Below are 56695 nucleotides of genomic sequence, written 5' to 3'. Positions count from 1 at the left end.
GGTTCGACGTTGATGACCATCCCGGTGCTGGTGTTCTTCATTCTGGTGCAACGACGACTCGTGTCCGTCATGGGCGGCGCGGTGAAGGGCTGACATGCCTGGCTTCGAAACTCTGCTCCCCCGTCCCGTCTCGGTGGAACCCCTGCCGGGACAATGCCCAGTACCGTCCGAAGTGGACGTGCGCAGCGACGCGCTGTTGCCGGCCGAGGGCTATCGGCTGGAGATCGATCCATCCGGCGTGACACTGCACGCGGCCGACGCCGCAGGCGAGTTCTACGGCCGCCAGACGCTCCGCCAGCTGATCGGCCCGGACGCCTTCCGGACCGCATCGATCCACAGTGGACAGAGGACGATCCCGTGCGGCGTCGTCACGGACCACCCGCGGTTCGGCTGGCGCGGCTGTTTACTGGACGTGGCGAGGAACTTCCGGACCAAGGCCGAGGTGCTGCGGTTCATCGACCTGATCGCCGCGCACAAGCTCAACGTGCTCAACCTGCACCTCACCGACGACCAGGGCTGGCGGATCGAGATCCCCGAGTTCCCCAGGCTGACCGAGGTCGGCGGCTGGCGGAAGTCGTCCATGGTCGGGCGGCACGACGGCCCGGAACGGGACGGGCGGCCGCACGGCGGGTTCTACTCGGCCGACGATCTCCGCGAGATCGTCGCGTACGCCGCCGCGCGTTCGGTGACGGTGGTCCCGGAGGTCGACATCCCCGGGCACGCGCGGGCCGCGATCGCCGCGTACCCCGAACTCGGACCGGAGACCGCCGAACCGTGGGAGGTCTGGACGAGCTGGGGCATCAGCACGTCACTGCTGAACACCGAGAAGTCCACAGTGGACTTCTTTAAGCGCGTCTTCGACCACGTGCTGGACATCTTCCCGTCCGAGGTCATCGCGCTCGGCGGTGACGAGGTGCCCGGCGCGACCGAGGAGCACGGCCGGTTCGTCCGCGAGATCGCGCAACACCTGGTCGATCGCGGGCGTCGTCCGCTCGGCTGGGACGAAGTACTCGAAGCGGGCGACCTGCCGCCGATGGTCATCGGCTCGTGGCAGAGCGAAGCCGCCGGCGCCCGCGCGGCGACCGCCGGGCACGACGTCGTCATGTGCCCCGAGGAGCACGTGTACCTGGATCACCGGCAGTCCGACCACCCCGACGAACCGATCCCCGTCGGCTACCTGAGCACGCTGGAGAGCTTCTACGGCTACGAGCCGGTGCCCGCCGATTTCCCCGAGGGGAAGTCGATTCTCGGCGCGCAGGCGCAGGTGTGGTCGGAGCATCTCGACACCGTGCGGCGGGTGGACTACGTCGCTTTCCCGCGCCTGTGCGCCTTCGCGGAGGTGGCGTGGAGCGATCCGGTCGGGCGGGACTACGCGGAGTTCCTGCCGCGTTTGCGTGACCACCACCTGCCCCGGCTGGACGCGCTGGGTGTCGAGTACCGGCCGCTCGACGGGCCGCATCCCTGGCAGACGCGGCCAGGAGTTCCGGGGCGGCCGCGGCAACGGTAAGCACGTGTCGTGAGTGGTGATTGCCGCTCACGACCGGTGTTCTTGCCCGCCGGAGTACGTGAAGGCCCCCTTCACCGCGCTAGGCGCAATGAAGGAGGCCTTCACGTACCGTCCTTGCACCACGCGCGGGGAATCAGGCCATCATGGGGTGATGAGTGATCAGTCCGCACGGTGGGTCGACGCCACCCAGCTTCCTGAAGAACTCGTAGCGCTCATCGACACCCTCCGCCCTGGTGAGAACGTGCTCATCACCAGGAACGGCGAGACCATCGGGACGATTTCCGCCGCTGTCCGCGAAGAACCGGTCCCTTCGCCGGACTCCGACGACATCACGGTGGTGGCCACCGCCATGAAGCTGTCGGCGTCGGCGCGGGACTCGTTGTCCGAGCGGCTCGGCCCCGGCTACCTCGTCCTGGACCTGCGCTCGGCTCCCCCGACCGTCGACGTTCTGCTGGTCCCGCCGGGCAGCCCGCAGTTGATCGGCAACTTCCGCGCGTTGTACCCGAAGGCGCGGATCGTGATCACGGAGATCGAAGACGCCGAGCTCGGCGTCAAGTACGACGGCCCGGTGCGCCGTCTTCTCGACGCCGGGGCAGAGGCCTATCTCCCGTCGAGCACGATCCCGCGGCTGGCGGAGCAACTGGACCGGACCATGACCCGGCTGAACCAGCTCACCGGTGACTCGTCGGTCCCCTTGACCATCGAAGCGCCGGGAGGCCGCGCGCTCGAGTGATCAGCGAGAGTCGAAGTCGCCGATGTTCAACCAGCTCACGCGATCGTCCCAGCTGTCCCAGAAGACCTGCTTCCCGGCGGTCCGGTAGCGATGCCGGTATCCCATCAGCTCGCCGCAATCGACGCTCTCCTCGACGAGATCGGGCGTTCCGAACAGGTCGAGGAACTCGTCACGAGACCGCAGATACCCGAAGTGCGCGAGAAGACCACGCTCGCCACCGTAGAAGGCGAACCCGGAGACCGTTCCGCCGACGATCCGGTAGCTGAACCTGCCGGAAAAGTGCACGATTCCCTCGGTTTCGACGGCGTTCTCGACCACCTCTTCACGAGAGAGGGGCTCACCGTCCGCGCCGTAGTACTCCGTGGTCCGGCCGCTTCCGCCGATCGAGCGGTGGACGATCGACGAGAGCGTGACCTCGATGACGCTGTCGCGCGCGACGGTGTCGGCGGCTTTCGACCCGTAGCGGGCGCCGGCGAGGCTCAATTCGCGCGGATCGACATCCGGCCGGGTGAGGACGTCGAGGTCGTCGAGTATCTCGATCACTCGATGAAGCGTAGGGCAGGCGGCCAGGCGACCTCGACGAACCGCGGCCGATAGATCCGCGCGTCCGCGATGTTGTCGGCGTGATCCAGGCTGTTCACGTTGTACGACACCGTGAGCTTGCCGGGACGGCTCAGCTGAGGATGGGCGGTCGCGTCGTAGACGATGCGCCGGTCACTGGCTTCGGGTGCCCGGTGGAGAACGACAGGATCCCGGAACGGGCCTGTCGGCGAAGCGGCGGTGTAGGCGAGCATCACCGGGCTGAAACCGGGGCTCGTGTCCAGGGTGATCAGCACGTATTCGCCGCCGACTCGGGTCACGGAGAACGCAGTCCCGACCCCGGCGAGCATCCGGGCGGAGTCCTCTTCGTGGGACGACCACCCGGCGCCGGTCCAGAACTGCCAAGGCCCGCGAAGGCCCCCGACAGGCACCCTGGCGAGCCGGAGATGTCCTTGTTCGGCACCGTAGATGTAAATGTGGCCACCGTCTTCGAGCAGCTCCGATCCCCACGCGACCTTGTCGCCCACCGGGATCACCAGCAGCTCCGACGGCGTCAGCCCGGGCAACCGGAAGGTGGCCAGCGAGGTCCCGGTGTTCCGGAAGTCGAGGCCGCCGGGTCCCGTCGTCCGGTACCGGTTGTAGAGCACCCACAGGACGTCGCCATGGACGACTCCGTCGCCGACCCAGTAGTGCTCGCCGGAACCCGCGAGCCCGATCAGCGCCTCCGGCTCGTCCGCGGTGCCGCCGTGCAGCGTCTCCCCCAGCGTGCCGTCCGGCCGTTGGACGACCAGGGTGTTGCGGGCGATCGGGCTGTCCGAGGGGCGGCTGTGATCCGGGTTCACCGTGCCGAGGAACGTGTCCGAGAACAGCCACGCGGTCCGGCCGTCCGGCAGCGGGACCGACACCGTGCGATCCCCGCCGGTCCAACGGCCGCCTTGATCGCCGTAGGCGTTCCAGAGCTCGTTCAGCCCGGCGACGGGAGCGACCGGCGGCGGCGCGGAGGCGATCCCGCTGCTCGCCACCACGGCGCTGAACAGCAGCGCGGCGGCCACGAGAATCCTCGACGCCCGGCGCATCGGATCATGCTAAAGCCACCGAGGTCTTTGTACGACCCTTGTGCGCCAGGTGATTACCGTCCGCCGAATGTCCTGGAAACTGCTTTCCGTGACCGTGCTCGCAGCCCTCGCGTGCACCGGATTCACGACGGCCGAAGCCGCCTCGAAGACTTACTACGTCGACCAGGTCGCCGGTAGCGACACCGCGAGCGGCACTTCGCAGCAGACCCCGTGGAAATCCCTGGCGAAGGTCTCCGCCACCACGTTCGCCGCGGGCGACACCGTCCTGTTGCGTCGCGGCGGTGCCTGGTCCGGTGGCCTCACCGTCAAAGGCTCGGGCGTGACGATCGGCGCCTACGGCACCGGAGCGCGGCCGATCGTCAAGGGCAACACCGAGGCGTGTGTCGATCTCCCGGGGAACGACAGCGTGGTGAAGGACCTGCAGATCGGCGTCGCGGCCGACGCGGGACGCTGTTCGTGGGCCGGGGTGAAGGTGTCCGGCGATCGCAACAAGGTGCTGTCGAACCTGATCACCGGCGCCGGCGCGGGCGTCTACATCGCGCCGTCGGCCGACGGCACCGAGGTCACGCAGAACGACCTGGTCGACAACAACCACATGACCGTCGTGACACCGGGTGGCAACGACGACTCCGGCGCCTTCGCCGTACTGGTCCAGGGCAACGACTCCGACATCGGCTGGAACCGGATCAGCGGCTCGATCGCGAAGGCCGACGACTTCGGCGGTCTCGACGGTGCCGCGGTCGAGATCTTCTACGGCTCCCGCAACGTCATCCACCACAACATCTCCGAGGACAACGAGACCTTCACCGAACTCGGCACGGACGCGAAGGACCCCGACGGCGTCTCGACCGGCAACATCTTCGAATACAACGCGATCTACGGCGCCAAGACGCGCGGCGGGATCATCACGCGCGGCGCGGAGGACGGCAACGGGCCCGTACTCGGCACCGTGTTCCGCAACAACTCGCTCCGGCTCCCGAACGCCGAGGCGGAGGGCTTCGTCTGCTACGGCGGCTGCACGAACCAAATGCTGACGATGACGCAGAACGTCGTCCAGGCGGCGTACAAGGTCGGCTACGCGGACGCGACCTTCACCGCGACCGACCACAACGTGTACTTCGGCGGGCTCCGGCAGTTCACTCCCGGCGCGACGGACAAGGTCGCGGACCCGAAGTTCACCTCGGCCACGAACCTGATCCTTCAGGCGGGAAGCCCGGCGATCGACCTCGGTACCACGAAGTACGACGACCGTGACGTCGACGGCAATCCCGTGTACACGGGCCTGGCGGTCGACGCGGGCGCCTACGAATTCTCGTGAGTGGTCAGGACGGTTCCAACCAAGAGCGTCTCAGGTACCTACTGGCTTCCGGAGGTGGTGTCGCGAAAGCCACTTTCGGGACACCAGACGTCTCGAAAGTGGCTTTCGCGACATGCTCACCAGGGCCGCGGCCGGGCCGGGCCGGGCACCCACTGGCATCGAATGGGTCAAGTCTCGTGAGTGGTAAGGACGGTCAGAACCGTCCTTACCACTCACGAGGAGACCCGAAGCGTCAGTTGTAGATGCGCTGCATGACGCCTGCCGCGACGAGCCCGTTGGCCCACAGCGAGTTCACCCGCGAGACCTCCTGAGCGTTCGGCTTCGCGTTGGTGCAGGACGGGCCGGGGCCGCCGCCGGACATCAGTTCGGAGCACGGACCCTGGTAGTTGTCCGGCAGGCCGAGCGCGTGACCGGTCTCGTGCGCGGCGATCCGCGTCTGGTCGTACTCCCGCGCCTGCGTGTAGTCGATGAAGATGGTGCCGCGGCCATGGCCGTCGGTCTCGGCGTACGAACCCGAGGGGTCGTTGCCCTCGGTGTAGCGCAGGGTGGCGCCCGACGAGCTCTCCTGCAGCTTCACGTTGGACACCGAGTTGTTCCAGTTGGCCACGCCAGCCTGGATGGCGGCGCGGAAGCTGGGTGCTCCCGAGGCGTCGTAGTAGACCGTGGTCGCCGCCACGGTCTGCTGAGCAGGCTGGACCGCCGCCGTGGCCTGGCCCGCGGTGACCGGGACGGCCAGCAGCGCCAAACTCACGGACGCGGAGACGAAGAACTTCCTTGCCATGGACCCACTCCTTGTGAGGACAACGGAATGGTTCGTGAATTTAGGAGCCCCGGCCGAGACTCGGCACCAACTTTCGTCGCTTCTGGCAGCTGGTGATTTACCAACACTTTCGCCCTATTGACATGCACGTGTTCGCATACGACTATGTCGGGCTCAAGGCCGGAGCACCAGCTTTCCCGACGTCGCCCGCGCCTCGAGTTCTGCGAGCGCCTTCGGCCCGTCCGCAAGGTCGTACACCGTCGGCGTCCCCGGCACGCAGACGCTGGCCGCGATCAGGGCACGCAGTTCGTCCATCAGCTCCGCGAAGATCGCGGGCGCGTGCTCGATCAGCACGCCGAGATGCAGTCCGATCACGTGGATCTGATGCCGGAAGTTCAAGTCCCGGTTGGTGATCGCGACCTCTCCCCCGGCGACGCCGTAGACCACGACGCGTCCGGTGACCCGCTTGGCCGCGGCCAGACCGGCGGAGAAAGCGGCCCCGCCCACCGATTCGAGCACGAGGTCCACCTCCCCCGTCTCTTCGCCGTATCCGATCACGCGGTCGGCGCCCAGCGCCCGGACCGAGTCGTGCTTGTCCGGCGAAGCGGCGCCGATGACGGTCGCCCCGTAGTGCTTGGCCAGCCGGACCGCGGCCTGGCCGACCCCGCCCGCCGCCGCCTGCACCAGCACGGTCTCACCGGCGGCGAGTCCGCCCAGCGGTTTGAGCGCGGCGAGCGCCGTGACCCAGTTCAGGATCAGCCCGATCGCCTGGTCGTCCGACCAGCCCTCGGGCACCGGTACGGCGCCGGCCGCGGACATGACCATGTACTCGGCGAAGGCGCCGCCGCCGGTCCCGACGACGTGGTCGCCGACCGCGGGCGTGGTCACCCCTTCCCCCAGCGCCACGACCTCGCCTGCCGCCTCGAACCCGGCGACGTACGGGGCTTCCGGCCCGCCCTCGTACGTGCCCCGCGTCTGCATGACGTCGGCGAAGTTGACCCCGGCGGCGGTGACCTTCAGCAGGATTTCACCTGGTCCCGGCACCGGAACGGGTCTGTCGGTGATCAAGTGGAGATCCTCGGGACCGTCCGAGGAGTTCTGTCGCAGCGCGCGCATCGAAGTCATGTCCGCACGCTAAAACCCTCACATTTGCGTGAGGGTCAAGTCGCGCAAGTACGCGTCGAGGGCATCGCGATTGCGGGTCATGAGCGCGATCCGCCGATCGAGCACTTCCCGCTGCCGTGCGACCTCACCGATCATGTACTCGCAGGGCTCCTTCGGACGGACTTCCCCCGGCCCGTCGAGGTACGGGAGGACTTCGCGGATCAGCCTGACCGGCAGGCCCGCGTCGAGCATCCCGCGGATCTGCAGGACCGCCTCGACCGAGCCTTCGCAGAAATCGCGGTAGCCGTTGCCTTCCCGGCCTGGGGTGAGCAAGCCCTCTTCCTCGTAATAGCGCAGCGAACGGACGCTGACCCCGGTCTTCCGCGCGAGTTCGCCGATCTTCACGATGCCCAAGGTAGCCGCCGAGCGGGCGTATAGGTCGTTATACGATTTTCGGTTTGTACCAGACCTCGGGGCGGCCGACCTGGCCGTAGCGGGGCTCGCGCTGGGCGAGGCCGTTGTCGGCGAGGTATTCGAGGTAGCGGCGCGCGGTGACGCGGGAGGCGCCGATCGCGGTCGCGGCCGCCCCGGCGGAGAGGCCGTCCGCGGCGGAGGCGAGGACTTCGGTGATCGCCTCCAGGGTCTGCGAGCTCATCCCCTTCGGCAGGACTTGCCGCTCGGTGGTGCGCAGGGTGCCGAGCGCGCGGTCGATCTCGGCCTGTCCGGTGACCTCGCCCGAAGCGCCGTGGAACTCGGCGTAGCGCTCGAGTTTCTCCCGCAGCGAGGCGAAAGTGAACGGTTTCAGCAGGTACTGCACCACGCCGACCGACACGGCGGCCTTCACCAGCGCCAGATCCCGCGCCGAGGTCACCGCGATGACGTCGATCGGGAGACCGGCCGCGCGCAGCGACCGGCAGACCGCGAGACCGTGCGTGTCCGGAAGATAGAAGTCCAAGAGCACCAGGTCGACCGGTTCGCGTTCGCAGAACCGCAGGGCGTCGCCGCCGGAGTGGACGACACCGGACACGGTGAAGCCGGGCATCCGCTCGACGTACACCCGATGCGCGTCGGCGGCCACCGGTTCGTCCTCGACGACCAGCACCTTGATCATCGCGCGGACTCCTTCGGCGGCAGGCGGACGGTGAACACCGCGCCCTCGGCACGGCCGACGTCGATCGTCCCACTGTGCCGCCGCACCGCCTGACCCACCAGTGCCAAGCCGAGCCCGTGCCCGTCCTCGGGTTTGGTGGACCAGCCGCGCCGGAACACGTCCTCGACGTCGTCCACGCCGGGGCCGGTGTCGGCGACCCGCAGCAGCAGGCCCCCGGCGCCGGACCGCACGGTGACCTCGACGCCGGGCCGCCCGCCGTCGCCGGCGTTCCCGGCCGCCGCGTCGATGCCGTTGTCGATCAGGTTGCCGAGGATGGTCACCAGGTCGCGTGGCGGGACGCCGGTGTCCGCGTCCTCCATGACGGTGTCCGGCGTGATCGTGAACTCGACACCGCGCTCGCTCGCCTCCGCCGCCTTGCCCAGCAGCAACGCCGCGAGCACCGGTTCGGCGACCGCGCCGACCACGCGGTCGGTGAGCTCCTGCGCCAGCGCGAGTTCTTCGGTCGCGAACTCGACGGCCTGTTCGGGGCGGCCGATTTCGACGAGTGAAACCACGGTGTGGAGCCGGTTCGCCGCCTCGTGCGCCTGCGACCTCAGCGCCTCGGCCAGGCCGCGCACGGTCGTCAGTTCCCCGGTCAGCGCCTGAAGTTCCGTGTGGTCGCGCAGGATCACCACGGTGCCCATCGCCTTTCCGCGCGAGCGCACCGGCGACGTGCTGACGACGAGCACCCTGGCTTCGGTGAGATGGAGTTCGTCGGTGCGCTCCTCCCCCGAGGTGAACGCTGCGACGAGGTCTTCCGGAATGTCCAATGCGGACAGTTCGCGGCCCACCGGATCGTCGGCGACCTCCAGCAGCGCGCGGGCTCCGTCGTTGCACAGCACCACCCGCCCGTCGCCGCCGACGAGCAGCAGCCCCTCGCGCACGGAATGAAGGACGGCTTCGTGGTACTCGAACAGGTTGCTCAGTTCTTCGGGCGCGATCCCCCTGGTCTGCCGCCGGAGCCGGGCGCTGACCAGATAACTGCCGATCCCGCCGACCACCAGCACCGCCACCGCGACCCCGATCAACGGCCACAGGCGTTCCCGCAGTTCGGCGTCGATCGCTTCCACGGTGATGCCGACCGACACCAGCGCGACGACCTGTCCGGCGGCACCGTGCACCGGGACCACGACGCGTTCGGACGGCCCGAGCGAGCCGGCGTAGGTCTCGAGCACCCTGCCGCCGCGCTGCGCCTCGCCGATGTTGCCGATGAACGGCTGCCCGATCAGCTCCGGATTCGGATGCGTGTAGCGGATCCCGTTCTTGTCCATGATGGTCACGAAATCCACTTCCGTGTCCGCGCGGACACGCTGCGCGAACGGCTGCAGCGTGGCAGTGGGCTCCGATGTGGACAGTGCGGCCAGCACCCCCGGCGCGTCCGCCACCGCTTCCGCGACCGCGATCACCTTGTCCTCGGCCCGGTCCTCGGTGGCCCGGACGGAATCGAGATAGGCGAAGGCCACCCCGGCCGCGACGAGGGCGAAAAGCACCACGAGCTGGAGAATCAGCAGCTGGCGGGCGAGGCTGCCGCGCCTGGTCCGGATCCACGTCGTCGAGGGCACCCGCCCATACCAGCACACCGGCGCCGGGGGCGCTCCACACGCCTGAACGGAATTCCCTAAATGACACTCGCGCGAACTCAATGAACACAACCGTGACCCAGCTCACCTGGCCGGGTGATAGTGACCGGCAATCCCACGGACACCCCCTGAGCTGGAGGCAAAGGTGCCTACAACGCCGGAAGCGGCGCCACGACGTCGCGACAAGATGCACTACCTGTACCTGGCCGTGATCGCGGCGGTGGTCCTCGGCGTCATCGTCGGGTTCGCCGCGCCGGGGCTGGCCAAGGAACTCAAGCCGCTCGGCACGGGTTTCGTCAACCTGATCAAGATGATGATCTCCCCCATCATCTTCTGCACCATCGTCCTCGGTATCGGGTCGGTGGCGAAGGCCGCGAAGGTCGGCAAGGTCGGGCTGTTGTCGCTCGGCTACTTCCTGATGATGTCGACGTTCGCGCTCGCGATCGGCCTCGTCGTCGGCAACCTCCTGCACCCGGGTGAGGGCCTGCACCTCGACCCCGCCGCCGCCGCGAAGGCGCACAAGCAGGCCGAAGGCGGCGAAGGCACCATCGACTTCCTGATGGGCATCATCCCCACCAGCTTCGGTTCCGCGTTCACCGAAGGCCAGGTGCTGCAGACGCTGCTGGTCGCGCTGCTCGCCGGATTCGCCGTGCAGAAGCTGGGCACCAAGGGCGAGCCGATCCGCCGCGGCATCGAGCACATCCAGCGGCTGGTGTTCCGGATCCTCGCCATGATCATGTGGGCCGCCCCGGTCGGCGCGTTCGGCGCGATCGCCGCGGTGGTCGGCGAAACCGGCTGGGGCGCGCTGCGCAGCCTCGCCGTCATCATGATCGGCTTCTACCTGACCTGCCTGGTGTTCGTGTTCGGCGTGCTCGGCTCGGTGCTGTGGCTCGGCGCGCGGATCAACATCTTCACCCTGCTGCGCTACCTGGGCCGCGAGTTCCTGCTGATCCTTTCGACCTCGTCGTCCGAATCGGCCCTGCCCCGCCTGATCGCGAAGATGGAACACCTCGGGGTCTCCAAACCGGTCGTCGGCATCACGGTGCCCACCGGCTACTCGTTCAACCTCGACGGCACGGCCATCTACCTGACGATGGCGACACTGTTCATCGCCAGCGCGCAGGACCAGCCGCTGGGCGTCGGCGAACAGATCTCCTTGCTGCTGTTCATGATCATCGCGTCGAAGGGCGCGGCGGGCGTCAGCGGCGCCGGCATCGCGACGCTCGCGGGCGGTCTCCAGTCGCACCGGCCGGAACTGGTCGACGGCGTCGGCTTCATCCTCGGCATCGACCGCTTCATGTCCGAAGCCCGCGCGCTGACCAACTTCGCGGGCAACGCCGTCGCGACCGTCCTGGTCGGCACGTGGACCAAGGAGTTCGACCGCGAACGCGCCAACCAGGTCTTCAGCGGGCAGGCACCGTTCGACGAAGCCACCCTGATCGACGATCACGCTTCGGATCCCCACGAGGACAGTGACGGAGACAGGGAGAAAGCCGTGGCGCGCGTGTAGCGCACGGCAAGAACGAAACCGCGGTGCGAGGGTCCCCCGTCCTCGCACCGCGGTTTCTTCTTTCCGGCAAACTGAGCGGCATGCCGGACGTCATCGACCGCTACGTGATCGCGCGGTATTCGAAGCTGCTGCACGGCAACTTCGCCGGGATGATGAGCGACCCCGAACGCGAGACGTTCCTGCGCGACCTCGTCGAGGACGCACGGAGCATCACCGACGACGAACTCGAAGAGCTGCTCGCGGCGGACTGGCGGCCGCGGATCACCGCGGCGTGGCTCATCGGCGTCGACCGCCGCACCGCGTGGCGAGGCCGCATCCGGGAACTGTTCCTGGAAAGCGGCCTGGTCTTCGCCGGGCAGGGTTACTGCTTCGCGCTGGCCCGGTTCGGCACGATCGCCGACGCCGAGATCCTCGTGTCCTATCTGGACCATTACCTCGCGCGGCCGGATCTGCGCTACGACCAGGAATGGGCGCTCGCGGCCCTGCACCACATCGACGCCGACCTCACGACCGCGTACACGTCGCGCTATCTGCGGCCGGACGGGCTGTGGGAAAGCTGGTCCGCGAAGAACGGCACGGACCTGCCGTTCCACAAGATGTACTTCGACCTGCTGTGCTCGCAGGTCCAGCGCGCCGTGCACACGGCGGACGTCAGGCGCTGACCTTCTCGTCGTAGTCGACGCGGGACGCGGCGATCGAGTCGCGGTGGCGCTCGGCCCAGCTCAGCAAGCCGCTCAGCGACGCATAGAGTTCTTTCGCCATCGGCGTGGCCTCGTACTCCACCTTCGGCGGCACCGTCGGGTACACGGTGCGCACGAGCAGGCCGTCACGTTCGAGGTTCCGCAACGTCAGCGTGAGCATCCGCCTGCTGATCCCCTCCACCGAGCGTTCCAGTTCGGTGAACCGCACCGGACCGCGCGTGGCCTCCAGCAGGATGCCGATCGCCCATTTGCCGCTGATCCGGTTGATCACCTCGAGCACGGTGCACACCTCGAGTTTTTCCGGATCGACCACCCTGGCCTGCGCGGTCACATCGGTGTTCCCCTGGGACATGAAAGTGCCTCCTTCCGGCGAGGAACAGAGTCACACAAGATGGGCGCTGTTACAAGTGATGCACCAAGGCATCACCTGGGGAAATCTCGAAGGACCACCATGCGCGCTCTCACCCTCGCCGTCCTCTGCGCCGTCTCGCTGATGGTCGTCCTCGACGGCTCGATCGTCGCCGTCGCGCTGCCCGCGATCCAGAACGACCTCGGCTTCACGCCGTCCACCCTCGCCTGGGTGGTCAACGCCTACCTGATCGCGTTCGCCGGGCTGCTCCTGTTGTCCGGCAGACTGGGCGATCTGATCGGACGGAAACGGGTCTTCCTCGCCGGGCTCGGGCTGTTCACCCTCGCTTCGCTGCTCTGCGGAATCGCCCAGGACCAGGCACAGCTCATCGGGTTCCGCTTCCTTCAAGGCGCGGGCGGCGCGCTGGCGTCGGCCGTCGTTCTCGGCATGATCACCACGCTCTACCCGGAACCGCGGGCACGGGCGAAGGCCATCGGCGTCTACAGCTTCACCCAGGCCGCCGGATCGTCGATCGGGCTCATCGCGGGCGGAACGCTCACCCAGCTGCTCGACTGGCACTGGACGTTCTTCGTCAACCTGCCGATCGGCGCGATCGCGCTGGTGCTGGCCGTCCGGCTGCTCACCGACGACCGGGGCCCCGGCCTGTGCGGCGGCACCGACGTCGCCGGCGCCGGGCTGGTCACCGGCGGGCTGATGCTGCTGGTCTACACGATCGTCAAGGCCGAGGAGTACACCTGGGCGGACGCCCGCACGCTCGGGCTGCTCGCGGTGTCGCTGCTTCTTCTCGCCGGATTCGTGCTCCGGCAGGCGAAGGCCCGTCAACCGCTGCTGCCGCTGCGGATCTTCCGCCTCCGCGTGGTGTCCGGGGCGAACACGGTGATGGTCCTGATGGTCGCCGGGCTGTTCGGCTTCCAGTTCATCACCGCGCTCTACCTGCAGCGTGTGCTCCTCCTCGACGCGCTGAGCACCGGGTTCGCGTTCCTGCCCGCCCCGCTCTCGATCGCGGTGATGTCGCTGGTCTTCGCCGAACGGCTGAACCACCGCTTCGGGGCGCGAACGGTACTCGTCACCGGGCTTTCCCTGGTCGCGGTAGCGCTCGGCTTCCTCGCCACCGTCGAGGCGGACGGTGACTACGCGACGGACGTTCTGCCCGCGCTCGTCTTGATGGGCATCGGGTTCGGCGCGGCGATGCCGGCGTTGATGGGGCAGGCGATGTCCGGCGTCGCCCCCGCCGACACCGGGGTCGCTTCGGGGCTGATCAACACCACGCAGCAGATCGGCGCGGCCATCGGGACCGCCGTGCTCGCGACCGCCGCCGCGTCCCGCACCGGTTCGCTTCTCGCCGAGGGCACCGCGGTTCCCGAAGCGCTCACCAGCGGCTACCGGACGGCGTACGCGTTGAGCGCCGGACTGCTCGCTCTCGCCGTCTTCTCCGCCACGGTGTTCCTTCGCACGCGGAAAGTTCAGGAAGCGATAGTCGCGTAGGCCCACTCGGAGACCTCGCCGCCGAGGCGAACCTCGGCGGCGCCTCCGGGTTTCCAGACCCCGCTGCCACCGAACGCGGCCATCCCGCCGGTCTTGCCGGAATACTGGGAAAGCACGACCCACATCCCATATCCGGCCGCGACGCCGACCTGGTCGAGCAGCCGCTGTTCCTGGCCCTCGCTGAAGAGCGCGCTGAGGACGTAGACCTCGGCGCCCGCCTCGGCGAGCTCCCGCGCATGGTCCGGATTCGCCGCGTCGAGGCAGATCGCGAGGCCGAGACGCCTGCCACCGACCTCGACGATCACCTGCCGCGTGCCCGGCTCGAACAGCTCTTCCTCGCTGTTGTGCAGGTTCCGTTTCGCATAGGTGGCAACGTTTTCCCCGTCGAGACCCAGGACAAGCGAGCCGATGAGCCGTCGTCCGTCCTCCACGAGCGGCAGTCCGACGACGGCATGGACACCACTGGCCCGGCACGCCTCGCGGAGCGGTTCGAGACGGGGGTCGTCCGGGGACAGCCACAGTCCGGGATCGGCGGCCAGCGCCTCGAATTCCAAGCCGGTCAGGGAAAGTTCGGGGAAGACGCAGAGATCGGCGTCCGCGATCCGGAGGAGCCTCGCGTGTTCGGCGATGTTCGCGGAAAGATCCGCGGGGACGGTGAACGGTTGCACGGTGGCGACACGCATGGCGGGAGCCTAACCTGTGGCCGCCGTCAGATACCCGCGTAATCCGTTTTGCCCTCGTCGCATCATGAGCGCGTGGTTGATCCGGAACACCGGCCGCGCGATCCGATCGAGCTTCCGCAGCAACGGTTTCCGCGCCTCGACCTCCTGTGTGATCTCCAGCCTGGTGCCGGTCCCCACCGCTACCAGCGCGCCGGCCAGCGTCCCTTCGAGATCGCCGCTGAGCAGGACCCGCACCCGGCCTTCGCGCTCGTCCTGCCGGTCCCGGTGCATCCGTACGGTCAGCGCGTACGGCAGCCTGGACCGGCAGACGAGTTCGGCGGTGTCCTCGTCGACCTGGCTGACCGCTCGGACGTCGCGCCACCACAGCGGATACGCGGCCAGGTCGACGACGGCGTCGAAAACCGCCTTGGGCGAGGCCGGAAGCAGCCACGTGTCGCGGAAGCGGTACCAACCGCCTCCGCGACCCGCGAGCGCATCCGTCATACCCGCGCCGACACCAGGTTCCGGCCGTCCATGGTCACGATGTCGACCGAGGCCACGTCGCCCGGGGCGACCAACGCGGAACCGTCGACACCGGTCCCCTCGCGCTGTCCCTTCTCCGAAACGAGCCAGCTGCCCGCGTTGACCCGCTCTCCGCTTTTGGTCACCACGACGAGCGAGCACTTCTCGCCCTCGCGGACGCCTGTCGCCTTGGCGTGCAGGCGGACCCATCCCGCGGCCGGAACCACCCGTACCGCCACTTGCACTCCCGTGTCCCGGTTGGTGGCCGCGAGATCCCGGGTGCCGGGCACCGGGGCCGCCACCGTCGGCACCGGCAGCGCCACCGTCGACGGTTCGGGCGATGTCTGCCGTCCGACCAGCACGCCCGCGCCCAGCGCCACGACGACCAGTACGGCGGCACCGGCCACGGCGAGGAGCCGCCGCGGCTTGCGCTCCTGGGTGCCTTCTTCTTCGCGAACCTGGCGCAGCGTGCGCTGCAGCAGCAGCTCTCCGCCGTCGGGAGGTCCTTCGAGGAACGCCTCCGGCGGTACCTCGTCAAGGTGATACCGCAGTTCCGACAGCTCGCGTACCTCGCGACGGCAGGTGGGGCAGTTCGCCAGATGCGTCTCGAACGTGGCCGCTTCCGCCGGGGTGAGCCCACCGAGGACGTAGGCCGCGAGCTGGCCCTGGTCATGTCCGACCGCGCTCATCGCGCCACCTCCTTCCCGGGTCCCGCCATCACGGCTCTGAGCGCCCGTAACGCGTAATAAGATCTCGACTTAACGGTACCCGGAGCCACGCCCAGGGATCTCGCCGCTTCGGCCACCGTCCGGCCCCGGTAGTAGATCTCCACCAGCACCTCACGATGTTCCGTGGAGAGGCCGTCCATCGCCCCGAGCACGGCCATCGAGTCCACGACGCTCTGCGCGTGATCCCGCTCGACCGCCGGCGTGGGCACGCCTTCCTCCGGCTCCGCCACTTCCGGTGGCCGCGCCGCCCTGGCCCGCGCCCGGTCGGTGATGATGTTGCGGGCCACCGTGAGCAGCCAGCCCCGCACCGATCCCTTCGCGTCGTTCTCCAGGTCTTCGGCGTGCTTCCAGGCCCGGACCAGGGTCTCCTGCACGACGTCCTCCGCGGCCGCGCGGTCCCCGGTCAGCCTCGTCGCGTACGCCAGCAGGCTTCGCCCGTGTTCGGCGTACAAGTGCCGGACCAAGTCCTCGCCTTTGGCCTTTTTGGGCCGCCAGCCTCCGATCGCCACTCGCGTCCTCCCGACGGTCTTCTGGGTCGGCGAGGACAGTACTGCAACCCGCAGGGGCAGAGTGGATCGTTCGGCGCGCGCCGCGATCGAACTGTGCATCGGCACCGGCCTCTCCTCGGTTCTCCATGGCCGCCTCCTCTTGCCTCCCACACGGACGGCACGGGGCTTCGGTTCAATCGGGGTCTTGTCGATCACCGGGCGCGCTCGTATGCTGACGCCTCCGGATTCCGCCGCCGCCTGATTCCCGGGAGGGTCTCGGCGTGCCAAGGAAACTCGCGGCCGTTCTGCTGGCGGTCGCTTTCGTGTCGGGATGCGGCGAGGAACCCGGTTTCACCGCGACGCTGACGGATCCGGTGAACGTCGACCTGAGCTGGCCCGACGACGATCCGGCCGCCGCGGGGCGGATCGTCGAGTACACCACCGATCCGCACGGCGACTACACGATCCTGCGGTTCGTGCCGCCGAGGCAGACGAGCTACCGGCATCCGGACCTGATGCCGGAAACGCGGTTCTACTATCGGATCCGGCCGTTCTACGGCGCCGTTTCGGACGCCGTCACGGTTTCCGGGCCTGCCACTCCGGCCGCGGCCGGTCCCGCCGTGTCCCTGCGGACGGGCGATCGCACGGCCGCCCCGGCGTCGTTCCGGGCCGAGCCCGCGCCGGAGGAGATGGTGCGGTTCAGCTGGACGGATCGCTCGACCGACGAAGACGGTTTCCTTGTGGAGATCAAGAAACCCGGCACCGCCGAGTTCGTGCCGATCGAGGTCTCCGATCCGGGGACCACGTCGGCCGGGCTCGCCACGATGCCGGGCGAAGAAGGCGCCTCGTACCGGCTGCGCGCCTTCTACTACGGGCCCGCTTCGCCGGTGCTGGACCTCGTGAGTGGTAAGGACGGTTAGAACCGTCTTTACCACTCACGAGCCGCTATGCGAGAACGGTCTTCAAGAACTGCCCGGTGTAACTCTCCTCCACCGAAGCGACGTGCTCCGGCGTGCCCTCCGCGATCACGGTGCCACCGCCGGAACCACCCTCGGGTCCCATGTCGATGATCCAGTCCGAGGTCTTGATGACGTCGAGGTTGTGCTCGATGACGATCACCGTGTTGCCCTTGTCCACCAGTCCGTTGATCACGCCGATCAGCTTGCTGATGTCCTCGAAGTGCAGGCCCGTGGTCGGCTCGTCGAGGATGTAGACCGTCTTGCCGGTGGACCGCTTCTGCAGTTCGCTGGCGAGCTTGACGCGCTGCGCCTCACCGCCCGACAGGGTCGGCGCGGGCTGCCCGAGCCGGACGTAGCCGAGGCCGACGTCCACGAGGGTCGCCAGGTGCCGGTGGATCGCCTTGATCGGCTCGAAGAACTCGGCCGCCTCCTCGATCGGCATGTTCAGCACGTCGGAGACGGTCTTGCCCTTGTAGTGCACCTCGAGGGTCTCGCGGTTGTACCGGTCGCCCTTGCAGACCTCGCACGGGACGTAGACGTCCGGCAGGAAGTTCATCTCGATCTTGATCGTCCCGTCACCGGCGCAGGCCTCGCACCGGCCGCCCTTGACGTTGAACGAGAACCGGCCCTGCTGGTAGCCCCGCACCTTCGCCTCGGTGGTCGCGGCGAACAGCTTGCGCACGTGATCCCAGACGCCGGTGTACGTCGCCGGGTTGGACCGCGGCGTGCGACCGATCGGCGACTGGTCGACGCGGACCAGCTTGTCCACGTTCGCCAGTCCGTTCACGCGGGTGTGACGGCCGGGGACCTGGCGAGCACCGTTGAGCTTGTTCGCCAGCACGGTCGCGAGGATGTCGTTGACCAGCGTGGACTTCCCGGAACCCGAGACACCGGTGACCGACACGAGGCAGCCGAGCGGGAACGACACGTCGAGCCCGCGCAGGTTGTGCTCGCGCGCGCCGACGACGGTCAGCTGCCGCTTCTTGTCGATCGGGCGCCGGATCGCCGGAACCTCGATCTTGGTGCGCCCCGACAGGTACGCGCCGGTGATCGACTCCTTGTTCCGCAGGATCTTCTTGTACGGTCCACTGTGGACAATGTGGCCACCGTGCTCACCGGCGCCGGGGCCGATGTCGACCACCCAGTCGCTGGAGCGGATGGTGTCCTCGTCGTGCTCGACGACGATCAGCGTGTTGCCGAGATCCCGCAGGCGGACCAGCGTTTCGATCAAGCGGTGGTTGTCGCGCTGGTGCAGCCCGATCGACGGCTCGTCCAGCACGTACAGCACGCCGACCAGACCGGAACCGATCTGCGTGGCGAGCCGGATGCGCTGCGCCTCGCCACCGGACAGGGTGCCGGAGGCGCGGTCGAGCGAGAGGTAGTTGAGGCCGACGTCGAGCAGGAAGCGCAGCCGCGCCTGGATCTCCTTGAGCACGGCGCCGGCGATCACCTGCTCGCGTTTGCCGAGCTCCAGTTCGTCGAGGAACTGCGACGCCTCCGCGATCGACAGGGCGCAGACCTCGGCGATCGACCGGTCACCCTGGGTCTTGTGCTCCAGGGTGACGGCGAGGATCTCCGGCTTGAGCCGCGTGCCCTGGCAGGCCGGGCACGGCACCTCGCGCATGTAGCCCTCGTACCGCTCGCGCATGTACTCGGACTCGGTCTGTTCCTGGCGCCGCTCGAGGAACGGGATGACGCCCTCGAAGCTCGCGTAGTACGACCGCTGACGGCCGTATCGGTTCTTGTAGCGGACGTGGACCTGCTCGTCGACGCCGTGCAGGACGGCCTTCTGCACCTTCGCCGGCAGCTTGCGCCACGGCGTGTCCATCCGGAAGCCGATGGTCTCGGAGAGCGACTCGAGCAGGCGGATGAAGTAGTCCGCGCTCTGGCCGCCCGCCCACGGCGCGATGGCCCCTTCGCCGAGGGACATCTCGTCGTCCGGGACCACGAGCTCCGGGTCGACCTCCTTGCGGACGCCGATACCGGTGCAGTCCGGGCAGGCGCCGTAGGGAGCGTTGAAGGAGAACGACCGCGGCTCGAGGTCTTCGATCGCGAGCGGGTGGCCGTTCGGGCAGGCCAGGTTCTCGGAGAACCCGCGCACGCGGTGCGGGTCGTTCTCCGGGAGGTCGACGAACTCCAGCTCGATCAGGCCGTCGGCCAGCCGGAGCGCCGTCTCGACGGAGTCGGTGAGCCGCTGCCGCGAGCTGGTCTTCACCGAAAGCCTGTCGATGATGACGGCGATCTGGTGCTTTTCCTGCTTCTTCAGCTTCGGCGGGTCGGTGAGCGGGTGGACCGTCCCGTCGACCACGACGCGCGCGTAGCCCTGCTGCTGCAGGTTCTCGAAGAGGTCGAGGTACTCGCCCTTGCGGCCGCGCACGACCGGCGCGAGCACCTGGAAGCGGGTGCCCTCCTCCATCGCGAGCACCTGGTCGACGATCTGCTGCGGGGTCTGCTTGCTGATCGCCTCGCCGCACTGCGGGCAGTGCGCCTTTCCGGCACGGGCGTAGAGCAGGCGCAGGTAGTCGTAGACCTCGGTGATGGTGCCGACGGTCGAACGCGGGTTGCGCGAGGTGGACTTCTGGTCGATCGACACCGCGGGCGAAAGGCCCTCGATGAAGTCGACGTCCGGCTTGTCCATCTGACCGAGGAACTGGCGCGCGTACGCCGACAGCGACTCGACGTAGCGGCGCTGCCCTTCGGCGAAGATGGTGTCGAAGGCGAGGCTCGACTTCCCGGACCCGGACAGACCGGTGAACACGATCAGGCTGTCGCGGGGCAGGTCGAGATCCACACCGCGGAGGTTGTGCTCGCGGGCGCCGCGAACAACGAGGCGATCAGCCACGCCAGGGTCCCTTCAGGTTTCATTCTCAGCTGCGGTCGCCGTCCCGGTCGATAGCTGCACGGGCGGCCGCTTCCATGCTACGAGGCACCACCGACAGAAACTGGTTTCGAGTCTTTGACCTGCGGTTTTCCCGGCTTTTCGCGTCGATCCCGGCGAGCGGTGAGCCACCGGTGGACCGGCCGTTCCACGCCGGCGGTGATCGCCCAGCCCCCGAACACGGCGGCGGCAAGCACGAGGGGCAACCGCAGCCAACCGGGGACACCGGCGTTCAGCAGGGCACGGGCCAGGATGTAACCGAGTTCCTGGTGCACCAGATAAAGACCATACGAGATGCCCGCGAGCCAGGTGACAGCCGGGGCGACCCTGGCGAGGCCGGGCGACCGCCAGTCCGGTCCGCGCGCGGCCAGACACACCAGCAGCAGCATGATCGCGAACCCGACGGCCGACGGCCAGCGCTCGGGATCGTTCGGCAGGGCCTGATGGAACGGGAAGACCTGCAGGTCCTGCGCGGCGCAGGCGGCGAGCACGAACAACGCGAGATGCCAGTGCGCGAGACGTCGTTTCGACCACAGCCAGATGGCGATCCCGATGGCGAAGACGTGCACGCGATGCAACCCGAGACCGTAGTAGAAGGTCTCCACGAGCTTCGGCGTGGAAACCGGGTCGAACACCACGAACCGGACGAACAGCGGAACCAGGATCAACGCCCAGAGCAGCCCGACGGTGAGCCGGTGGGTACGCCACCGGCGCGGCCAGAGAAGCGCGGCGGCGGTGAAGGCGACGAGCTGGACCGGCAGCGTCCAGTAGGCGCCGTCGAGGTAGTAGAAGAGCTCGTACCGCCAGCCCCATTCCTGGACCATGCCCAGGTTGGCGAGCAGATCGGCACCGGTGGGGACGTACCAGGGCGACGGATCGGACGGCGGGCCCTGCGGAACACCGAACAGGAACCCGGACAGGCCCGGCGGGAACGGCAGGCCGCTGAACCGGATCGTCGCGTACCTGGCGACGACATAGGTGACCACCACCGCCACCAAGTACGCGGGCACCAGCCGCGCGACCCGGTTCCACAGCCACCGTCCGGGCCGCCCCTTGCGCAGGCTCGCGCAGACGAAGAAGGCCGAGATCACCAGAAGGATGGCCGCGCCGAATTGTGCGGTTACCCGAAAGGGGTACCCCACCAGTTCGGGATGCAGAAGCGCCCCCTGATGGGTGATATGCCCGAGCATGACCGCGAAGACGGCGGCAACGCGAAGGACGTCCCAGCTGATCTTGCGCGAGGCGCGCGGCGAAGCGTCGGGCACGAGCGTCCTGTGGTTCGGCTGGCGGGGCGACGCGAGCCTACGTCGTGCACCTGTGTGCCGCCTGTGCGGGTGGAACCGATTGCAGGCGAACGACTACCGTATGCGGTGTGAACATCGTCGAGACCTACACCGGGCACGTTGAACCCGGCGGCGACGCCGCCCGTCGCACCCTGGACGCGCTCACCATCACGAAGCTGTCGGTCGGCCCGATGGACAACAACGCGTATCTCCTCGTCTGCCGCGCCGAGAACGAGGCGCTGCTGATCGACGCCGCGAACGACCCCGAGCGGATCTCCGACCTCATCGGCCACGGCCCCGACCGGCCCGCGCTGAAGACCGTCGTGACCACCCACCAGCACCAAGATCACTGGCAGGCCCTCGGCGCCGTCGCCGGCGCGAACGGCGCGAACACCGCCGCCCACCCGCTGGACGCCGAACCGCTGCCGATCCCGCCGGACTTCCTCGTCGAACACGGCGACACGCTCAAGGTCGGGCAGATCACCCTCGAGGTGATCCACCTGCGCGGCCACACCCCGGGCTCCATCGCGCTGCTGTACCGCGACCCGAACGGTCATCCGCACCTGTTCACCGGCGACTCGCTGTTCCCGGGAGGTGTCGGGAAGACCGGCTCGCCGGAGGACTTCAAGTCGCTACTGGACGATGTTGAGTCGCGGATCTTCGGCGAACTGCCGGATGAGACGTGGTTCTACCCGGGACACGGGGACGACTCGACGCTTGGTGAGCAGCGCGGTCATCTGGCGGAGTGGCGCGACCGCGGCTGGTGAGCCTTTCGGCACCGGACAATCAGATCCAAGACCTTGATGGCCGGCTAGACCCGTCAGCTCGAACACCGGCAGGCCAGCGCGAAGCCGGTGTTCGAGCTCGAGGTTCGCAGTCGAGCATCGCGTGCCCGTGGAACTCCTACTCGGCGGACTGGCTCAGCTGCCGAGCGACGGCGACGCCGATCTCCTCAGGAGAGCCGTGCGCCTTGACGATCTCCACACCGACGGTTTCAGCCATGGCCCCGATCCGCTCGGACACCGCCATGGTGGTCACGAGGACGGGTTGCACCTGCTGAGCGGCATCGCCTTGCTGAAGCCGGCTGGCCGCCATGCTCTCGACCTGGGCGATCTGACTGAAATGAGTAGCGCCCTGCCCCGACTTGACCTCTATGAGGTACGAACGCCCGGCTGGGTCTTCGACCACCAAATCAGGACCGGCGACACCTTGCTCGCCGCGTTCTTCCGCGACGACCCAATTCTTCCCGCCAAGGGATACCGCGATCTCGTGCGCGATGGCGTCTTCTGACATGGTTTCATCTCCCGATCGATACCCCGCGGGTAGGACTAGTTCCACCGGATCGCCCCTCGCAGGGCGTCGGCCACAGCCAAGAGCATCGCGACGAGCCCTACAGCGGCGCCGACCAACGCGCCTCCGACCGCACCGATCGGCTGGCTGAACACCATCAGGCTGACCATCAAGTACACCAACGCGAAGAACGCACCCGATACCGAAAGCAAGGTGTCCCGGCGCTTGAACTCACTGATCAGCCCCGTCCTGCCGTGGAGGAGCTCACGATTCGAATCGCCGTCGAGCAGGCTGGCGTCGGACAACACCGGAGAAGAGCCGTCGAACGCACGTTTCACAGATCGCCAAACCGACTCGGCCGCAGATAAAATGTTGCCGTTGATCGCCTCGACATTGATCTGAAGCTCATCGTCGCTGCTGTTATAGCAGATAATCCGATAATCGGGATGCTCATGCGCGAACGAGACAACGCGCTCCCATTTTCGAGATTTGAAAATGGGGCTGTGCTTCAGCACTTCACGATCATCATGGCCGAACTTTCCGACGAGGGCGCGGTGAACGTGATCATCGTCAGTCATTTTGTGACTCACTCGAATCTCGGCACGCATATTTCCCCCGTTCTCTCCGACGGCGCTTCATCTACTAGCTGGTCGAGTGACACACCCGACCTGTTACGTCGTCGACTGCAACAAAACGGACAAGGCGGGGAGAGGAACGAATCGGTTGCGACGCCGTTCGGGGAATACACGATCCTCGGCCGTCGATTCCCGGTGACCGAAGGTCCGTCAGCGGCGCGGTTCGCGCCGGAAAGCCCACGTCCTCGGACCGCCGTCCGGCAACTCGACCTCGGCGGTCACCTCGAACCCGAGCTTGCGGTAGAACGGGACGTTCGCGGGCTCGGAGGTCTCCAGGAACGCCGGCACACCGGCGGCGTCCGCGGCCATGAGTCCGGGCTCGACGATGGCGCGGCCAAGCCCCTTTCCCTGTAGTGCCGGATGAACTTCGACCGTGGCGAGGAACCACACCGGCCCGGCCGGACGGTGCGGGGCCAATGCCTGCTCCGCCGATATCGCTGCGGCGGTCCGGTCCCCCGCCAACGCGGGCATCGACTCGGCCAGCTCGGCGAACGCCGCCTCGGCACCGCTCGACTCCGGGGTGGTCCAGACAGCGGCCGCGACCACACCCTCCAGACCATCCGCCACCCACACTCGGCCGTGCGGGAGTCCGATACGGCCGACGAAAAGGCGCTGGAGATCCCGCACTCGGCGGACGTGGTCGTCAGCCGCGACGGTGTGCCTGGTCCACGCGTAATCCGCGAAAGCCGCGGCCAGCACATCCGCGGCACCGTCGAGGTCACCGGGCTCCCCCGGCCGGATCCGATCGTCGATCATCGGAACCGATGCCACCGACGGGTCCGGCCATCGCAACCGACTTCCCGGCGCAGGGCCCACCAGGGAAAGTCACCCGCGACCTTACCGGGAACGACACTTGACCCCAGACACGGCCCGTGATCACTGATCACCCTCAGTGCTTATAGGTTTTGTCGCGTCCACACCGACACCCACACACCCGGGGGAGGATTCGATGACGATTCACGGCGACGACGGCAAGGGCAGCGGCGGCGGCAACACCGGCAACTAGACGCCGGAGACGGAGGCGGGCCACGTCGAGCTCGGATGTGGCTCCGCCTTGATCACCATTGTGGCCAGCGAAAGGCGATGCCGTACTTCTCTCGCGGGTGACAAGGCTCCAGAAAGGTGTGCTCGACGACGCCCCGCTGGATCTCGAGCAGCCGCCGATCACCGGCGGGCGGGCGGACAAGGCGCTCGTAGTCGGTTTGTTCCGCATACCACCAGCAGGCTTCGGGGACACAGTCGTCGAACGTGATGCTGATGCTCAGCCCTCCGGTCACCTTGCCGTCACCGTCGACGACACCCGGCGCGATGCCGTGATGGTCGACGTCGACGTTGATCCACAGGCGCTCCTCGTCGAGGTCGTCGTCGCAAGCGAGCGAAATGAACTCGTGACGCTCTCCTTTGCGCAGCGATTTCGGGAAGCGCAGATCCACCGCCACCGGATCTCCCGGTTGCACACCGGGCGAAGTCTCGACGCGGCAACCGAAGATCGCCTTGACGGGAATCGCCGCCAGCTCGCCGGTCCACCCGGTGAGAGCTTGTGCACGGTAGCCGTCGACGCCGTCATCCCGGGCGACGACGTTTCGTACCGTCAGCCGGCGGTACGCCGTTCTGTGCCGCATTTCCACCGCCACCAAGAGGCGTTCCAGGAACACGGGCTGAGCCCCGTCGGACGGAGTCCGGCGAACCGACGTCCGGGGCTCTGAGAACGATGCCCGGGCGATCTCCACGTAAGACCGCCAGACTTCTCCCTCGATGGTTTCCAGATTCCTTGCCAGGCAGGGAGCGAGCTTGTCCCTCACCGCCCGCCGCCAAGCCTTGTGCATCGGAGTCGTCGTGCTCGGCGACGGCTCTCCGAACACTCCGGGCAGTTTTCTCAGCTGACCGAAACGGTCGTCGAGAGTCGACTTCCACTCCACGTCCCCCAGCCGAAAAGCAGCGGTCAAAGCGTTGCGGCGGCGGGATTCGTCCGTCGAGCCGATCTTGTCGATCTCGTCGAGGATCAGACCCCAGACCGCGAGGGCCCGCATCTCCGGGGGCGCCGTGACCATCGACTCCGTCGGCCGGACCAGGCAACCGAGCGCGGCGGCCGATTCGCTCGCGGGGTCTTCGATCGCGTATCGCAGATACCTGAGCGGCCGCCCGTCCTTGCGGACCGCGAGCCAGCGTAGAGCGGCTTCGACGGCGGCCACGGAACAGGAGACACGCTCCCTCTCCAACTGGATCGTCACGGCATCCTCCACGATTCGCGGCGATGATCGACAATTCGAGGCGCTGCGGGGACGACGGTCGATGCCCGGAGAGCCCATCCTCGACGACAACAAACTCCTCCTGACCGTGAAAGATCAGAACCGGCGACGGTCATCGCCGGTCGTCGCGCCCTACGGTGTACTAGTACACCACGAACGAAGGGTTCGACAATGAGCGAAAGAGTCGCCGGCGGAGAACATGTGGGAATCGTGAAACTGATCAAGACCTCCTTGGCAGGCGTGGGATGCCTCTATTTACTCACCGGTTCCTTCTTGGTGACGACCCTCGGCACGGCTACCGCAGTCACGGTGCTCTATCTCAGCGGATTCCGTCGCTGACCCCGTAACGTTCGCCCACCTCAGCCCGAACCACAGCGCGATGCCGCACTACGGATACGACTCCGGCACCGCGGTCGCCATCGGCGGCCATCTGCTCGCGCCCGGAATCCCCTGTCACGGCGGATACGGCGAGGTCACCGCGCCGGGTTGGCGGTCCCCACCGGTCCGCGTGCTCCGTCCAGGTGACCGGGCCGCGCGGCCGATCCGCCGGGCGGTCTGGTCGTTCTGGAGCGTCCCGTACCGGCGCCGGCACGGAAGACACTGGCCGAGCGACTTCTTCCACGCGTTGTCCTGGATCCTGTCGTTCCGGCTCGCGTCCCGCCTCTTCCCGACGACGGCGTTGGTGACCGACGACTGGGGGCACGAACTGCTCGTCGGACGGCTACGGCTGCCCTTCGACGACATTTCCCTGACGCTCAACGGGCTCGCCGGGCAGGACCCGTCTTGGTGGGCGCTCGGGAAGTTGCACGCGTACCGCGAGCAACGTGAGCCGTTCCTCCACATCGACAACGACGTGTTCCTCTGGCCCGGATTCCCGGCGCAAGGGCTCGACGGCCAGGTCGTCGCCCAGAATCCCGAGCACGCACCGGCTTCCGATGCGGGCTACTACCGTCCGACGGCCGCCGCCGCGGCGATCCGGAGCACGGGCGGCTTCCTGCCGAAGGAATTCAGCGACTACACCGGGGAAGCCGCACTGTGCACCGGGATCGTCGGCGGGACGGCGGTTCCCTTCCTCCGTCGCTACGCCGATCTCGCCATCCGCATGGTCGAGTCGGCGGAGAACCAGGCGGCCTGGCGACGGCTCGCGCCGCTGGAGGACTACAACCTCGTGGTGGAGCAGTATCTCCTCGGTGCACTGTGCTGGGGCAACGACACCACGGACGTCCATTGCGTCTTCGCCTCGCAGGACGACAGCTACCGCGAAGCCGATCGGAGATTCACGCACCTCATCGCTTCCGCGAAAAGCGATGCCCGCTACATGGACCGGCTCGCGAAGCGCGTTAAGAACAATTTTCCCGCCGACTTCGAGATCGTTCGACACGTATTCGGCGATCAGTAACGATAGCGCGAGGAATACAACCTCTCGGGACCTGGAGCGTCTTTCCGGAACCCACTCTCCGGCAGGAGGTCACGCCATGACCATCACCCTACGACGCGCACTCGCCGCCACCGTCCTGACGGTGACCGGGGCCATCGCCGCGGTCACACCGGTATCCGCCGCGGCGCAGCAGATCCCCGCCATGACCGGGATCCGCACCGGCCAGAACCCCGGCTTCGACCGGGTCGTGCTCGATTTGACCGCCGGCCCGGCTCCCGCCGTCCGGTACGACGCCGTCGACGAGTTGATCGCCGACGGTTCGGGCGAAATCGTCTGGCTGACCGGGGAGTTCTTCATCTCGGTCACCGCGACCCCTGCCGCCGCACACGACGACGCCGGAAATCCGACCTATCCCGGACCGCAGAAGTTCCGGACCCGGAATCTGCGCAACGTCATGGCGGTCGCGGTCACCGGCGACTACGAAGGCACCTTGTCCATCGGTCTCGGCGTCCGGTCGAGGACACCGGTCACCGTGTTCACCCTGACCTCGCCGAACCGCGTCGTCATCGACGTCCGCCATTGATCACGAGCGGGAATCCGTGAAGGCTTTTCGGCGGCCACCCGGCTTCCGGTGAGCAAAATCCTTTTCGGATTCCCGCGGTGAAAATCACGTTTTGCCCCAAGGGGCGAATTTTCGGAAAAACCGGTATCTGCCGCGCCGGCTCGCGTTCCTTCCTTCCGTCAGCATCACCGCCGCTGCGAAGGAGAACCTCATGCCACGTAATCCCGACACCCCGTCCTTGGGCCCGGGTGGCGACAATCTCGAAGCGGGCCCGGGCAGTTCGGGCCTCGGAAGCTTCTCGAACAGCGAAATCGGCGAACTGGTCACCCAGGCCGCCGAAACCATGGCCGCGTCCGGCGAGGACGCCGAGCGGAACTACCAGCGGAGCCTCGACCGGCTTCGCGAGCGCGCGGACGACGCCATTCCGGCGCTCGGCACGCAGTACGACGCCTTGTCCGAGGAGCAGTACCTGGAGCGGTGGGGCCTGGTCCAGCTGCTCACCGACCTGCGGCACGCGGCCGCCGTCCCGGTGCTCGAAAACGTGCTGCGCCACCCCATCCCGCCGGAACGTTCCGACGACCCCGCGCACGGGATCAGCACCGTCGGCGAAGAGGTGATCATCCGCACCACCGCCGTGGAAGCGTTGGGGCGCTTGGCATCCGCCGGTGACCGCGCGGCCAAGGAGCTGCTGTTGCGGCAGGTCCGGCACGAGGTGTTCACAGTGCGGCGCGCGGCGGTCCAGGCGATCGCCGAGACCGGCGACACCGACCTCACCGCCCAAGTGCGCGAGGCGCTCAGCGGCACCGAGGACGAGCGCCTGCTGAACATCCGGCGGGTCGACGTCCGAGGTGTCCCCCAGGCCGTCGGCGGACGGCACGTGAAGGACACGCGGACCGACGACGTGCCGCCGCCGGAGCCACCGCGCTCCTGAACCGAACCCATACCTTCTACAGACAGGTGATCTCCGATGGCCACTTGCAGCTACACCGTGCCCGACAAGAACGTGACCGGGGACAATTTCTACGGTGCCTCGATCTGCAATCAGACCTACATCGACTATTTCTGGAACACCTACGGTTTCGCGGGCAACAAGGAGTACTGGGACGACGGCTTCGGCTGGGAAGACGCGTGCAACACCGACAAGCCGCTGGCCCGGACGTTCAACGCGTGCTACCTGCTGACCTATTCGGCACAGGACTACCAGAACGACGCCTATTCCGGGCCGATGCTGAACTGGGCTCGACGGTACGTCCGGGACAACTGCGACGACCTGCGCTCGCTATGCGGCGACGGCAGTGCGATCGCCCGGTCCTTCAGCGGGGCGTTCGTCGACGACCGGATCGAGGTGTACCTGGGTTTCTGGTACTCCAAGGACGTTCCCGGCCGCGCCGAGACGCTGATCCACGAATCGCGCCACCAGGGCGGGAAGCCGCACAACGCGAACTTCCCGGCGGGTTCGGTGTTCGGGGCGGGCAAGAGCGGCGCCGACTCCACCTGGGGCTACGAGGGCGCCTGGATGTACGGCGCGCTCTACCTGTGGTGGTTCTACGCTCAGGGCGCCCGCACGACGTCCGCGTTGCGTGAACGAGCCCGCCAGCGCGGGAACCTCGTGATCGACAACGCCTTCGCGACCCATCCGGGCTTCAACATCTGAGTCGCGACCGACGGGCCCTCTCGTACTGCAGACGAGAGGGCCCGTCGCGGAATACCTCCGATGACTCAGGCCATGTACCGCTCAATGGGGCTTGACCATCGAGTCCTATCCCGCAATCATCGGATCTCTCGGTAACCACGCCTTGAATGAGAGCGGATGGTCATGAGAGTTCGAGCGCATCGCACCGCCTGGCTCGCCGTGGTTCTCGCCCTGCTGGCAGGACTGCTCACCACGACGGCTGCGAGCGCGGAGGTGCACCATCCCCGGCAGAAGTGGCTGCGCGAAGCCACCGCCGGCCTGTTCCTCCATTGGGGCATGTTCACCGCACCGCGCCACACCGATTGCGCCGCTTGGGAACGCGCCGTCACCGACGGCGGTTGGAGCGCGGACTACTGGGTGGACGAGGCCCGCAAGCTGGGCGCCTCCTACATCGTGCTCGCCACCTTCCACAGCAGGCTGGGTTACGCGCGTCCGTGGCCTTCGGCGATCCCGGGCAGCTGCTCCACACGCCGCGACCTCCTCGGCGAACTCGTCAAGGCGGGCAACGCGAAGGGGGTCCGGACGATCCTCTACATGACCGACGATCCCCAGTGGCACAAGGAGACCGGGGTCGAGTCGCTGGATTCCGCCGCGTACTCCGCCTACAAGGGCAAGCAGGTCGACCTGACCACCCGTCCCGGCTTCGGCGAGTACAGCTACGACCTCTTCCACGAGGTCATGGACCGCTACGCGGACCTCGCCGGGTTTTGGATCGACAACGACAACGACTACTGGGAAAAGAACCGGCTCTACGAACAGATCCGCGAGAGACGACCGTCCTGGTTGCTGAGCAACAACAACGAGGACACCCCGATCATGGACACCGTCAGCAACGAGCAGAAGACCGGAATCACCCCGTCGTACGACTATCCGCAGGCCGCCTTCACCCCGATGCCGAGGCTCACCGAGGCCGACTACAAACTGCCGACCAATGGCGGCTGGTGGTACGACGGCACCGATCAAGCCGTCGACTTCCGGCTGTCGACCGGGCGCTACATCGCCAACGCGGGTTCGTCGATGAAATCGCTGATGGCCGAAACCCCGATGGTGAACGGGAAATTCCCGCCGCAGCAGGAGGCGTACAACAACTTCATGGCGAGCTGGGTGCCGCCGATCAAGTCCTCCCTGCAGGGCAAGGAGGGCGGCGGGTACATGTACGGCGGCATGCAGCCCGGATTCTGGAACGACGGCGCGCACGGCGTCATCACTGTCGAACCGGGCGCGCGAACGCAGTATCTCCACGTGGTCACGCGTCCGCGCACTGACCTGCTCCGCTTGCGAGACAACGGATACAAGGTGACCGGGGTGTCCGATTCGCGCACGGGGAAGTCGCTGCGCTTCAGTCAATCCGGCGGATATCTGACCATTGTGGACATCAAGGACTGGGACACCTACGACACGGCGTTCAAGGTGGAAACGGCCGGGCAGCAGCACTTCCTCGACTCCCGCACCATCAAGGCGACCGCTTCGTCCTCACGCGCCGGGCATCCGGCGTCGAACCTGGTCGACGGGAACTTCGAGAACCACTGGGACGCCGATGGCAAGCAGCCGGTCTCGCTGACGTTGGACCTCGGCAGGCGTCGGACCGCCACCTACCTCGCGGTGAACCAGCGCGAAATGTCGCCGACGCACGCGCGAGAATCGTTCGGCAGGCCGGAGGACTCGGCGCGGATCAAGGACTATCGCGTCTACGTCAGCGACGACGGCCGGAACTGGGGCACACCGATCCGCACCGGCGCGATGCCGAGCGCCCGCGGTGTGCAGTTCGTCGATTTCGGCGAACGGCAGACCCGGTTCGTCAAACTCGAGGTGCTGAACACCTGGTCCGGGCCGCAGGCGAAGCCCTTCTACAAGCAGTTGGCGATCGATGAGATCAAGGTGGCGTACGGCTACCCGAGTTCGGCGCTGGGCGCGCAGGTCCCGCTGGAGGCGGAGTCCTTCCACAACGACCGCGACGGCCGCGCCCGGCTCGGCCGGTGCTCGTCCTGCTCCGGATCTTTCCAGGTCACCGGGCTCGGTGGGGGTTCGCGCAACTCGGTCACCTATCCGGAGGTGACGGCCACCGAAGCCGGAAGCCACCGGCTTCAGCTCGACACCATGGGCGGTCCCGCGACGTCGGTGGCGGTGAGTGTGAACGGCGGCGTCCCCGTCGAGGCCGCGATCGACGCCGGAACACCGGGAGTCGTGACCTCGACGGCGATCCCCGTCGAGCTGAACGCCGGCGTCAATACCGTCAAGGTGTTCAGCGACGCCTCCTCGGGGCCGGGCCTCGACCGGATCGCGCTCGCTTCCCTGCCACCGTCGTCCTACACGCCGAAAACGACGCTGACCGTCGAACCGGGCGGCGTCCAATGGCTCGCGCCGGGACGGCAGTCCCTTCAGGTGACCGCGAACCTGCGGCTCGACGCCGACGACACGATCAAGCAGGTCAGCCTCGCACCCGTCGTCCCGCCGGGCTGGACCTTGCAAGGCACCCCGGCGAGCACAGCGTCGATGCGGGTCGGGAACGAGCTCGAAGCCTCGTGGACGCTGGTCTCGCCCGAAGGTGTCACCGCGGCTGACATCCCGGTCACCGCGTCGTTCGACCTGCTCGGCCGGGCGAAAACGGTGAGCAAACCGGCCCGGGTGAGTCCACGACCGGCGGACCGGGTCTTCATGCGCGAGGCCGAAGACTCGGCGAACGACGTCGGCGACGCGGGCGTCACGAACTGCGGGGTGTGCTCGGGCGGGCAGAAGGTCCGCAACATCGGCGGGGACCCGAGCTCGTTCGTGCGGTTCGACGCCGTCACCGTGCCCGAGACCAGGCGCTACACCCTCCACATCGACTTCACCGTCAACGGGCCGCGCTCGTACTTCGTCACGGTCAACGGCGGCACGCCGATCGAGGTTAAGGTCGACGGCGCCGGCAACAACACCCGGCTCACCACGTCGGTGCCGGTCGAGCTGAAGGCCGGGCCGAACACGATCAAGCTGCACAACGACCACGCGTCCGCCCCGGATCTCGATCGGCTGTCACTGGAGTGAGGTACCGGCTTGACCCTCTCCCCGGGAGAGGGTTCAGGCTGGTCCCATGACGACCCTGATGCCGATCGGCGTGTTCGCGCACGCCACCAGGCTGTCGGTCCGCGCGTTGCGGAACTACGACCGGATCGGGTTGCTGGTACCCGCCAGTGTCGACCCCGGCACCGGGTACCGCCGGTATTCGCTCGAACAGTTCGCCCGCGCCGGTCTGATCCGGCGGCTACGAGAGCTGGAGGTGCCGCTGGCGGAGATCGCCGCGATCCTGGACGCGGGCGACCCGGACGAGGTGAAGGCCGCGCTCAAACGGCATCACGACCGGGTGGCGGCACGGGCCGCGGAGCTCGCGGCGATCACCGACGGACTCGACTCCGTGCTCGCCGAACCGACACGGTGGCTGCATGTCTACGAGCGTGTGCGCGCACCGCAGCCGATCGCCCGTCTGTCGATCCGGACCCCGCTGAGCGGGCTGGCCGAGCTGATCGGCCCTGCGTACACCCGGCTGTTCGCGGCGATCGGTGCGCAAGGGACCACGCCGTCCGGGCCGCCCGGGGCCCGTTACCTCACCGTCGATCCCGACGAGCTGACCGTCGAACTGTTCGTCCCGGTCGAGGAGCCGGTAAGGGAAGACGGAGAGATCGGCTCCGCCGAGCTTCCCGGTGCACTGCTCGTGGCGACGATCCACGAAGGTGGCTACGAGGACATCGAGACCGCGTACCGATCGCTCGGCCGCTGGATCGCCGAACGCGACCGCCTCCCGGCGGGCCCTGCCGAGGAGTTGTACCTGGTGGCGCCCGGGCCGGGCGTCGCGCCCGAGGCCTACCGCACTGAAATCGCCTGGCCGGTGACCTCGTGATCATCGAGGGGGTCGCGTCCGCGGGCGGGGAACACTGCGAGACCAGCACGCTCCAAGTCCTCCTGCGGCACGCCGGGGTCGAGCTCTCCGAGCCGATGCTGTTCGGGCTCGGCGAAGGTCTGGGCTTCATCTACTGGGACGGGAAGAACCTGCCGTTCCCGTTCCTCGGGGGCCGCAGCAAGCCCATCGAGATCACGCGGAAGCTGAGCGACCGGCTCGGTCTGTCCTTGCGCGTCAAGGAAACGACGTCGGCGCGCACGGCGTGGCGGAACGTGGCCGAGGAAATCGACGCCGGCGTGCCGGTCGGTCTTCAGCTCGACTCGTACCACCTGGAGTACTTCACGTCGAAAGTCCATTTCGGAGGACACTTCGCCGCCTTGTACGGCTACGACGACGAGCGCGCTTTCCTGGTCGACACGAGCCAGCAAGGCGGGTCCGTATCGACCTCGCTGGAGAGCCTGGAGCGTGCTCGCGGGCAGAAGGGCCCGATGGCGGCGAAGAATCGCTCGTTCACCATCGGCGCCGACACGCCTCTCGTTCCGCTCGCCGACGCCATCCGCACGGCCGTCCGGGCCAACGCTGCGGAGTTCCTCGATCCGCCCATCGCGAACCTCGGGTATCGCGGGATCGGCAAAGCCGCCGCGCAGGTGCGGAAATGGCTGGAGCGCAGCAGTGATCCGGCGCGCGACCTTCCGCAGGCCGCCGTCCTGATGGAGCGGGCGGGGACCGGCGGCGCGCTCTTCCGCCGGATCTACCGAGACTTCCTCGAAGAAAGCACAGCACTCGTCGACGACGCCGGTCTCCGCACCGCATACGGGAAGTACCGCGAGATCGTTCCACTATGGACAGAAGTCGCGGAATTGTTGGCACAGGCAGGGAAAACCGGCGACGCCGAGACGCTGAACGGCGCGTCCGCCGTCCTGTCCGAGCTGGCGCGGCGCGAACAGGGGGCGATGACGGCGCTCGCGGCTGTTCAGCCCTGCCGCTCGTAAGGCAGCTTCTCCCCCGCTTCCACCGCGAACGGCAGGTCGTTGCCCGCCGGCGGCAGCGGGCACGTGGCGAAATCGGTGAACGCGCACGGCAGATTCGTCGCACGGGTGAAATCGAGGACGACCGATCCGTCTTCCGCGGGAGGTGGCACCGCGAGAGACCGGTTCGCCGCATAGGTGGTGACACCGCTCGTGGCGTCGGTGAAGAGAATGAGCAGGCCGTCCTTCTTGCCGTTGAACGCGGTGAGTGCGTGCTCCACGCCGTCGTACTCGAACCGCACGACGCCCGGCGAAACGTAGACGTGGCTGAGTCCTTCGACGACCGCTCCGACCGTGGTCGGCCGTGGCTCGTCGAAGGGCTCGAAAGTCCCGGACAGCACCCAGGCCGAGTCGGGCTCGTACGCCGGGACACCGCGGAAAGCGTTCAACACCGGGGCCTTCGGGTCGTGCGTCCGGATCAGGTATCCACCGCGGCGCGCCACCTCGATCTCGATGTCGCCGGCGACGACCCTGGTCGTCGCACCGCTGTTGACCAGCTCGAACCGACGGACACCGGTGATCCGTTCGCCGTCGTGCGAGAGATCCGCGCCCCGAGGATCGGGGTACGCCGCGTCGGTGTCCTGCCACCACAGGCCGGGAAGCCCTTCGTACGCGCGCGGCTTGTCCTCGAGCCAATCGAGCGAGACCAGCGCGAGCCAACCGAGCGGATCGGCGAGATCACGCTCGCGCTGGGTCTTCCAGTCCTGCCACTCCCGCGTGAACGTGTCCAGGCTTGTGCTCATCGCCGATCCCCTTCCGTAACCTTGCTCGTTCCTCCAGGTCAACGGGGCGGCGGCGCGGATATTTCCTGTCCCGGTATGTGGGCTATGCCCGGTGGTCCTCGGCGTGGGCGACGAAGAGCTTGATTCCCGGCAGGTTCGCCCCTTGTCCCGCGACGCGGCGAAGTTCCCGTGCCGTCGTGGTTCCTTTGGTCATGGTGCCGATGCCAGGCGACGGCTTCTTGTGACGGCGCGCTACTCACTTCGTAGCCCGCATTTAGCCGACTAATTGCGCCACGCTTTCTTTACGTGGTCACCGCGCGAGGCCGAATCACCCTTCAGTGTTGTTCGCATGTTCGCTCGTCGCTTAAAATTACGAACACATGTTCTATTTGTTCGGGTATTATTGAGGTGTGTCCGAGACCTTCCTTCCCGAGTTGCCGCAGGAGTTGTGGCGTGCTGGCAAGTTGGAGCTTGCCCATGGCGTGCAGCAGTCTCTGCGGGTGATTCGGATGGCTACCGCCGGGTTGGGGCGGTATTTGGCGGAGATCGAGTCTCGGGGCGTCAAGGACTTGTACGGCTATGGCCGCACGGCCAGCTGGTTCGCTGATATCGCGGGACTGTCGGTCGGTGAAGCGGGGGCGGTGGTGAAGCGGGCCATCGCGCTGAACCCGACCCGCGCTTTGGATGGCACTGAGGTTCCTGCCGCGCTGCCCGCCACGGCCGCTGTCGCGGCGGAGGGGTTGGTCGGGGATGAGCGGATCGATCAGATCCTGGAGATCGTGAAGAGACTCCCGGCCGAGATCTCCGCTGAGGACCGTGCCAATGCCGAGAAGGTTCTCGCCGGTCTTGCCCCGAGTGCGGGTCCTCGGCAGCTGGCCAGGGCCGAGGCGAACCTGCTGGGCTTGCTCGACCCCGACGGCAAGGAGCCCAAGGATCCGGAGCCGAAGGAGCCGCGCCGGGAGATCACGCTGGAGCGCCGCAAGGACGGTTTCTGGAAACTCACCGGCCTGCTCGATGACGAGACCGGTGCCCGCACCGCCGCCGCCCTCGAGGCCTACGCGCAACCCCGCCCCGTCGACGAATTCGGGCAAGCGGATCTGCGGATGAAATGCGAACGGATGGGTGATGCCTGGGTCGATATTCTCGATCTGGCGATCGCCTGCCCCGACCAGCCTGGCACCAGCGGCTACCGCACCCTCGTCCATGTCACCATCGGACTTGACGAGCTGAAGTCGGGCCTGGGGACCGCGTGCCTGGATTTCGTCGGCACGATGACCGCTCGCGAAGCCCGGCTGGCCGCCTGCGACTGCCTGATGCTGCCCGTTGTACTGAGCGCCGCGGGTGAACCTCTCGATGTGGGGCGGCTGCGGCGTTTTGTCACACCGGGCCAGCGGCGGGCGTTGAACATCCGCGACGGCGGCTGCGCCTTCCCCGGATGTCACCGGAAACCCAAGAACTGCCACGCCCACCACATCGTGCACTGGGCAGACGACGGACCGACGGATCTCCGGAATCTGGTGCTGCTCTGCGGGTTCCATCATCGGTTGATTCATCACGGTGACTGGGAAGTACGGATGGCGGCCGACGGGCTACCGGAGTTCATCCCGCCGCAATACCGAGATCCGCTTCGAAGACCCCGGCGTAACACCCTCCACCACGTCTGAACCCGAGGTGCCCGTCGGCCATACCGGCGACGGGCCCCTCGGCATGCCTCCACTCGGTCGCGAGGGTCGTGAGTGACCGCCGCCCCGAACAGACCGCGGCACCACCCCGGCCCTGCCACAGGACGCGACATGAGGGTCGCCGCTGTTGGCACCGAAATCCGGCAGGCCCGACGAACTACCGGAGTTCACCCCGCCGCAACACCCTCCACCACCGCTGAACCTCGAGGAACCCTCCAGCCACACCGCCGACGATCCCACCTCGCCGGGCCACGAACCCTTTATCACCCCTGAAACTGTTCAGTACCGGCGTATACCCGAAGACCGATTGCGCCGTTCGGGCGTATTAACGCAAGAGTTCTCGATTCCTTCGCAAAACCCGGAGCAAGATCGGCCGTTCCGGACTTGGGAGGGGACGGAGCACAGCATGGTGAATCAGCCACGTGGCCCGGACGGCCGTTGGGTCAAATACAAGTACGGCGTGGGCGCGATGGCCACGGCAGGAGTGGTCGTCGCCGCCACCAACGGCATTGGCGGAGGCACTGCCGCTTCCCTGGATTCCGCCGCGAGCCAAGCCCTCAAAGGCAAAAGCTCCAGCAAGAAATCCGCGCAGAAGGGCCGCCATTCCGAAACTTGGCAACGCCTGGGCTGGCGTCAGCTGAAGAAGACCGCCAGGCGGGAACTCAACTGCGGACCGCATTCCTTCGGCGAAGTCCAGCGTTTCTTCCTGCGTCATCCCTGCGTGGATCTCGATCGCATGATGGTCACCGTCGACGACGGCGCCGGGAACACCATCACCGTGTCCGTGGCGTGGGTGCAGATGCCGAGAGCGGGCGAGGCGAGCGATCTGAAACGCCTTGTCGACAAGGACGGCACCGGCAACGTCGTGCTCTTCGGCGAGGCACCGCCAGGGAGCCGGTTCACCGGCAAGAATTACGACTCCCGCCTGGCCAAGAAGCTGGTCGTGATCGCGGAGTCCGCCCCAGCCTCAGGACGACCGAGCGAGGCGACGCTGGAGACCGCCGTCGACGTCGCCGTGGAGTTTCCCGCGCCTTGACCCCGCACCGGCGATCCACACTGGAGGCGACCAGTCCGGACACGACCCGAGAGGACACCCATGAACGATCAGACCGACCTGCCTCCCGGCATCGGCAACCCGGCGACGCGTGCCTTCATCGCAGCCGGCTACACGCGGCTGGAGCACTTCACCCGCGCCACCGAAGCCGAACTCGCGAGCCTCCACGGCGTCGGCCCCAAAGCGCTCCGCGTCATCCGCGAAGCGCTGGAAACACGAGGTCAGACATTCAAACGCACCGACTAATTTTTTTGTCTTGACAACTTCAACCTTCGGGCGGTTAGCTGTGCACAGCACACCGACCGAAGGAGTACGAGTCATGGCCAAGTTCGCGAACGTCGACGACTACATCGCCGCCCTGCCCGAGAACCTGCGCGAAGTCGCCACCGCGTTGCGCCCGATCGTCAACGCCGCCCTGCCGGGCTCTATCGAGGCGATGTACCACGCCTCCCCGACCTGGAGCGCCGGCGAAGCCGTCGGGAAGAACCTCGTCTGCCTCATGAAGGCCTACTCGTCGTACGTCACCTTCGCCCTGTGGAAGGGGCAGCTCGTCGACGACGAGTCCGGCAGGCTGGAGGCGAGCGCGCGGGAGATGGCGCACGTCAAGCTGCGCTCGGTCGACGACATCGACGCCGCCTTGTTCACCGGTTGGCTCAAGCAGGCACGAGACCTCGAAATCACCGCGGCGGCGCGATGACACAATCGGCGGCGTGCCTGTGATCACCGACGAATCCCGCTGTCCCTGCGGCCTGGGCGAGCCCTACGGCGCGTGCTGCGGCCGTTTCCATCGAGGGGCCGCGGCTGCGCCGACCGCGGAACTCCTGATGCGGTCGCGGTTCAGCGCGTTCGCCGCCGGCGACACCGAGTACCTCACCGAGACCTGGCATCCGAAGACCAGGCCCGCCGATCTCGAGCTCGATCCAGGGCAACGTTGGACGTTCCTGGAGATCCTCGGCAAGACCAGTGGCGGCCTGCTGGAGAACGAGGGCACCGTGGAGTTCCGGGCCCACTACCGGCGGGATCGCCGAGTGGACAGCATGCACGAGAACAGCCACTTCGTCCGCGTCGACGGGCAGTGGAGTTACGTGGCGCCCGTCAGCTGACGAACCCCGTGCAAGGGTCTGTTCTCCGCGGGAAGTGGCGGCTACTATCTCCCCCAATATTGTTAGGGAACTTTCTTAACGATTTCGCCAAGGTCCGCCGCCGTGTGCCCAAGGAGGCGCGCTCGTGAGTTTTCGGCAGAAGAGAACCCGGATCCCCTTACTGGCCATGACCGTCACCGCGCTGGCCGCCGCGGTCTGCGGGGTGACCGCCGCTCCCGCCGCCACCGGCGCGGAAGTGGCCGCGCCGCTGTCCGTCGGCGCCGCCGCGGGCAACGCCACTCCGATCCCCGGCTACGTGATCCAGTCCTCGGCACAGGTCAGCGACGATTCGGCGGTGTCGAAGCCGGGCTTCCCCACCACCGGCTGGTACCCGGTGTCGTCTCGCTCGACGGTCTACGCCGGATTGCTGCAGAACGGCAAGTACGCCGACCCGTTCTACTCGACGAACATGAAGAACGTCCCGACGGCGCAGTTCTCGGTGCCGTGGTGGTACCGGACGGATCTGAACGTCGACGACACCTCGAAGCGCACCTACCTCGACTTCAGCGGCGTGCTCTCGAAGGCCGATGTCTGGGTCAACGGCACGAAGATCGCGGCGAAGGACCAGGTCAACGGCGCCTACACCCGCCACGACCTGGACATCACCGCGCACGTGCGCCAGGGCGTCAACAGCGTCGCGTTCAAGGTCTACCCCAACGACCCCAACAACGACCTCTCGATGGGCTGGATCGACTGGGCGCAGACCCCGCCGGACCAGAACATGGGCATCGTGCGCGACGTCCTCGTCCGCCGCAGCGGCCCGGTCGCGCTGCGCAGCGCCCACGTGGTCCAGAAGCTGAACTCCTCGCTGGACCACGCCGACCTGACGGTGAAGGCCGACGTCCGCAACGACTCGGCGAACGCGGTGCAGGCCACCGTCGCCGGCACGGTCGCGGGCAAGCCGATCACCCAGACGGTCTCGCTGGCCGCCAAGGAACGCAAGACGGTCACCTTCGGCGTGGTCGGCCTCGACAAGCCCACCCTCTGGTGGCCGGCCGGAATGGGCGGTCAGCACCGGTACGAGCTCGACCTGACCGCGAGCGTCGGCGGCACGCCGTCGGACACCTCGAAGTCGAAGTTCGGTGTCCGCGACGTCAAGGCGCCGCTGAACTCCAGTGGCGGGCGGCAGTACAGCGTCAACGGCAAACCGCTGCTGATCCGCGGCGGCGGCTACACGCCGGACCTGTTCCTGCGCTGGAACGAGACCGCGGCGGCCGACAAGCTCAAGTACGTGCTGAACCTCGGGCTCAACACGGTCCGGCTGGAAGGCCACATCGAGCCGGACGAGTTCTTCGACCTCGCCGACGACCTCGGCGTGCTCACCATGCCCGGCTGGGAATGCTGCGACAAATGGGAAGGACACGTCAACGGCGAGGAGAAGGGTGAGCCGTGGGTCGAGTCGGACTACCCGATCGCCAAGGCGTCGATGTTCTCCGAGGCCGAGCGCCTGCGTGACCACCCGAGCGTGATCTCCTTCCACATCGGCAGCGACTTCGCGCCGGACCGGCGGATCGAGCAGGGCTACCTCGACGCGATGAAGGCCGCCGACTTCACCCTCCCGGTGATCCCGTCGGCGTCGAAGCGGCCGTCCCCCATCACGGGCGCTTCCGGCATGAAGATGAACGGCCCGTACGACTACGTCCCGCCCGTCTACTGGTACGACAAGTCACAGAAGGACCGCGGCGGCGCGTGGAGCTTCAACTCCGAGACCAGCGCGGGCGTCGACATCCCGACGAGGGACACCCTGAAGCGGATGATGTCGGCCAGTGAGCTGGAAACGATGTGGAAGGACCCGTCGGCACCCCAGTACCACCGTTCTTCGTCGACGACGTTCGCGAACCTGAAGCTGTTCGCCAACGCGCTCACCAAGCGTTACGGCGCTCCCGCCGACCTGGCCGACTTCGTCCGGAAGGCGCAGCTCGCGCAGTACGAGAACGTCCGCGCGGAGTTCGAGTCGCACTCGCGCAACTACACCGATTCGACCAATCCGTCGACCGGGCTGATCTACTGGATGCTCAACAGCCCGTGGACTTCGCTGCACTGGCAGCTGTTCGACGCCTACATGGACCAGAACGGCGCCTACTACGGGGCGAAGAAGGCCAACGAGCCGCTGCACATCCAGTACTCGCACGACAATCGGTCGGTCGTGGTGATCAACCAGACGTCGAACGCGGCGAGCGGCCTGACGGCGACCACGAAGCTGTACAACCTCGACGGCACCGAGAAGTACAGCAACACCAAGACCGGGCTGTCCGTCGGCGCGCTGGGCGCCAAGGCCACCGCGGTCACCGTCCCGGTGGTGAGCGGGCTTTCCACGACCTACCTGGCGAAGCTGGTGCTCACCGACTCGTCGGGCAAGGAGGTCAGCCGGAACGTGTACTGGCTCTCCACCAAGGCCGACACGCTGAACTGGGCCGGCAGCGACTGGTACTACACGCCCCAGTCGGGTTACGCCGACCTGTCCGGGCTGAAGAACCTCGGGCAGTCCGCGGTCAGCGCGACGGCGAAGTCGGTCGCCGCCGGCGACGGCACCACCACGACCACCGTGACGCTGAAGAACACCTCGGGCGGCAAGCTCCCGGCGTTCTACGTCGACTCGAAAGTCGTGGACGCCGCGGGCAAGCCGGTGCTCCCGGTGGAGTGGAACGACAACGCGGTGAGCCTGTGGCCGGGTGAAACGACCACGCTGACCGCCAAGTACCGCACCGCCGATCTCAAGGGCTCCAAGCCTTCGGTGCGGGTCTCGGGCTGGAACACCGGCACGCAGACCGTTCCGGCCGACGGGTCGGGCCCCGGTCCGGGCAATCCGGTCGACTACCAGGCCGAGGACGCCACGATCGTCCAGGGCGCGGTGGAGTCGAACCACGCCGGGTTCACCGGTACCGGGTTCGTCAACTACGACAACGTCGCGGGCAGCTCGGTCGAGTGGACGGTCAACGCGCCGGCCGCGGGTACCTACGACGTCGTCGTCCGGTACGCCAACGGGACGACGGCGAGCCGTCCGCTGGACTTCTCGGTCAACGGCTCGATCAGCGCTTCCGGCGTCGGCTTCGACGGCACCGGGGCATGGCCGAACTGGACGACCAGAACCGTCAAAGTGACGCTGGCGGCGGGAGTGAACAAGATCAAGGCGGTCGCCACCACGGCGAACGGCGGCCCCAACATCGACAAGATCACCCTCTAGGCCGGGAGTCGCCCTAGGCCCCCTTCGCCACCCGGCGAAGGGGGCCTCGCTCGTCCAGGCGTGGGTTACGCTTTCCGGGTGACCGGCAAACCCGACCCGCGCCTGCGGGACCTCGCGATGCTGCGCCGTGTCCGCGACCGGATCGATCGCGACTACGCGCAGCCCTTGGACGTCGAAGCGCTGGCCCGCGGCGTGCACGTCTCCGCCGGTCACCTCAGCCGCGAATTCCGGGCCGCGTACGGCGAATCGCCGTACAGCTACCTGATGACCCGCCGGATCGAGCGGGCCATGATGCTGCTGCGACGCGGGGACATGTCGGTCACGGAAGTGTGCTTCGACGTCGGCTTCTCGTCGCTGGGCACGTTCAGCACGCGCTTCTCCGAGCTGGTCGGCATCTCGCCGAGCGCATACCGCAAACAGGCTGCGGAAGACGGCCGCGGCATGCCCGGCTGCGTCGTCAAACAGGTCATGCGACCGATCAGGAATCGAGAAGCGGCACCTCCGCGCGCCGACCTACCTTGAGGCGTATGACCCTCTCGATTCGGGCGTCCTACCTCCCCGCGGACGATCTCGAGGCTTCCCTTTCCTTCTATCGCGACATCCTGGGCTTCGAAGTGCGCGACCGGGGCCCGCTCCAGGCCACGGTGGGCCCGCCGGGGCAGCCGGAGACGTCGCTCGTGCTCCACCCGCCCGCCGCCGATCCGGAGACCACCGACGAGGAACGCGCGACGATCGCCGAACTGATGGCCAAGGGCGTCCACGGGATCATCGTGCTCTCCACGCCGGATCTGGTCGGCACTTTCGACCGGATCCAGGCGGCGGGCGTGGACGTCGTCCAAGAACCGATGAAGCAGTCCTACGGCGCCTTCGACTGCTCTTTCCGCGACCCGGCGGGCAATCTGGTGCGGTTCGAGGAGCGGTAGCCCGGCCTCGGTGCGCGCGCACCGGGGCCCCCGGGTGATGATGAGCGGCGTGGAGATCGCGGTAGAACTAGTGGCACTGGTGGTGGCCGTCCTCCTGGTCACCGCCGCGGCGCGGAAACTCGACTGGTCGGCGCCCCTGTGCCTGATCGCGGTCGGGGTCGTCGCCTCGTACGTGCCGGGCGTCCCGGAATACGAACTGGACCCCGAGGTGGTGCTGCTGGGGCTGCTGCCCCCGCTGCTGTACGCCACCGCGATCCGCACGTCGCTCATCGACTTCCGCCGTAACCGCGGGCCGATCCTGCTGCTGTCGGTGGGGCTCGTCATCTTCACCACGGCCGTGGTCGGAATCGTGGCGTGGCTGGTGATCCCCGGTCTGCCGCTGGCCGCCGGGCTCGCCATCGGCGCGGTGGTCGCGCCGCCGGACGCGGTCGCGGCCACCGCCGTCGCCCGCAAGGTCGGGATGCCGCGCAAGCTGACCAGGCTGCTGGAGGGCGAAAGCCTGTTCAACGACGCGGCCGCGCTGGTCGCGTTGCGGACCGCCATCGCGGCCATCGCGGGTTCGGTGAGCCTCCTCCAGGTCGGCGGGGATTTCCTGCTGGCCGCGGGCGGCGGGCTGGTGATCGGGTTCGCGGTCGGCGCGCTGGCCGCGCTGATCCGCACCCGCCTCGAAGATCCGGTCACCGACACCGCGCTTTCGCTGGTGGTCCCGTTCGTCGCCTATCTCGCCGCCGAAGCGATCCACGGTTCCGGCGTGATCGCCGTGGTCGTCGCGGGGCTGATCCTCGGGCACAAGGCGCCGAGCATGCTTTCGGGCCGTTCCCGGCTGGCCAGCAGGCTGAACTGGCAGACCATCCAGTTCCTGCTGGAGAACATCGTCTTCCTGCTGATCGGCTTGCAGGTCCGCCGAATTATGACCGAAGTCGGCGACAGCGGGCTGACCGCGCTGCAGCTGGTCCTGATCTGTGCCGCCACCTTGGCCGCGACCATCGCCACCCGGATCGTCTGGATGGCGGGCATCGGGCTGGCGCGGCGGGTGTTCCGACGGCACGCCTGGCCGTGGCGGTACTCGGCCGTGATCGCGTGGGCGGGGATGCGCGGGGTCGTCACGCTCGCGGCGGCGTTCGTGCTGCCCGCGGACACCCCGCAGCGCGCCGTACTGGTGCTGGTCGCGTTCGTCGTGGTCGCGGGAACCCTGCTGCTGCACGGGACGACGCTGCCCGTGCTGGTGCGCCGCCTGAAACTGCCTCCACCCGACCCGGCCGAGGACGCGCTGCAGGAAGCGGCCGTGCTCCACGACATGACCAGGGCCGCGCTCGAAGAGCTGGAAAAGATCCGGACCCCCGAGGACCCGGACGACATCGTCGAACGCCTGCGCAGCCGGCTCCAGCACCGCTCGGACTCGGCGTGGGAGGAACTCGGCAAACAGAGCGCGCTGTCCGAAACCCCGAGCGACGCGTATCGGCGGCTGCGACTGCGGCTGCTCGAAGTCGAACGGGAGAAGTTCCTGGAGGCGCGAGACTCCGGCATGGCCGATGATGATGTCCTGCGCCGGATCCTCGAACGCCTCGACATCGAGGAATCCATGCTGGACAGGGAGGAGGAGACCGTGCCGGACTCCGATCGGGAACTGCGCACCCCCGCCGCGACGGCGGGATCCTGCAAACATCTCACCAAGGAGTGGCCCGCGGTCGAACCCAGCTCTCCTGACGTCTGCGCCGTCTGCGTCGAGAACGGGATGACCTGGGTGCATCTGCGCGAATGCGTCAAATGCGGGAACGTCGCCTGCTGCGACTCCTCACCGGGCAAGCACGCGACCGAGCACTTCCACGACACCCTGCACCCGGTGATGCGCAGCCACGAACCCGGCGAGACCTGGCGCTGGTGTTTCGTGGACAAACAGCTGGGGTGACTCGGTATCGTCGCGCCCATGAGCACCCCTGAGCAGGAAGTCGAATACCGCCAGCACCGGTTCTCTCCCCCGCCCGGCGCGACCGAGATCTTCCTTGTCCGCCACGGCGAATCCGCCCCGGCGAAGGGCAGCGCGCCGTTCGACCTCGTCGACGGGCAGGCCGACCCGGACCTCGCGCCGGAGGGCAGGGACCACGCCGAGCGGGTGGGGCGCCGTCTCGCGGACGAGCGGATCTCAGCGCTGTACGTGACGACACTGCGCCGGACGCCGCAGACCGCGGCGCCCTTGGCGGCGAAGCTCGGCCTCACGCCGGAGGTCGAGCCGGACCTGCGGGAGATCCACCTCGGAGACTGGGAGAACGGGCTCTTCCGGCGTTACACCTACGAAGGCCACCCGATCATCGAGGAACTCTGGCGCGAACAGCGCTGGGACGTCATTCCCGGCGCGGAGACGATGGAGTCGTTCGGCGGCCGGATCAGGGCGGCCATCGGCAGGCTGGCGGCGGCCAACCCGGACCGGAGGATCGCCGTGTTCACCCACGGCGGTGTCATCGGCGAGGTCTTCGCGCAGGCGAGCGGTGCGAAGAACCGGTTCGCGTTCCTGGGCGCGGACAACGGCTCGATCTCGCATCTGGTGGTGTCGGGCGAAGACTGGATGGTGCGGCGGTTCAACGACACGTCGCATCTTCAGCAGCCTTTCGGCTGATCCGGCCGGCCGCGACCAGGTGCACGACGACCAGGACCGCGACCGCCTCGGCGGCCAGCAGCCCGATGAGCACGAGCACCTGCGTCACACCGGCCTGCACCGGCCCGGCGCCTCCGAGGAGCACACCGACGTAGGCGCCGGGCAAGGTCACCAGGCCGACCGTCCGGGTCTGGTCGAGGGCGGGGATCAGCGCGTGCCCCGCCGAGGGGCGGCAGATCTCCAGCGCGGCCGGGCGGGGCAGGAAGCCCAGTGCCAGCGCGGCTTCGTATTCGCCGTGCCGGGACACGAGCTCGTCCAGCGCGCGCCTCGCCGCCTGCGAGGTCGCGGACATCGCGCCGCCGATGACGATCCCGGCGATCGGCACGATCGCGATCGGCCGCCACGGGACCACCCCGGTCGCGAGCACGAGCGTCAGCACCGGCACCACACCGGACGCGATGGCGAGCGCGACCCACACCAGGTCCTTCGCCACCCCGATCCGGCGCGCGGAGGTGACCGCCGCGATCGTGAACATCAGCAGCACGAAACCGCCGGTCAGCCAGCCGGATCTCAGGATCCCGACGATCACCAGCGATACGGCGGCGAGTTGCACGACGGCGCGGCCGGCCGCGAACAGCACCGCCTTGCCTTGCCCCAGCCGCCCGAACTGCACCACCGCCGCGCCGAAGATCGCCAGCACGGCCAAGACCACCGCGAGCACCGGGCCGAACGCGATCGCACCATCCGTCACCCGGATGATCCTGCCCTAGGCGGTGTCCGGTAAGTCTGTTCGATGGGCTTCGTGATCCAGGTGGTTCCTGGCGGTGCGGGCGGATCGGCCTCGTACCGGGTCGTACTCGGCCGCGTCCGCCCGTGCCGCCAGGGGCCGCCTGGGCGCGGAGACCGCGAACACGACTTGCAGGACAGCGCCTAAGCCGTGCAGGTCACCGGCGCGCCCGCGGCGGGAGCGGTGCGGTCGCTGACGACCTCACCGTCGACGAGGATCCGGCACCGCAGCGCGCCGCTGCCCGAACCTTGCGCGGAAAGACTGTAGAACTCGTCGCGGCCTTCCTGGCTCGTGCGCTCGAAGGCGGTGCTCCACGGCACGGTCACTTCGGTCTTCTGCATGAGTTCCGCACCCTGCGCGACGTAGGTGACGTTCTGGGCGCCCTCCGCGCCGGAAAGCTCGTAGACGACGGAGTGGATCACGGTGCGCACGGCGGCCGCCGCTTGTTCGACCTGTTCGACCTGCGGCGCGGGCGGGTTCTGCACGGGCCTGGAGGCCTTCGGCAACACGTAACTGGTCAGGGTGACGGCGACGGCCACCACACCCAGCACGACCACGACGGTCCCCAGCGGCTTCAGCCTGCCGGGGGCACCCTGCTCCGGCGCCGATGCCGGAGGGGTCGCGGTGGGAACACCCATGGAGAGGTCTTCTCTCGTCCGAGCGCACTTCCGTCGAGTGCGTCGACTACTTCTCGCACGAAGGTGACTCCGCGTTAGCCGTTATCGGGAAGAAACCCGATATTCACCCTTTTGGGTGTCCCGGTGAGCGGGGAGTCGCTGGTCATGGGGCGATCGGCGTAAGCACAGTGAGCCGAACAGCTCACTTTGAGTGACCTGACTAGTCGACGAGCCCCGCATCGGCGAGCAGCCCGAGCACCCGCCGTCCCGCCGGCGGGCAGAGGTGCGCGTCGGCCGACGACAGCCAGGCGGACTCCGCGATCTCACGGCCGGGCGCGGGCTCCCCGCGATGGCCGGCGGTGTAGCAGGTCATGCGGACGCGGCGGCCGTCCGCGTAACCGTCGGCCTGCTCGTTCAGCACGGCGAAGAACCGGAAGCTCTGCGGGTCGAGCTCGATGCCGAGTTCCTCCCTGATCTCCCGGCACAACCCCGCGACGTCGCCCTCGCCGGGTTCGCGCTTGCCCCCGGGAAGGTAGAACTTGGCCTTTCCCTCGGTCCGCACCGACAGCAGGCGGCGGTCGCGGACGTGGATCCAGGCCAGTGAATCGATCTCTGCTTCGGACACGGCCCGATTCTGTCGTAGGCCGGGGGCATCATGGCAAGCGTGTATCGGGAGACGAAGGCGCCCGGCGGGCCGGCCGGCGTGATGCGCTGCCTATGGGAGGACACGGGCACGACGCCGAAGCGGATCGTGCCCGACGGCTGCGTGGACCTGGTGGAGAGTGGCGGCGAAGTCTTCATAGCCGGGCCGGACACGGCTCCCTGGACCTGGGAGACCGGCAAGCAGGCGCGCGGCGTGCGGTTCGCCCCCGGTAGAGCGGGTGACGTCTTGGGCCTGGGCGCCGACGAGTTACGCGATCAGCGTGTCGCCCTCGGCGACCTGTGGGGCAAGGAGGGCGATCTGCTGGCCGAACGCGTGCTCTCCGGCGCCGCTTCGCTGGCCGACGTCGTCGCGCGGCGCGGAGCCGGGCGAGCCGACCGGGAGGTTTCGGAACTCATCGCCAGGCTGGACGGCGGCGTGCCCCGGGTTTCCGCCGCGCTGAAGCGGTTCACCACCGGCGAGCGGCAGTTGCGGAGGCGGTTCACCCTCGCGGTCGGCTACGGCCCGGCCACGTACCTGCGGGTCACCCGGTTCCAGCGCGCCGTCGGCCTCGCGGGTACGGTGCCTGATCTCGCCTCGCTGGCGTTTTCGGCGGGTTACGCCGACCAGGCTCACCTGAGCCGGGATTGCCGGGAGTTCTCGGGGCTGAAGGCGAGCGAGTTCTTCCGCGCCAGGAAGTGAGCGATGTCCACAGTGGACCGGTAGAGGTCACGGTAATGCGGATAGAACTCGTCGTAGACGTCGGCGTCCGCGCCGGGGCGGACGATCTCGGCGACGGGATTCCAGGCTTCGATATCCGGTTCCCTCCCGAGCGCGACCGAGGCGAGAACGGCGTCTCCGAACGCGGCACCGATGGTCTCCGCGGGGATCTCCTGGTCGATCCGCGCGACGTCGCTGACGATCCGCGTCCACACCCCGCCCCGCGTCCCGCCGCCGACGGCGACGATCCGGCCGGTGCCGCCACCGGCCTCCCGCATGGCTTCGAGGTTGTGCCGCACGCCGTATGCCGTGCCTTCCAGTGCCGCGCGATAGAGATCGGCACGATCGTGGGAAGTGGTGAGCCCGGCGATGATCCCTCTCGCGTCCGGATCCGGCACCGGTGTCCGTTCTCCCGCGAAGTACGGCAGCATCAGCAGGCCGCGGCTGCCGGCCGGGACCTCGGCCGCCGCCGCGGCCAGGTCCCCGAATTCGCCGCCGACGAGATCCCGCAGCCACTCGGTGATCGCGCCGGAGGTGGCCATCCCCGCGGCCAGCGAATAGCTGCCGGGGAAGGCACCGCGGGTCGTCCACAGCCCCTGCCCGGGGCGGGGATCGGCGAGCAGCTGGATCAGGAACATCGTAGTGCCGTACATGAGCATGGTGTCCCCTGGCGCGGTGACCCCGACGCTGGTCGCCTCGGCCCAGGCGTCCACCGTCCCCGCCGTGACCGGAATCCCTTGCGGCAGGCCGGTTTCCGCGGCCGCTTCGGCGGTGACCGAGCCGACCACCTCGGTCGGCCACGCGAGCCTCGGCAGCTCGATGCCGGGAGCGATCGCGGCGACGCGGTCCAGCGCCCAGCGGGCCTCCCGCAGGTCGTACATCGGATCGCACTGGCTCGCCGAATGATGGTCGAGGACGTATTCACCGGTCAGTCGCAGCACGAGGAACGAACTCGCCATCAGGAAGAGCTTCGCCCGCTCGAAGACGTCCGGCTCGTTCTTGGCCAGCCAACGCCATTTCGGTCCGACGGCCTGTGAACCGAGCGCGCTCCCGCCTCGTTCCACAATGGATTCTTCGCCGAATTCCCGATCCAATTCCCGGATTTCGTCGTATGCGCGGGTGTCGACACCGTAAAGAATCGCCGGCCGCAAAGGTCTCCCGGAACCGTCAGCGGGCAAGAGCACCGGCCCGATCCCGCTGACCGACACTCCGATGATGGGATGATCCCCGGCAAGTTCCCTTGCCAGCGCCACGAAGTCCTGCCACCACACGGTTTCCGCGTCGTGCTCGAACCAGCCGGGATGCGGCCGGAAAGTGCCGTGCGGGCGGGATGCCCGTGCCACCACGGCGCCCCGGGAATCGACGAGGACAGCTTTGGAACTCGAGGTGCCGATGTCGACGCCGAGCACCAGGCCCGGTTCCCGCACGACGCCTCCGAACTCCTCCGCGCGAGTAGCGCGATCAGCGGATGGTAACGATTGTCGGTCAAGCTATTCTTCCCGTGCGAGGGTGTCAACACACCTGCGGAAGGGGAGGTCACGGTGGCCACCATCAACGACGTGGCGGCGAAGGCCGGGGTTTCGACGGCGACCGTGTCGAGAACACTCAACGGCAAGTCCACTGTGGACCCGGTGCTCGCGGCACGGGTGCAGGCCGCCGCGGCCGAATTGGGTTATCACCCGAACGGGCTCGCGAGAAATCTGCGCCGTCAGGAGACCGCGGTACTCGCGCTCATCATCTCCGATGTGGAGAACCCGTTCTTCACCGCGATCGCCCGCGGCGTGGAGGACATCGCGCAGACCGCGGGCTATTCGGTGGTGCTGTGCAACGCCGACGACAACGAGGAGAAGGAGCGGCGCTACATAGACGTCGCGCTTCAGGAACGGGTCGCCGGCGTGGTGCTCTCCCCCACCGGCCGGGCCACCAACGTCGACCGGCTGACCGAACGCGGCACCCCCGTGGTCGCCGTCGACCGGCCGCTGCTGAAGAACACCGGCGACCAGGTGCTGGTCGACACCAGGCTCGCCGCTCGCGACGCCACCCAGCACCTTCTCGACGGCGGGTACCGGCGGGTCGCCTGCGTCAGCGGACCGCCCGGGGTACGCACGGCGGAAGACCGGCTGGCCGGCTACACGGATGCCGTCGGCGAGGAGAACGCGCTCACCCGGCGGGCGGAGTTCCGCGCCGAGGGCGGCAGGCTCGCCGCGCTCAGCCTGCTCGACGACCCGGAGCCACCGGACGCGCTGCTGGTCGGCAACAGCACGATGACGATCGGCGTCCTGGAGGCACTGGCCGCGCGCGGTCTGCGATCGGGACAGGACGTGGGGATCGTGTCGTTCGACGACGCGCCGTGGACGACGCTGATCGACCCGCCGCTGACGGTGGTCGCCCAGCCCGCGAACGAGGTGGGCAGGGTCGCCGCCGAGCTGCTGCTCGCCCGGATCGGCGACAGCACGCGCAAGGCCACGACGACCACGCTTCAGGCGAAGCTGATCGTGCGCCGGAGCTCACGACGCGGCTGACACCCGGAGATCCCGGTGCACGACGTGCCTGGGCGACCGGCTCGCACCGGCCGCCCAGGAACGCCCCACCCCCTTGTTCCCCCAAGCCGGCCCCACACCAGCCGGGTTCTCCGAAGCGGTGGGAAGAAATCGTTTACCTTTCGGAAGGTAAGTTCCTGTTTACCACGTGTCAAGCCGGAATCCTGGACAAGCTCGCCCGATCCGGGCAGACTGTGGCGACATTGCCTACTGCGCGTGTTTGATTCCGTGCACTCTGTGTTCATCTCTGGTGAATTCCCCCACGAAATCGAGATGAGACCGCACGAACCCGCACAGACGCGTTACCCTGGGCGCATGTCCATAGCGCTCGAGAACGTTCTCGCCAAGGCGGGCCTGAAGGTCGACGCCAACGAGTTCCTGAACCTCGTCGAGGACGCGGCGCGGAGACTGACCCCACCGAACCCCGATCCGTCGCACTATTTCTCGGCGGACCAGCGGGCCGCGCTCACCGACGTCGGCCTGGACCTCTCCCCCCGGGGCGAGGACGAGCCGGACTTCCGCGCCCGCACGGTCGCCGCGCACGCCGTACTCGCCGATTCCGCGCTGAGCGTGCTGGAAGCGGCGAAGACACTGGGCGTGGACGACAGCCGGATCCGGCACCGCCTCAAGGAGGGCAGGCTCACCGGCTGGAAGGACCAGGGCTGGCGGCTGCCCGCCTGGCAGTTCGCCGGTTCCGGGGTGCTGCCCGGCCTGGAGGTCGTGCTGCGCGCCGTCCCCGAGGACCAGCCCGCGCTCGTCGTCGCCGCGTTCATGAGCACCCCGCAGACCGATCTGATGATCAACGATCATCCCGCCACCCCGCGCCAATGGCTCCTTTCCGGCGGCGACCCCGAGCACGTCGCGAGACTGGTGGCCACCCTGGGCTCGCCGTTCTGAGATCCTTGCCCGACGACGGAAAATTTCAGTCGGGGGTAGGCCGTAGGCTGACCCCACCGAGCAAGATCACCCGACAAGGACGGACGACTCCCGAGGTATGGCCCGGCTCCCCCTGCCGCCCGCACGCTCTGTCCTGGTCAAGGAGCTGCACCGCACCAACGACGTGGTGACGGTGCACCCCGGCACCAGGCTGGTCAGGATCTTCACCGCGCACGGCAACCACCCCCAGCAGTGGAACTCGTTCCGCTACAGCGGCCCGCTCCCGCACGGCCGGTTCGACCCGCAGACCCCCGGTCGCGGCGGTCGCCCGGTCACCGACCCCGGGAACGGCGTCCTGTACTTCGGTCTCACCGTGCGCACCAGTATCGCGGAGGTCTTCCAGACCACGTCGACGGTCGACCGCAAATCCCGCGGCCCGCGCCTGGTCGTCGTCCGGCCGACCCGCACGCTGCGGCTGCTCGACCTCGCCGGTCTCTGGCCGACCCGGGTCGGCGCCTCCCAGGAGATCTCCAGCGGCCCGAAGAAGATCACCCAGGCCTGGGCTCGCGCCATCCGCGCCGCCTTCGGCGACCTCGACGGCGTCTGGTACCGGTCGTCCATGGACTCCGGCGGCCCCGCGCTCGCGCTGTGGGACCCGCCCGCCGGGAACTCGCTGCCGGTCGCGCCGGACGTGCTGCTCCCGCTGGACCATCCGGGGCTCGACGTCCCGCTGGGCCGGGTGTGCGAAGAGCTGAACTACACGCTGCTCAGCTGAGCCCATGCCCTCGTGAGTGGTGAGGACGGTTAGAACCGTCCTCACCACTCACGAGGTTCAGAGGTGACGGCCCCACCACTCCAGTACGGCGTCGAACCGCTGCACCCGGTGCCGCGGCAGCCCGGAACGCGTGAGTTCGTGCCCCTCCCCGGGGAACAGCAGGAATTCGGCCGCGACGCCGTTCTGCCGCAGTGCCACGTACATCCGCTGCGCCTGCTCCAGCGGGCAACGCCAGTCCTGCTCGGAGTGCGCGACCATGAACGGGATGTCGATCTTCCCCGCGTACGTCAGCGGACTGCGCTTGCGCTGCTCTTCGACGTCGTCGCCGGCGTAACCCCCGGCGAAGAACCAGCCGATGTCGGAACTGCCGACGAACGAGTCCCAGGCGTTGACCGCGCGCTCGCTCCACGCGGCGCGGAACCGGCCGCCGTGGTGCGCGGCGAGCCAGCTGGTCATGAAGCCGCCGTACGAGCCGCCCATCACGCCGACCCGGTCGCCGTCCAGATTCGGCAGCTTGAGCGCTTCGTCCAGCAGTGCCAGCAGGTCGTCCGCGTCCACGGTGCCGAGGCCGCGGACGATGCTCCGGCCGTGGCTTTCGCCGTAGCCGGCGGAACCGCGCGGGTTGCCGAGGACGACGGCGTAACCCGCGGCGGCGAGCACCTGCGCCTCGTCGAAGACCTTCCATTCGTACGCCGCGAACGGTCCACCGTGGACCATCAGGACCACGGGATGCGGCCCGTCTCCGGCGGGCCGGACGACCCAGCCGTGGACCGGGTAGCCGTCCGGAGCGGTCGCGTTCAGTTCCTCCAGCGGCAGGATCCCGGTGTCCCGCAACGCTTTCGAGTAGTCGGTGAGTACGCGCGGCTCCCCGTCCGCGAGCAGCACGACATCACCGGAACTCTCGGGTGTCCCGACCACCGCGACGATCCGTTCGCCGTCGACGGCGAACGACTTCACCGCGGTGCGCTCCCCCATCAGGTGGCGCAGCGAATTCAGCTCGGCCAGTTCGGCGTCGAGGGGAACGGCACGCAGCTCGGCGGCACCGCGGGTGCTGACCACGACGAGGACCTCGTCGCCGACGACGACCGGAGCGCCGGCCGCGTTGTCGCAGTCCACCGTTTCGACGTCGGTCAGCCGGCGCGGGGACGAGGGCTCGTCACCGGAGGGCCATGGCGCCTGCCAGAGGCCGGTGTTGCGGGCGACGTCCTCCAGACCGGGGAATTCGTTGCCGTAGAACAGGATCGAACCGTCCGGGGCGACGACCGGCCGGGCCGCGGTGCCCAGGGTCCGGACCAGAAGCCGGGGTTCGCCACCGCCCGAGGGCACGGCGTAGACGTCCGTACGGACGGTGTCCTCGGCGGCCCAGTCACGCGGACCGGTGAACAGGACCTGCTCACCGTCGGCCGTCCACGAGGGATCGTCGACGTCGACCCGGTCGTCGGTCAGCGGCGTGAGCTCGGCAGGCGACTCCTCGTCCAGCGCGGCTACCGCGTCCACGACGAACAGACGCTGTGGACGGTCGTTGAGGAAACCCACGTCGTCGACGCGGTAGAAGAGGTTCGTGATGTGCCGCGGCGCTTCTTCACCCGGCTCCGGCGTTTCACCGTCCGCGTTCTCGGTGCCGTAACGGCCCGGCTCGGGCACGCGGGCGACCAACGCGATCCGCCGGGAATCGGGTGCCCAGACCGGTGCGCCCGCGCCGAGAGGCAGGTCGGTGATCCGCTTCGCGTCGCCGCCGGCCGCGGGCATCACGTGAACCTGCGGTTTGGCCGCGCGTCCGGAGGCCTCGCCAGCCCGGAGGAACGCGACCCATCGGCCGTCCGGCGAGATGGCGGGTGCGGAGTCCTTGGCCCCGTGGGTCCAGGCGCTCTCTCCACCGCCACCCGGATCGACCCTGCGCAAGGCTCCGCGGTAGCTGTTCGACTTCAGATCAGGCCTGCTCACCGCGGTGAGCAGCAGGTCGCCGTGCAGCGCGAGGATGCCGGGGACCGTCAGGGCTTCGATGTCAACGGGACGCACGGCCCCGACGGTACCCGATCCTTAGCAGTTCTAACTACTGATCGAAGATTCCCGCTCAGCGGCTTCCAGCTTCTTCGCCTTCGCGAGGCTGGCCACCGTCGTCACGGTCAGGACCACCACGATGACGCCCAGGGAGACCCAGTTGTTGATGTCCAGCCAGTCCGGGACGACGTGGTACTCGTGCAGCGCGTGCAGGAACAGCTTGGCGCCGATGAAGGCGAGGATCACCGCGAGGCCGTAGGACAGGTACACCAGCTTGGTGACCAGGCCGCCGAGCAGGAAGTACAGCTGGCGCAGGCCCATCAGCGCGAACGCGTTGGCGGTGAAGACCAGGAAGGCCTCCTGCGTGATACCGAAGATCGCGGGGATCGAGTCGACGGCGAACAGCAGGTCCGCGCTGCCGATCGCGACGATCACCAGGAACATCGGGGTGATCCAGCGCTTGCCGTCCTTCTTCACGAAGGACTTGTGGCCGTGCCACTCTTCGGTGACCGGGAAGAGCTTGCGCACCCAGCGGGTGAGCGCGTTCTCCTCGTATTCCTCTTCTTCGTCCTTGTTGCGGACCATGCTCACCGCGGTCCAGACGAGGACGGCGCCGAAGAGGAAGAAGACCCAGACGAACTGCGCGATCAGCGCGGCGCCCACGGCGATGAACACGCTGCGCATGGCGAGCGCGAGCAGGATGCCGATCAGCAGCACCCGGTGCTGGTGGATCGCGGGCACCTTGAACGACGTCATGATGATCATGAAGATGAACAGGTTGTCGACGCTGAGCGAGTACTCGGTGATGTAACCGGTGAAGAACTGGACACCGAAGTCGTGCCCGGCGAAGACCCAGACGCCGACGCCGAACGCGATGGCCACGGCGATGTAGAAGACGACCCACCGGGCGGCTTCGCCGGTGGTGACCTCATGCGGCTTGCGATCGACGATGACCAGGTCCAGCGCGATGAGCGCGAGCAGGCCACCGACCGTGGCGATCCACAGCCACAGGGGAACAGACATGTATCCAACCCTCCGGATAGTGCACAGCAGCAACTAACCGGAGGTCTCTTCCGCCGGTGCGAAGCCGGCCGACGGTGCCGGGGGCCTGCGAAGGCCACCGTGCTGACGACACCGCCGCGAAGGAATACTCCCCTCACAGCTGGTCCAGTTTGACCTGTCTGTACGCATGACGCCAGTTAAGGTTGCCCTTGTCACCAAGAAAGATGGCGTAACTCCCGTCACACCCACCTGTTCTCTCTCCTTGAAGTACCCGTTCCGGTGGCGGCCTAACAGTCACCCTTGTGTGGTCTGTGTGTGCCGGGGAAGCGGTTCTCAGCTTCGGTGAAATACGGTCATTCCGTGCCCCGAATCCCGCTCCCTCGCACGCGAAGCGCGAAGCTCACCGCGCTCGCCGCGGTCGTGGTGGTCCTGGCCGCCGCGGCCGTCGTGTGGACGAACAGCGAACCCGCCCCGTCCGCGGTCAGAACCCAGGACACGACGCTCGACCTGCCCGAAACCCCGGGCTCGTCCGAGGTCGTGAAGATCGACACGACCACGTACCTGCCCGAACAGACCCCCGCTCCGGCCGTTCTGCTCGCGCACGGTTTCGGTGGCGACAAGAACAGTGTCTCCACCGAAGCCCGCGAACTCGCCGAAAAGGGCTTCGTCGTGCTGACCTGGTCCGCGCGCGGTTTCGGCCGCAGCACCGGGAAGATCGCGCTGAACGACCCTGACCGCGAGGTCGCCGACGCCAAGAAGCTGATCGACGGCCTGGCCGCGCGTCCCGAGGTCCTCAAAGAGAACGGCGATCCGAAGGTTGCCGTGTCCGGCGCTTCCTACGGTGGCGCGCTTTCGCTGCTGCTCGCCGGGACCGACAAGCGGGTCGACGCGATCGCGCCGGTGATCACCTACAACGACCTCGCCCAAGGCCTGTTCCCGAACGCCGCCGCCCCGGCCGCGCCGAACGCCACCACCCCGGCCGCCGGCGCGTTCACCGCGGACGGTGTCTTCAAGAAGTCGTGGGCGGGCATCTTCTTCTCCGCCGGTTCCGGCGCGGCGCAGAGCGGCTCCCCCGCCAACGACGCGCCCGAAGCGGGTGACGAGACGAGCGAATCAGGGGCGGCGCAGGGCACCGGCGCGGCGGGTGCCGCGGCGCAGTCGCTGCCGCTCGGTGGCCAGAACGGGCAGCGGCCACCGTCCGGCCCGGCCGACCCTTGTGGACGGTTCACCGCCGACGTCTGCCGGGCCTACACCGAGCTCGCCACCACGGGGAAGGCGAGCCAGAAGACGGTCGACCTGCTCCGCCGGGTCTCCCCCGCGTCCGTGACGGACCAGATCACCGTGCCGACCCTGCTGGTACAGGGCGAAAGTGAC

At 68.0% G+C, this 56695-nt stretch carries 55 protein-coding genes and 1 pseudogene (2 of these 56 only partly in view); 31 read left to right on the top strand and 25 right to left on the bottom strand.

Going from position 1 to position 56695, the window contains the following annotated elements:
• The 3 genes from CVV72_RS03035 to CVV72_RS03025 all read left to right on the top strand — a co-directional run.
• Positions 1–93, top strand: partial view of a carbohydrate ABC transporter permease gene (locus CVV72_RS03035; protein WP_219150936.1) — the final stretch only. It extends 783 nt beyond the left edge of the window; the window shows 93 of its 876 coding nt (coding positions 784–876); its start codon lies beyond the left edge, outside the window; it ends in the stop codon at positions 91–93.
• 1 nt (position 94) lies between these two features.
• A complete protein-coding gene (locus tag CVV72_RS03030) occupies positions 95–1507 on the top strand; it encodes a beta-N-acetylhexosaminidase (RefSeq protein ID WP_219150935.1) in 1413 nt (470 codons plus the stop codon).
• 151 nt (positions 1508–1658) lie between these two features.
• The gene (locus CVV72_RS03025; protein WP_219150934.1) at positions 1659–2240 is read left to right on the top strand and encodes a hypothetical protein; all 582 of its coding nucleotides are present in this window, start codon (positions 1659–1661) and stop codon (positions 2238–2240) included.
• On the opposite strand, the gene CVV72_RS03020 is transcribed toward CVV72_RS03025, so the two are convergent.
• Together CVV72_RS03020 and CVV72_RS03015 are read right to left on the bottom strand one after the other, a co-directional pair.
• On the bottom strand, positions 2241–2783 hold the full coding sequence (locus CVV72_RS03020) for a hypothetical protein (protein WP_219150933.1): 543 nt from the start codon (positions 2781–2783) through the stop codon (positions 2241–2243).
• Positions 2780–3856, bottom strand: coding sequence for a DUF5005 domain-containing protein (locus CVV72_RS03015; RefSeq protein ID WP_219150932.1), 1077 nt, complete (start codon positions 3854–3856; stop codon positions 2780–2782). Before CVV72_RS03015 ends, CVV72_RS03020 begins: the two co-directional genes overlap by 4 nt.
• Before the next feature lie 67 nt (positions 3857–3923).
• Here CVV72_RS03015 and CVV72_RS03010 point away from each other — a divergent pair, with 67 nt between their 5' ends.
• On the top strand, positions 3924–5174 hold the full coding sequence (locus CVV72_RS03010) for a choice-of-anchor Q domain-containing protein (protein WP_219150931.1): 1251 nt from the start codon (positions 3924–3926) through the stop codon (positions 5172–5174).
• A 232-nt stretch (positions 5175–5406) separates the two neighbouring features.
• On the opposite strand, the gene CVV72_RS03005 is transcribed toward CVV72_RS03010, so the two are convergent.
• The 5 genes from CVV72_RS03005 to CVV72_RS02985 form a co-directional block, all read right to left on the bottom strand.
• Positions 5407–5955: a snapalysin family zinc-dependent metalloprotease gene (locus CVV72_RS03005; protein ID WP_219150930.1), complete on the bottom strand. Its 549-nt coding sequence runs from the start codon at positions 5953–5955 to the stop codon at positions 5407–5409.
• Positions 5956–6108: 153 nt separating this feature from the next.
• Entirely contained in the window at positions 6109–7059 is a 951-nt protein-coding gene (locus CVV72_RS03000; RefSeq protein WP_219150929.1) for a zinc-binding dehydrogenase, read from the bottom strand.
• Positions 7060–7077: 18 nt separating this feature from the next.
• The gene (locus CVV72_RS02995; RefSeq protein ID WP_219150928.1) at positions 7078–7443 is read right to left on the bottom strand and encodes a MerR family transcriptional regulator; all 366 of its coding nucleotides are present in this window, start codon (positions 7441–7443) and stop codon (positions 7078–7080) included.
• A gap of 37 nt (positions 7444–7480) precedes the next feature.
• Positions 7481–8149, bottom strand: coding sequence for a response regulator (locus CVV72_RS02990; protein WP_219150927.1), 669 nt, complete (start codon positions 8147–8149; stop codon positions 7481–7483).
• Positions 8146–9750: a sensor histidine kinase gene (locus tag CVV72_RS02985; protein WP_219150926.1), complete on the bottom strand. Its 1605-nt coding sequence runs from the start codon at positions 9748–9750 to the stop codon at positions 8146–8148. Before CVV72_RS02985 ends, CVV72_RS02990 begins: the two co-directional genes overlap by 4 nt.
• A 205-nt stretch (positions 9751–9955) precedes the next feature.
• Between CVV72_RS02985 and CVV72_RS02980 the strand changes: the two genes are divergently transcribed.
• Both CVV72_RS02980 and CVV72_RS02975 read left to right on the top strand, forming a co-directional pair.
• Positions 9956–11278 (top strand): cation:dicarboxylate symporter family transporter, encoded by a 1323-nt coding sequence (locus tag CVV72_RS02980; RefSeq protein ID WP_219153791.1) that lies wholly within the window; start codon positions 9956–9958, stop codon positions 11276–11278.
• A gap of 80 nt (positions 11279–11358) precedes the next feature.
• Positions 11359–11940, top strand: a complete 582-nt coding sequence (locus CVV72_RS02975; RefSeq protein WP_219150925.1) for a DUF6000 family protein — start codon at positions 11359–11361, stop codon at positions 11938–11940.
• Here the strand turns inward: CVV72_RS02975 and CVV72_RS02970 are convergent.
• On the bottom strand, positions 11930–12331 hold the full coding sequence (locus CVV72_RS02970; RefSeq protein WP_219150924.1) for a helix-turn-helix domain-containing protein: 402 nt from the start codon (positions 12329–12331) through the stop codon (positions 11930–11932). The genes CVV72_RS02975 and CVV72_RS02970 overlap by 11 nt on opposite strands.
• Before the next feature lie 99 nt (positions 12332–12430).
• Here CVV72_RS02970 and CVV72_RS02965 point away from each other — a divergent pair, with 99 nt between their 5' ends.
• Entirely contained in the window at positions 12431–13834 is a 1404-nt protein-coding gene (locus CVV72_RS02965) for an MFS transporter (RefSeq protein WP_219150923.1), read from the top strand.
• Here CVV72_RS02965 and CVV72_RS02960 read toward each other — a convergent pair.
• The 4 genes from CVV72_RS02960 to CVV72_RS02945 are packed head-to-tail and all read right to left on the bottom strand — an operon-like array spanning position 13813 to position 16255.
• Positions 13813–14517, bottom strand: coding sequence for a carbon-nitrogen hydrolase family protein (locus CVV72_RS02960; protein ID WP_255632485.1), 705 nt, complete (start codon positions 14515–14517; stop codon positions 13813–13815). The genes CVV72_RS02965 and CVV72_RS02960 overlap by 22 nt on opposite strands.
• A gap of 9 nt (positions 14518–14526) precedes the next feature.
• Positions 14527–15000, bottom strand: a complete 474-nt coding sequence (locus tag CVV72_RS02955; RefSeq protein ID WP_219150922.1) for an SRPBCC family protein — start codon at positions 14998–15000, stop codon at positions 14527–14529.
• Positions 14997–15707 carry an anti-sigma factor gene (locus CVV72_RS02950; RefSeq protein WP_219150921.1) on the bottom strand — a complete coding sequence of 237 codons (711 nt, stop codon included), beginning with the start codon at positions 15705–15707 and terminating at the stop codon, positions 14997–14999. The genes CVV72_RS02955 and CVV72_RS02950 overlap by 4 nt, the downstream gene beginning before the upstream one ends.
• The gene (locus tag CVV72_RS02945) at positions 15704–16255 is read right to left on the bottom strand and encodes a sigma-70 family RNA polymerase sigma factor (RefSeq protein WP_199745745.1); all 552 of its coding nucleotides are present in this window, start codon (positions 16253–16255) and stop codon (positions 15704–15706) included. The genes CVV72_RS02950 and CVV72_RS02945 overlap by 4 nt, the downstream gene beginning before the upstream one ends.
• 260 nt (positions 16256–16515) lie before the next feature.
• Here CVV72_RS02945 and CVV72_RS02940 point away from each other — a divergent pair, with 260 nt between their 5' ends.
• Complete coding sequence (locus CVV72_RS02940) at positions 16516–17154, top strand: fibronectin type III domain-containing protein (RefSeq protein ID WP_219150920.1); 639 nt, start codon at positions 16516–16518, stop codon at positions 17152–17154.
• Positions 17155–17179: 25 nt separating this feature from the next.
• On the opposite strand, the gene uvrA is transcribed toward CVV72_RS02940, so the two are convergent.
• Together uvrA and CVV72_RS02930 are read right to left on the bottom strand one after the other, a co-directional pair.
• The gene (gene uvrA, locus CVV72_RS02935) at positions 17180–20035 is read right to left on the bottom strand and encodes an excinuclease ABC subunit UvrA (RefSeq protein ID WP_219150919.1); all 2856 of its coding nucleotides are present in this window, start codon (positions 20033–20035) and stop codon (positions 17180–17182) included.
• Positions 20036–20112: 77 nt separating this feature from the next.
• Positions 20113–21336 carry an acyltransferase gene (locus CVV72_RS02930; protein WP_219150918.1) on the bottom strand — a complete coding sequence of 408 codons (1224 nt, stop codon included), beginning with the start codon at positions 21334–21336 and terminating at the stop codon, positions 20113–20115.
• A 107-nt stretch (positions 21337–21443) separates the two neighbouring features.
• Between CVV72_RS02930 and CVV72_RS02925 the strand changes: the two genes are divergently transcribed.
• Positions 21444–22121, top strand: coding sequence for an MBL fold metallo-hydrolase (locus CVV72_RS02925; protein WP_219150917.1), 678 nt, complete (start codon positions 21444–21446; stop codon positions 22119–22121).
• A gap of 136 nt (positions 22122–22257) precedes the next feature.
• Here CVV72_RS02925 and CVV72_RS02920 read toward each other — a convergent pair whose 3' ends face one another.
• From CVV72_RS02920 to CVV72_RS02905, 4 genes and pseudogenes are all read right to left on the bottom strand, one after another.
• Positions 22258–22647, bottom strand: coding sequence for a hypothetical protein (locus tag CVV72_RS02920; RefSeq protein WP_219150916.1), 390 nt, complete (start codon positions 22645–22647; stop codon positions 22258–22260).
• Between the two features lie 35 nt (positions 22648–22682).
• Entirely contained in the window at positions 22683–23222 is a 540-nt protein-coding gene (locus tag CVV72_RS02915; RefSeq protein ID WP_219150915.1) for a hypothetical protein, read from the bottom strand.
• A 207-nt stretch (positions 23223–23429) separates the two neighbouring features.
• A complete protein-coding gene (locus tag CVV72_RS02910; RefSeq protein ID WP_219150914.1) occupies positions 23430–24035 on the bottom strand; it encodes a GNAT family N-acetyltransferase in 606 nt (201 codons plus the stop codon).
• Positions 24036–24340: 305 nt separating this feature from the next.
• Positions 24341–25588, bottom strand: a pseudogene (locus CVV72_RS02905) (hypothetical protein); the annotation flags it as partial.
• A gap of 319 nt (positions 25589–25907) precedes the next feature.
• On the opposite strand from CVV72_RS02905, the gene CVV72_RS02900 reads away from it, so the two are divergent.
• The 7 genes from CVV72_RS02900 to CVV72_RS02870 all read left to right on the top strand — a co-directional run bounded on the left by CVV72_RS02900 (position 25908) and on the right by CVV72_RS02870 (position 34027).
• Entirely contained in the window at positions 25908–26927 is a 1020-nt protein-coding gene (locus CVV72_RS02900; RefSeq protein WP_219150913.1) for a DUF6734 family protein, read from the top strand.
• Between the two features lie 76 nt (positions 26928–27003).
• The gene (locus CVV72_RS02895; RefSeq protein ID WP_219150912.1) at positions 27004–27489 is read left to right on the top strand and encodes a hypothetical protein; all 486 of its coding nucleotides are present in this window, start codon (positions 27004–27006) and stop codon (positions 27487–27489) included.
• A 190-nt stretch (positions 27490–27679) separates the two neighbouring features.
• Positions 27680–28399, top strand: coding sequence for a HEAT repeat domain-containing protein (locus tag CVV72_RS02890; RefSeq protein WP_219150911.1), 720 nt, complete (start codon positions 27680–27682; stop codon positions 28397–28399).
• Between the two features lie 36 nt (positions 28400–28435).
• Complete coding sequence (locus CVV72_RS02885) at positions 28436–29122, top strand: hypothetical protein (RefSeq protein ID WP_219150910.1); 687 nt, start codon at positions 28436–28438, stop codon at positions 29120–29122.
• Positions 29123–29278: 156 nt separating this feature from the next.
• Positions 29279–32185: a discoidin domain-containing protein gene (locus CVV72_RS02880; RefSeq protein ID WP_219150909.1), complete on the top strand. Its 2907-nt coding sequence runs from the start codon at positions 29279–29281 to the stop codon at positions 32183–32185.
• 46 nt (positions 32186–32231) lie between these two features.
• Complete coding sequence (locus tag CVV72_RS02875) at positions 32232–33035, top strand: MerR family transcriptional regulator (RefSeq protein ID WP_219150908.1); 804 nt, start codon at positions 32232–32234, stop codon at positions 33033–33035.
• Complete coding sequence (locus tag CVV72_RS02870; protein ID WP_219150907.1) at positions 33032–34027, top strand: BtrH N-terminal domain-containing protein; 996 nt, start codon at positions 33032–33034, stop codon at positions 34025–34027. Before CVV72_RS02875 ends, CVV72_RS02870 begins: the two co-directional genes overlap by 4 nt.
• On the opposite strand, the gene CVV72_RS02865 is transcribed toward CVV72_RS02870, so the two are convergent.
• Entirely contained in the window at positions 34009–34806 is a 798-nt protein-coding gene (locus CVV72_RS02865) for a DUF1684 domain-containing protein (protein WP_219150906.1), read from the bottom strand. The genes CVV72_RS02870 and CVV72_RS02865 overlap by 19 nt on opposite strands.
• A 389-nt stretch (positions 34807–35195) precedes the next feature.
• Between CVV72_RS02865 and CVV72_RS02860 the strand changes: the two genes are divergently transcribed.
• The 10 genes from CVV72_RS02860 to CVV72_RS02815 all read left to right on the top strand — a co-directional run bounded on the left by CVV72_RS02860 (position 35196) and on the right by CVV72_RS02815 (position 45384).
• Positions 35196–36449, top strand: a complete 1254-nt coding sequence (locus tag CVV72_RS02860; RefSeq protein ID WP_219150905.1) for an HNH endonuclease signature motif containing protein — start codon at positions 35196–35198, stop codon at positions 36447–36449.
• A 145-nt stretch (positions 36450–36594) separates the two neighbouring features.
• Entirely contained in the window at positions 36595–37503 is a 909-nt protein-coding gene (locus CVV72_RS41470) for a hypothetical protein (protein WP_255632483.1), read from the top strand.
• A 60-nt stretch (positions 37504–37563) separates the two neighbouring features.
• Positions 37564–37767, top strand: a complete 204-nt coding sequence (locus tag CVV72_RS02850) for a DNA-binding protein (RefSeq protein WP_219150904.1) — start codon at positions 37564–37566, stop codon at positions 37765–37767.
• 73 nt (positions 37768–37840) lie between these two features.
• On the top strand, positions 37841–38218 hold the full coding sequence (locus tag CVV72_RS02845; protein WP_219150903.1) for a DUF1801 domain-containing protein: 378 nt from the start codon (positions 37841–37843) through the stop codon (positions 38216–38218).
• 19 nt (positions 38219–38237) lie between these two features.
• Positions 38238–38624, top strand: a complete 387-nt coding sequence (locus tag CVV72_RS02840; RefSeq protein ID WP_219153787.1) for a YchJ family protein — start codon at positions 38238–38240, stop codon at positions 38622–38624.
• 124 nt (positions 38625–38748) lie between these two features.
• Positions 38749–41847, top strand: coding sequence for a CBM35 domain-containing protein (locus CVV72_RS02835; protein ID WP_219150902.1), 3099 nt, complete (start codon positions 38749–38751; stop codon positions 41845–41847).
• Positions 41848–41964: 117 nt separating this feature from the next.
• On the top strand, positions 41965–42369 hold the full coding sequence (locus tag CVV72_RS02830) for a helix-turn-helix transcriptional regulator (protein WP_198935874.1): 405 nt from the start codon (positions 41965–41967) through the stop codon (positions 42367–42369).
• A gap of 5 nt (positions 42370–42374) precedes the next feature.
• Positions 42375–42770, top strand: coding sequence for a VOC family protein (locus tag CVV72_RS02825; RefSeq protein ID WP_219150901.1), 396 nt, complete (start codon positions 42375–42377; stop codon positions 42768–42770).
• A 40-nt stretch (positions 42771–42810) separates the two neighbouring features.
• The gene (locus tag CVV72_RS02820; protein ID WP_219153786.1) at positions 42811–44679 is read left to right on the top strand and encodes a Na+/H+ antiporter; all 1869 of its coding nucleotides are present in this window, start codon (positions 42811–42813) and stop codon (positions 44677–44679) included.
• Between the two features lie 18 nt (positions 44680–44697).
• Positions 44698–45384 (top strand): histidine phosphatase family protein, encoded by a 687-nt coding sequence (locus tag CVV72_RS02815; RefSeq protein WP_219150900.1) that lies wholly within the window; start codon positions 44698–44700, stop codon positions 45382–45384.
• Here CVV72_RS02815 and CVV72_RS02810 read toward each other — a convergent pair.
• The 3 genes from CVV72_RS02810 to CVV72_RS02800 form a co-directional block, all read right to left on the bottom strand.
• Positions 45347–46114: an ABC transporter permease gene (locus tag CVV72_RS02810; RefSeq protein ID WP_219150899.1), complete on the bottom strand. Its 768-nt coding sequence runs from the start codon at positions 46112–46114 to the stop codon at positions 45347–45349. The two genes, CVV72_RS02815 and CVV72_RS02810, sit on opposite strands and share 38 nt — an antisense overlap.
• 179 nt (positions 46115–46293) lie before the next feature.
• Positions 46294–46788, bottom strand: coding sequence for an MmpS family transport accessory protein (locus tag CVV72_RS02805; RefSeq protein WP_219150898.1), 495 nt, complete (start codon positions 46786–46788; stop codon positions 46294–46296).
• 199 nt (positions 46789–46987) lie between these two features.
• Positions 46988–47392, bottom strand: a complete 405-nt coding sequence (locus CVV72_RS02800; RefSeq protein ID WP_219150897.1) for an NUDIX domain-containing protein — start codon at positions 47390–47392, stop codon at positions 46988–46990.
• Between the two features lie 30 nt (positions 47393–47422).
• Between CVV72_RS02800 and CVV72_RS02795 the strand changes: the two genes are divergently transcribed.
• The gene (locus tag CVV72_RS02795) at positions 47423–48109 is read left to right on the top strand and encodes a helix-turn-helix domain-containing protein (RefSeq protein ID WP_255632482.1); all 687 of its coding nucleotides are present in this window, start codon (positions 47423–47425) and stop codon (positions 48107–48109) included.
• Here the strand turns inward: CVV72_RS02795 and CVV72_RS02790 are convergent.
• Complete coding sequence (locus CVV72_RS02790; protein WP_219150896.1) at positions 48040–49554, bottom strand: FGGY-family carbohydrate kinase; 1515 nt, start codon at positions 49552–49554, stop codon at positions 48040–48042. The genes CVV72_RS02795 and CVV72_RS02790 overlap by 70 nt on opposite strands.
• A 114-nt stretch (positions 49555–49668) precedes the next feature.
• Between CVV72_RS02790 and CVV72_RS02785 the strand changes: the two genes are divergently transcribed.
• From CVV72_RS02785 to CVV72_RS02775, 3 genes are all read left to right on the top strand, one after another.
• Positions 49669–50649, top strand: coding sequence for a LacI family DNA-binding transcriptional regulator (locus CVV72_RS02785; protein WP_219150895.1), 981 nt, complete (start codon positions 49669–49671; stop codon positions 50647–50649).
• A gap of 333 nt (positions 50650–50982) precedes the next feature.
• On the top strand, positions 50983–51564 hold the full coding sequence (locus tag CVV72_RS02780) for a DNA-binding protein (protein ID WP_219150894.1): 582 nt from the start codon (positions 50983–50985) through the stop codon (positions 51562–51564).
• Between the two features lie 97 nt (positions 51565–51661).
• A complete protein-coding gene (locus tag CVV72_RS02775) occupies positions 51662–52318 on the top strand; it encodes an RES family NAD+ phosphorylase (protein WP_007028108.1) in 657 nt (218 codons plus the stop codon).
• 57 nt (positions 52319–52375) lie between these two features.
• On the opposite strand, the gene CVV72_RS02770 is transcribed toward CVV72_RS02775, so the two are convergent.
• The gene (locus tag CVV72_RS02770) at positions 52376–54337 is read right to left on the bottom strand and encodes a S9 family peptidase (RefSeq protein WP_219150893.1); all 1962 of its coding nucleotides are present in this window, start codon (positions 54335–54337) and stop codon (positions 52376–52378) included.
• Between the two features lie 30 nt (positions 54338–54367).
• Positions 54368–55342 carry a TerC family protein gene (locus CVV72_RS02765; protein ID WP_219150892.1) on the bottom strand — a complete coding sequence of 325 codons (975 nt, stop codon included), beginning with the start codon at positions 55340–55342 and terminating at the stop codon, positions 54368–54370.
• A 321-nt stretch (positions 55343–55663) separates the two neighbouring features.
• On the opposite strand from CVV72_RS02765, the gene CVV72_RS02760 reads away from it, so the two are divergent.
• A protein-coding gene (locus tag CVV72_RS02760) for an alpha/beta fold hydrolase (protein ID WP_219150891.1) crosses the window boundary here: on the top strand, positions 55664–56695 show its beginning. Its footprint extends 1878 nt past the window's final position; only the first 1032 of its 2910 coding nucleotides appear in the window; its start codon is at positions 55664–55666; its stop codon lies off the right edge, out of view.

Origin of the sequence: Amycolatopsis sp. TNS106 (assembly GCF_019330265.1) — a bacterium.
Classification (GTDB): Bacteria; Actinomycetota; Actinomycetes; order Mycobacteriales; family Pseudonocardiaceae; genus Amycolatopsis; species Amycolatopsis lurida.
Note: the sequence above shows the minus strand (reverse complement) of the source record. Positions and strands in the feature narration are given on the sequence as shown.

Coding starts and splice junctions, on each gene's coding strand:
- CVV72_RS03030 (WP_219150935.1), top strand. CDS start 95: ATGCCTGGCTTCGAAACTCTGCTCCCCCGTCCCGTCTCGGTGGAACCC.
- CVV72_RS03025 (WP_219150934.1), top strand. CDS start 1,659: ATGAGTGATCAGTCCGCACGGTGGGTCGACGCCACCCAGCTTCCTGAA.
- CVV72_RS03015 (WP_219150932.1), bottom strand. CDS start 3,856: ATGCGCCGGGCGTCGAGGATTCTCGTGGCCGCCGCGCTGCTGTTCAGC.
- CVV72_RS03010 (WP_219150931.1), top strand. CDS start 3,924: ATGTCCTGGAAACTGCTTTCCGTGACCGTGCTCGCAGCCCTCGCGTGC.
- CVV72_RS03005 (WP_219150930.1), bottom strand. CDS start 5,955: ATGGCAAGGAAGTTCTTCGTCTCCGCGTCCGTGAGTTTGGCGCTGCTG.
- CVV72_RS03000 (WP_219150929.1), bottom strand. CDS start 7,059: ATGACTTCGATGCGCGCGCTGCGACAGAACTCCTCGGACGGTCCCGAG.
- CVV72_RS02990 (WP_219150927.1), bottom strand. CDS start 8,149: ATGATCAAGGTGCTGGTCGTCGAGGACGAACCGGTGGCCGCCGACGCG.
- CVV72_RS02980 (WP_219153791.1), top strand. CDS start 9,956: ATGCACTACCTGTACCTGGCCGTGATCGCGGCGGTGGTCCTCGGCGTC.
- CVV72_RS02975 (WP_219150925.1), top strand. CDS start 11,359: ATGCCGGACGTCATCGACCGCTACGTGATCGCGCGGTATTCGAAGCTG.
- CVV72_RS02970 (WP_219150924.1), bottom strand. CDS start 12,331: ATGTCCCAGGGGAACACCGATGTGACCGCGCAGGCCAGGGTGGTCGAT.
- CVV72_RS02965 (WP_219150923.1), top strand. CDS start 12,431: ATGCGCGCTCTCACCCTCGCCGTCCTCTGCGCCGTCTCGCTGATGGTC.
- CVV72_RS02960 (WP_255632485.1), bottom strand. CDS start 14,517: ATGCGTGTCGCCACCGTGCAACCGTTCACCGTCCCCGCGGATCTTTCC.
- CVV72_RS02955 (WP_219150922.1), bottom strand. CDS start 15,000: ATGACGGATGCGCTCGCGGGTCGCGGAGGCGGTTGGTACCGCTTCCGC.
- CVV72_RS02950 (WP_219150921.1), bottom strand. CDS start 15,707: ATGAGCGCGGTCGGACATGACCAGGGCCAGCTCGCGGCCTACGTCCTC.
- CVV72_RS02920 (WP_219150916.1), bottom strand. CDS start 22,647: ATGTCAGAAGACGCCATCGCGCACGAGATCGCGGTATCCCTTGGCGGG.
- CVV72_RS02915 (WP_219150915.1), bottom strand. CDS start 23,222: ATGACTGACGATGATCACGTTCACCGCGCCCTCGTCGGAAAGTTCGGC.
- CVV72_RS02910 (WP_219150914.1), bottom strand. CDS start 24,035: ATGATCGACGATCGGATCCGGCCGGGGGAGCCCGGTGACCTCGACGGT.
- CVV72_RS02900 (WP_219150913.1), top strand. CDS start 25,908: ATGCCGCACTACGGATACGACTCCGGCACCGCGGTCGCCATCGGCGGC.
- CVV72_RS02895 (WP_219150912.1), top strand. CDS start 27,004: ATGACCATCACCCTACGACGCGCACTCGCCGCCACCGTCCTGACGGTG.
- CVV72_RS02890 (WP_219150911.1), top strand. CDS start 27,680: ATGCCACGTAATCCCGACACCCCGTCCTTGGGCCCGGGTGGCGACAAT.
- CVV72_RS02885 (WP_219150910.1), top strand. CDS start 28,436: ATGGCCACTTGCAGCTACACCGTGCCCGACAAGAACGTGACCGGGGAC.
- CVV72_RS02880 (WP_219150909.1), top strand. CDS start 29,279: ATGGTCATGAGAGTTCGAGCGCATCGCACCGCCTGGCTCGCCGTGGTT.
- CVV72_RS02875 (WP_219150908.1), top strand. CDS start 32,232: ATGACGACCCTGATGCCGATCGGCGTGTTCGCGCACGCCACCAGGCTG.
- CVV72_RS02865 (WP_219150906.1), bottom strand. CDS start 34,806: ATGAGCACAAGCCTGGACACGTTCACGCGGGAGTGGCAGGACTGGAAG.
- CVV72_RS02850 (WP_219150904.1), top strand. CDS start 37,564: ATGAACGATCAGACCGACCTGCCTCCCGGCATCGGCAACCCGGCGACG.
- CVV72_RS02845 (WP_219150903.1), top strand. CDS start 37,841: ATGGCCAAGTTCGCGAACGTCGACGACTACATCGCCGCCCTGCCCGAG.
- CVV72_RS02830 (WP_198935874.1), top strand. CDS start 41,965: ATGCTGCGCCGTGTCCGCGACCGGATCGATCGCGACTACGCGCAGCCC.
- CVV72_RS02825 (WP_219150901.1), top strand. CDS start 42,375: ATGACCCTCTCGATTCGGGCGTCCTACCTCCCCGCGGACGATCTCGAG.
- CVV72_RS02820 (WP_219153786.1), top strand. CDS start 42,811: ATGAGCGGCGTGGAGATCGCGGTAGAACTAGTGGCACTGGTGGTGGCC.
- CVV72_RS02815 (WP_219150900.1), top strand. CDS start 44,698: ATGAGCACCCCTGAGCAGGAAGTCGAATACCGCCAGCACCGGTTCTCT.
- CVV72_RS02805 (WP_219150898.1), bottom strand. CDS start 46,788: ATGGGTGTTCCCACCGCGACCCCTCCGGCATCGGCGCCGGAGCAGGGT.
- CVV72_RS02795 (WP_255632482.1), top strand. CDS start 47,423: ATGGCAAGCGTGTATCGGGAGACGAAGGCGCCCGGCGGGCCGGCCGGC.
- CVV72_RS02780 (WP_219150894.1), top strand. CDS start 50,983: ATGTCCATAGCGCTCGAGAACGTTCTCGCCAAGGCGGGCCTGAAGGTC.
- CVV72_RS02775 (WP_007028108.1), top strand. CDS start 51,662: ATGGCCCGGCTCCCCCTGCCGCCCGCACGCTCTGTCCTGGTCAAGGAG.
- CVV72_RS02765 (WP_219150892.1), bottom strand. CDS start 55,342: ATGTCTGTTCCCCTGTGGCTGTGGATCGCCACGGTCGGTGGCCTGCTC.